Annotated in this window: 51 protein-coding genes (2 of these 51 running past the window's edge); 24 read left to right on the top strand and 27 right to left on the bottom strand. The window is 70.9% G+C overall.

All coding sequences use genetic code 11. The features are described 5' to 3' along the window. The 3 genes from K1J60_RS00815 to K1J60_RS00805 all read right to left on the bottom strand — a co-directional run. A protein-coding gene (locus K1J60_RS00815; protein WP_259407496.1) for an MBL fold metallo-hydrolase crosses the window boundary here: on the bottom strand, positions 1 to 1,400 show its 5' portion. The gene continues 58 nt to the left of window position 1, outside the view; the window shows 1,400 of its 1,458 coding nt (coding positions 1–1,400); the start codon lies at positions 1,398 to 1,400; the stop codon falls past the left edge of the window. Positions 1,401 to 1,540: 140 nt separating this feature from the next. Beyond that, positions 1,541 to 2,803: an NAD(P)/FAD-dependent oxidoreductase gene (locus K1J60_RS00810; RefSeq protein ID WP_220644417.1), complete on the bottom strand. Its 1,263-nt coding sequence runs from the start codon at positions 2,801 to 2,803 to the stop codon at positions 1,541 to 1,543. Between the two features lie 46 nt (positions 2,804 to 2,849). Then, on the bottom strand, positions 2,850 to 3,176 hold the full coding sequence (locus tag K1J60_RS00805; RefSeq protein WP_220644416.1) for a rhodanese-like domain-containing protein: 327 nt from the start codon (positions 3,174 to 3,176) through the stop codon (positions 2,850 to 2,852). Positions 3,177 to 3,550: 374 nt separating this feature from the next. Between K1J60_RS00805 and K1J60_RS00800 the strand changes: the two genes are divergently transcribed. Further along, entirely contained in the window at positions 3,551 to 4,192 is a 642-nt protein-coding gene (locus K1J60_RS00800; RefSeq protein ID WP_220644415.1) for a CBS domain-containing protein, read from the top strand. An 81-nt stretch (positions 4,193 to 4,273) separates the two neighbouring features. Here the strand turns inward: K1J60_RS00800 and K1J60_RS00795 are convergent, their stop codons facing one another. The 4 genes from K1J60_RS00795 to K1J60_RS00780 form a co-directional block, all read right to left on the bottom strand. Then, positions 4,274 to 5,197: a DUF1918 domain-containing protein gene (locus K1J60_RS00795; RefSeq protein ID WP_220644414.1), complete on the bottom strand. Its 924-nt coding sequence runs from the start codon at positions 5,195 to 5,197 to the stop codon at positions 4,274 to 4,276. A 219-nt stretch (positions 5,198 to 5,416) separates the two neighbouring features. Then, a complete protein-coding gene (locus tag K1J60_RS00790) occupies positions 5,417 to 5,704 on the bottom strand; it encodes a DUF1876 domain-containing protein (protein WP_220644413.1) in 288 nt (95 codons plus the stop codon). 11 nt (positions 5,705 to 5,715) lie between these two features. Further along, positions 5,716 to 7,071 carry a nicotinate phosphoribosyltransferase gene (locus tag K1J60_RS00785; RefSeq protein WP_220644412.1) on the bottom strand — a complete coding sequence of 452 codons (1,356 nt, stop codon included), beginning with the start codon at positions 7,069 to 7,071 and terminating at the stop codon, positions 5,716 to 5,718. Positions 7,072 to 7,124: 53 nt separating this feature from the next. After that, complete coding sequence (locus K1J60_RS00780; RefSeq protein ID WP_220644411.1) at positions 7,125 to 7,730, bottom strand: Rv1733c family protein; 606 nt, start codon at positions 7,728 to 7,730, stop codon at positions 7,125 to 7,127. A 311-nt stretch (positions 7,731 to 8,041) separates the two neighbouring features. On the opposite strand from K1J60_RS00780, the gene K1J60_RS00775 reads away from it, so the two are divergent. From K1J60_RS00775 to K1J60_RS00760, 4 genes are all read left to right on the top strand, one after another. Beyond that, a complete protein-coding gene (locus K1J60_RS00775) occupies positions 8,042 to 8,911 on the top strand; it encodes a universal stress protein (protein WP_220644410.1) in 870 nt (289 codons plus the stop codon). Next, a complete protein-coding gene (locus K1J60_RS00770) occupies positions 8,904 to 10,451 on the top strand; it encodes a bifunctional aminoglycoside phosphotransferase/ATP-binding protein (protein WP_259407495.1) in 1,548 nt (515 codons plus the stop codon). The genes K1J60_RS00775 and K1J60_RS00770 overlap by 8 nt, the downstream gene beginning before the upstream one ends. Before the next feature lie 253 nt (positions 10,452 to 10,704). Then, positions 10,705 to 11,676, top strand: coding sequence for a CapA family protein (locus K1J60_RS00765; RefSeq protein WP_220644409.1), 972 nt, complete (start codon positions 10,705 to 10,707; stop codon positions 11,674 to 11,676). A gap of 142 nt (positions 11,677 to 11,818) precedes the next feature. Continuing rightward, positions 11,819 to 12,706, top strand: a complete 888-nt coding sequence (locus K1J60_RS00760) for a universal stress protein (protein WP_220644408.1) — start codon at positions 11,819 to 11,821, stop codon at positions 12,704 to 12,706. A 33-nt stretch (positions 12,707 to 12,739) separates the two neighbouring features. On the opposite strand, the gene K1J60_RS00755 is transcribed toward K1J60_RS00760, so the two are convergent. The 3 genes from K1J60_RS00755 to K1J60_RS00745 all read right to left on the bottom strand — a co-directional run bounded on the left by K1J60_RS00755 (position 12,740) and on the right by K1J60_RS00745 (position 16,336). Further along, positions 12,740 to 13,765 (bottom strand): 6-phosphofructokinase, encoded by a 1,026-nt coding sequence (locus K1J60_RS00755; RefSeq protein WP_220644407.1) that lies wholly within the window; start codon positions 13,763 to 13,765, stop codon positions 12,740 to 12,742. A gap of 471 nt (positions 13,766 to 14,236) precedes the next feature. Then, a complete protein-coding gene (locus K1J60_RS00750) occupies positions 14,237 to 14,587 on the bottom strand; it encodes an ArsR/SmtB family transcription factor (protein ID WP_220651205.1) in 351 nt (116 codons plus the stop codon). A gap of 363 nt (positions 14,588 to 14,950) precedes the next feature. Next, positions 14,951 to 16,336 carry an MFS transporter gene (locus K1J60_RS00745; RefSeq protein ID WP_220644406.1) on the bottom strand — a complete coding sequence of 462 codons (1,386 nt, stop codon included), beginning with the start codon at positions 16,334 to 16,336 and terminating at the stop codon, positions 14,951 to 14,953. Positions 16,337 to 16,803: 467 nt separating this feature from the next. Here K1J60_RS00745 and K1J60_RS00740 point away from each other — a divergent pair, with 467 nt between their 5' ends. Continuing rightward, the gene (locus K1J60_RS00740; RefSeq protein ID WP_259407494.1) at positions 16,804 to 19,020 is read left to right on the top strand and encodes an ATP-binding SpoIIE family protein phosphatase; all 2,217 of its coding nucleotides are present in this window, start codon (positions 16,804 to 16,806) and stop codon (positions 19,018 to 19,020) included. 185 nt (positions 19,021 to 19,205) lie between these two features. On the opposite strand, the gene K1J60_RS00735 is transcribed toward K1J60_RS00740, so the two are convergent. Then, positions 19,206 to 20,327: an alcohol dehydrogenase catalytic domain-containing protein gene (locus K1J60_RS00735; protein ID WP_220644405.1), complete on the bottom strand. Its 1,122-nt coding sequence runs from the start codon at positions 20,325 to 20,327 to the stop codon at positions 19,206 to 19,208. Then, on the bottom strand, positions 20,324 to 21,220 hold the full coding sequence (locus K1J60_RS00730) for a fumarylacetoacetate hydrolase family protein (protein ID WP_220644404.1): 897 nt from the start codon (positions 21,218 to 21,220) through the stop codon (positions 20,324 to 20,326). Before K1J60_RS00730 ends, K1J60_RS00735 begins: the two co-directional genes overlap by 4 nt. A 246-nt stretch (positions 21,221 to 21,466) precedes the next feature. Here K1J60_RS00730 and K1J60_RS00725 point away from each other — a divergent pair, with 246 nt between their 5' ends. The 4 genes from K1J60_RS00725 to K1J60_RS00710 all read left to right on the top strand — a co-directional run bounded on the left by K1J60_RS00725 (position 21,467) and on the right by K1J60_RS00710 (position 24,900). Beyond that, positions 21,467 to 22,384, top strand: coding sequence for a VOC family protein (locus K1J60_RS00725; protein ID WP_220644403.1), 918 nt, complete (start codon positions 21,467 to 21,469; stop codon positions 22,382 to 22,384). Positions 22,385 to 22,462: 78 nt separating this feature from the next. Continuing rightward, the gene (locus K1J60_RS00720; RefSeq protein WP_220644402.1) at positions 22,463 to 23,392 is read left to right on the top strand and encodes an ABC transporter substrate-binding protein; all 930 of its coding nucleotides are present in this window, start codon (positions 22,463 to 22,465) and stop codon (positions 23,390 to 23,392) included. Between the two features lie 169 nt (positions 23,393 to 23,561). Next, positions 23,562 to 24,365: a GntR family transcriptional regulator gene (locus K1J60_RS00715; RefSeq protein ID WP_220644401.1), complete on the top strand. Its 804-nt coding sequence runs from the start codon at positions 23,562 to 23,564 to the stop codon at positions 24,363 to 24,365. 298 nt (positions 24,366 to 24,663) lie between these two features. Then, positions 24,664 to 24,900 (top strand): hypothetical protein, encoded by a 237-nt coding sequence (locus K1J60_RS00710; protein ID WP_259407493.1) that lies wholly within the window; start codon positions 24,664 to 24,666, stop codon positions 24,898 to 24,900. A gap of 56 nt (positions 24,901 to 24,956) precedes the next feature. Here K1J60_RS00710 and K1J60_RS00705 read toward each other — a convergent pair whose 3' ends face one another. From K1J60_RS00705 to K1J60_RS00685, 5 genes are all read right to left on the bottom strand, one after another. Further along, a complete protein-coding gene (locus K1J60_RS00705; protein WP_259407492.1) occupies positions 24,957 to 26,387 on the bottom strand; it encodes a hypothetical protein in 1,431 nt (476 codons plus the stop codon). Positions 26,388 to 26,549: 162 nt separating this feature from the next. After that, positions 26,550 to 27,176 (bottom strand): GTP-binding protein, encoded by a 627-nt coding sequence (locus tag K1J60_RS00700; RefSeq protein ID WP_220644400.1) that lies wholly within the window; start codon positions 27,174 to 27,176, stop codon positions 26,550 to 26,552. After that, a complete protein-coding gene (locus K1J60_RS00695; protein ID WP_220644399.1) occupies positions 27,124 to 27,570 on the bottom strand; it encodes a DUF742 domain-containing protein in 447 nt (148 codons plus the stop codon). Before K1J60_RS00695 ends, K1J60_RS00700 begins: the two co-directional genes overlap by 53 nt. Before the next feature lie 26 nt (positions 27,571 to 27,596). After that, a complete protein-coding gene (locus tag K1J60_RS00690) occupies positions 27,597 to 28,073 on the bottom strand; it encodes a roadblock/LC7 domain-containing protein (RefSeq protein WP_220644398.1) in 477 nt (158 codons plus the stop codon). Further along, entirely contained in the window at positions 28,070 to 30,523 is a 2,454-nt protein-coding gene (locus K1J60_RS00685) for an ATP-binding protein (protein ID WP_220644397.1), read from the bottom strand. Before K1J60_RS00685 ends, K1J60_RS00690 begins: the two co-directional genes overlap by 4 nt. 422 nt (positions 30,524 to 30,945) lie before the next feature. Here K1J60_RS00685 and K1J60_RS00680 point away from each other — a divergent pair, with 422 nt between their 5' ends. The 3 genes from K1J60_RS00680 to pntB all read left to right on the top strand — a co-directional run bounded on the left by K1J60_RS00680 (position 30,946) and on the right by pntB (position 35,369). Beyond that, a complete protein-coding gene (locus K1J60_RS00680) occupies positions 30,946 to 32,088 on the top strand; it encodes a substrate-binding domain-containing protein (RefSeq protein ID WP_220644396.1) in 1,143 nt (380 codons plus the stop codon). Positions 32,089 to 32,372: 284 nt separating this feature from the next. Continuing rightward, a complete protein-coding gene (locus K1J60_RS00675; protein ID WP_220644395.1) occupies positions 32,373 to 33,932 on the top strand; it encodes a Re/Si-specific NAD(P)(+) transhydrogenase subunit alpha in 1,560 nt (519 codons plus the stop codon). 6 nt (positions 33,933 to 33,938) lie between these two features. Continuing rightward, positions 33,939 to 35,369: a Re/Si-specific NAD(P)(+) transhydrogenase subunit beta gene (gene pntB, locus K1J60_RS00670; protein ID WP_220644394.1), complete on the top strand. Its 1,431-nt coding sequence runs from the start codon at positions 33,939 to 33,941 to the stop codon at positions 35,367 to 35,369. Positions 35,370 to 35,437: 68 nt separating this feature from the next. On the opposite strand, the gene K1J60_RS00665 is transcribed toward pntB, so the two are convergent. Next, complete coding sequence (locus tag K1J60_RS00665) at positions 35,438 to 36,310, bottom strand: hypothetical protein (RefSeq protein ID WP_220644393.1); 873 nt, start codon at positions 36,308 to 36,310, stop codon at positions 35,438 to 35,440. A 298-nt stretch (positions 36,311 to 36,608) separates the two neighbouring features. Here K1J60_RS00665 and K1J60_RS00660 point away from each other — a divergent pair, with 298 nt between their 5' ends. Continuing rightward, positions 36,609 to 37,001: a VOC family protein gene (locus K1J60_RS00660; RefSeq protein ID WP_220644392.1), complete on the top strand. Its 393-nt coding sequence runs from the start codon at positions 36,609 to 36,611 to the stop codon at positions 36,999 to 37,001. A 151-nt stretch (positions 37,002 to 37,152) separates the two neighbouring features. Here the strand turns inward: K1J60_RS00660 and katG are convergent, their stop codons facing one another. From katG to K1J60_RS00640, 4 genes are all read right to left on the bottom strand, one after another. Continuing rightward, positions 37,153 to 39,342 (bottom strand): catalase/peroxidase HPI, encoded by a 2,190-nt coding sequence (gene katG / locus K1J60_RS00655; RefSeq protein WP_220644391.1) that lies wholly within the window; start codon positions 39,340 to 39,342, stop codon positions 37,153 to 37,155. A 218-nt stretch (positions 39,343 to 39,560) separates the two neighbouring features. Next, the gene (gene fahA / locus K1J60_RS00650; protein WP_220644390.1) at positions 39,561 to 40,754 is read right to left on the bottom strand and encodes a fumarylacetoacetase; all 1,194 of its coding nucleotides are present in this window, start codon (positions 40,752 to 40,754) and stop codon (positions 39,561 to 39,563) included. After that, positions 40,751 to 41,629 carry a hypothetical protein gene (locus tag K1J60_RS00645; protein WP_220644389.1) on the bottom strand — a complete coding sequence of 293 codons (879 nt, stop codon included), beginning with the start codon at positions 41,627 to 41,629 and terminating at the stop codon, positions 40,751 to 40,753. The genes fahA and K1J60_RS00645 overlap by 4 nt, the downstream gene beginning before the upstream one ends. Beyond that, entirely contained in the window at positions 41,626 to 42,807 is a 1,182-nt protein-coding gene (locus tag K1J60_RS00640; protein ID WP_220644388.1) for a homogentisate 1,2-dioxygenase, read from the bottom strand. Before K1J60_RS00640 ends, K1J60_RS00645 begins: the two co-directional genes overlap by 4 nt. A gap of 226 nt (positions 42,808 to 43,033) precedes the next feature. On the opposite strand from K1J60_RS00640, the gene K1J60_RS00635 reads away from it, so the two are divergent. Continuing rightward, positions 43,034 to 43,705 (top strand): IclR family transcriptional regulator, encoded by a 672-nt coding sequence (locus K1J60_RS00635; RefSeq protein WP_220644387.1) that lies wholly within the window; start codon positions 43,034 to 43,036, stop codon positions 43,703 to 43,705. Positions 43,706 to 43,908: 203 nt separating this feature from the next. Continuing rightward, positions 43,909 to 45,114 carry a 4-hydroxyphenylpyruvate dioxygenase gene (gene hppD, locus K1J60_RS00630; RefSeq protein WP_259407491.1) on the top strand — a complete coding sequence of 402 codons (1,206 nt, stop codon included), beginning with the start codon at positions 43,909 to 43,911 and terminating at the stop codon, positions 45,112 to 45,114. Between the two features lie 136 nt (positions 45,115 to 45,250). Here hppD and K1J60_RS00625 read toward each other — a convergent pair whose 3' ends face one another. After that, positions 45,251 to 45,943 carry a TetR/AcrR family transcriptional regulator gene (locus K1J60_RS00625; RefSeq protein WP_220644386.1) on the bottom strand — a complete coding sequence of 231 codons (693 nt, stop codon included), beginning with the start codon at positions 45,941 to 45,943 and terminating at the stop codon, positions 45,251 to 45,253. Between the two features lie 53 nt (positions 45,944 to 45,996). Here K1J60_RS00625 and K1J60_RS00620 point away from each other — a divergent pair, with 53 nt between their 5' ends. Then, positions 45,997 to 47,121, top strand: a complete 1,125-nt coding sequence (locus K1J60_RS00620) for an FAD-dependent oxidoreductase (protein ID WP_220644385.1) — start codon at positions 45,997 to 45,999, stop codon at positions 47,119 to 47,121. A gap of 53 nt (positions 47,122 to 47,174) precedes the next feature. Here K1J60_RS00620 and K1J60_RS00615 read toward each other — a convergent pair whose 3' ends face one another. After that, on the bottom strand, positions 47,175 to 48,455 hold the full coding sequence (locus K1J60_RS00615; RefSeq protein WP_220644384.1) for a flavin-containing monooxygenase: 1,281 nt from the start codon (positions 48,453 to 48,455) through the stop codon (positions 47,175 to 47,177). Positions 48,456 to 48,642: 187 nt separating this feature from the next. Between K1J60_RS00615 and K1J60_RS00610 the strand changes: the two genes are divergently transcribed. Then, positions 48,643 to 49,593 (top strand): NmrA/HSCARG family protein, encoded by a 951-nt coding sequence (locus K1J60_RS00610; protein WP_220644383.1) that lies wholly within the window; start codon positions 48,643 to 48,645, stop codon positions 49,591 to 49,593. A 157-nt stretch (positions 49,594 to 49,750) separates the two neighbouring features. After that, a complete protein-coding gene (locus tag K1J60_RS00605) occupies positions 49,751 to 50,218 on the top strand; it encodes a MarR family winged helix-turn-helix transcriptional regulator (protein ID WP_220644382.1) in 468 nt (155 codons plus the stop codon). A gap of 132 nt (positions 50,219 to 50,350) precedes the next feature. On the opposite strand, the gene K1J60_RS00600 is transcribed toward K1J60_RS00605, so the two are convergent. Beyond that, positions 50,351 to 50,722: a DoxX family protein gene (locus K1J60_RS00600; RefSeq protein WP_220644381.1), complete on the bottom strand. Its 372-nt coding sequence runs from the start codon at positions 50,720 to 50,722 to the stop codon at positions 50,351 to 50,353. 101 nt (positions 50,723 to 50,823) lie between these two features. Then, the gene (locus K1J60_RS00595) at positions 50,824 to 51,324 is read right to left on the bottom strand and encodes a carboxymuconolactone decarboxylase family protein (protein WP_259407490.1); all 501 of its coding nucleotides are present in this window, start codon (positions 51,322 to 51,324) and stop codon (positions 50,824 to 50,826) included. 113 nt (positions 51,325 to 51,437) lie between these two features. Between K1J60_RS00595 and K1J60_RS00590 the strand changes: the two genes are divergently transcribed. The 4 genes from K1J60_RS00590 to K1J60_RS00575 all read left to right on the top strand — a co-directional run bounded on the left by K1J60_RS00590 (position 51,438) and on the right by K1J60_RS00575 (position 53,886). Next, positions 51,438 to 52,424, top strand: a complete 987-nt coding sequence (locus tag K1J60_RS00590; protein ID WP_220644380.1) for a pirin family protein — start codon at positions 51,438 to 51,440, stop codon at positions 52,422 to 52,424. A 21-nt stretch (positions 52,425 to 52,445) separates the two neighbouring features. Continuing rightward, positions 52,446 to 52,784 carry a GNAT family N-acetyltransferase gene (locus tag K1J60_RS00585; RefSeq protein ID WP_220644379.1) on the top strand — a complete coding sequence of 113 codons (339 nt, stop codon included), beginning with the start codon at positions 52,446 to 52,448 and terminating at the stop codon, positions 52,782 to 52,784. Positions 52,785 to 52,798: 14 nt separating this feature from the next. Further along, a complete protein-coding gene (locus K1J60_RS00580) occupies positions 52,799 to 53,257 on the top strand; it encodes a MarR family winged helix-turn-helix transcriptional regulator (protein WP_259407489.1) in 459 nt (152 codons plus the stop codon). 197 nt (positions 53,258 to 53,454) lie between these two features. Beyond that, positions 53,455 to 53,886, top strand: coding sequence for a tetratricopeptide repeat protein (locus K1J60_RS00575; RefSeq protein ID WP_033527703.1), 432 nt, complete (start codon positions 53,455 to 53,457; stop codon positions 53,884 to 53,886). 686 nt (positions 53,887 to 54,572) lie between these two features. Here the strand turns inward: K1J60_RS00575 and K1J60_RS00570 are convergent. Beyond that, positions 54,573 to 55,274 (bottom strand): DUF4142 domain-containing protein, encoded by a 702-nt coding sequence (locus K1J60_RS00570; protein ID WP_220644378.1) that lies wholly within the window; start codon positions 55,272 to 55,274, stop codon positions 54,573 to 54,575. 332 nt (positions 55,275 to 55,606) lie between these two features. Between K1J60_RS00570 and K1J60_RS00565 the strand changes: the two genes are divergently transcribed. Next, a protein-coding gene (locus tag K1J60_RS00565; protein WP_220644377.1) for a trypsin-like serine peptidase crosses the window boundary here: on the top strand, positions 55,607 to 56,026 show its start. The gene runs 558 nt beyond the window's last position; the window shows 420 of its 978 coding nt (coding positions 1–420); the start codon lies at positions 55,607 to 55,609; its stop codon lies beyond the right edge, outside the window.

Below are 56,026 nucleotides of genomic sequence, written 5' to 3'. Positions count from 1 at the left end.
TCGTCAGCGGGGGAGGGGCCGGGCTCCGGGGAGGACAGGGCGAGCCAGGCGCCGTAGCCCCCGAGCAGGTCGGAGACGTCGGTGCGGCCCCGGTGGCGCAGCAGACTGGCGGCGATGGAGGAGCGGTGGCCGCCCGCGCAGTGGACGACCAGGGGCCGGTCGGCCGGGATCTCGTCGGCACGGTGGGCGAGTTCGGCCAGGGGGATGTGCAACGAGCCCTCGATGAAGCCCTCTTCGCGTTCTGCCGTGTTCCGCACGTCGAGCACCAGCGGCGGCTCCGGGCCGTCCAGCAGTCGGCGCAGCGCGTCGGCGGGCAGGCGGCTCGCCTGCCCCATCTCGTCGGCCAGGGCCGGGAAGGCTCCCTCGGGCTCCCGCAGATATCCGCCGACCCTGTCGAAGCCGATCCGGGCGAGCCGGGTGACGACTTCCTCCTCCCGGTCCTGCGGCGCGACCACCACGACCTCCTGCTCCGGTCCGACGACCATGCCGGCCTGTTCGGCGAAGCGGCCGTCGGCGGGCACGTTGACCGAACCGCGCAGGTGTCCGGGCGCGAAGTCCTGCGGCGAGCGGGCGTCGACCACGAGCGCGCCGGCCGCGCGTCGCCGCATGAACTCCTCGGCCGACAGCGGCCGCGGCACGGCGCTCGCGTCGAACAGGCCGTGTTCCTTGCGGTTGAGGATGGCGTCGTAGACGAAGTAGGCGGGGGCGGCGGGCTGCCCGGCCGTCACCAGCTCCACGAAGCTCTCCTCGCTCATCGGACGGCAGGCGTAGTTGGAGGCGCGCTGCTCGCCGATGGTGGACTGCCGCTGCGTGGAGAGGTTCTTGCCGCAGGCGGAGCCGGCGCCGTGGGCGGGGAAGACCCGGACCGCGTCCGGGAGGGCCATCAGCTTGTGCTGGACGGTGTCGTAGAGCATGCGGCCCAGTTCGTCGGCGGTCACGCCGATCGAGGCCAGCAGATCGGGGCGGCCGACGTCGCCGATGAACAGCGCGTCCCCGGTGAGCACCCCGTACGGCACGGCGTCGCCGGTGTGCTCGTACACCAGGACGCTGATGGATTCCGGGGTGTGGCCCGGGGTTTCGAGGATCCGCAGATGGACGTCGCCGAGGCTGATCCGCTCGCCGTCCGCGAGTTCGCGGATGGGGTACTCGGCCTCGGCGCGCCGTCCGTAGCCGATCCAGGCGCCGGTGCGGTCGGCCAGCTCCAGGTGACCGGCGAGGAAGTCGGCGTGGAAGTGGGTGTTGACGACGCCTTCGATGGTGAAGCCGTGTTTCTCCGCGTCGGCGAGGTACTCGGAGACATCGCGGCGCGGGTCGACGACGACGGCCCTGCCGGTGATCTCGTCGGCGATCATGTACGAGGCCTGGGAGAGGCAGTCGAGGTAGTACTGGGCGAAGAACATGGTGCGGAGACCTCCGTGTTCGGGAGCCGGGGTTGAATACCCCGGGGGGTATTGGGGGAGTAGGGCTCCGCCCCTGTCCGGGGCGGAGCGCGGGCCTGACCGGTACCGGGGCGAACCCGGGCCGGGTCCGGCCGGAGGGGTCAGAGGCGGCCGGTGAGCATGCCGCGCCAGTACGCCGGCGGGAGCACGAACCGTTTGAACAGCCACATGTCGCGGCGTTCCTTGAAGGTGTCGATCAGCGGGAACGTGGGTGTGGGCCGCAGGTCGTAGTCGAACTCGGCCAGCAGCATCCGGTCGTGCGCGGTGAGCAGCGGACAGGACGTGTAGCCGTCGTACCGGCGCGACGGAGGGCGGCCGTTCATGGTGTCGAGCAGGTTGGCGGCCACGACGGGCGCCTGTTTGCGTACGGCGGCACCGGTCTTGGAGGTGGGCAGGTTCGCGACGTCGCCGAGCGTGAAGACGGTGTCGTACGACGGGTGTTGGAGCGTGTGCGGGTCGGCGGCGACGAATCCCTGGGGGCTCTTCGGGTCGGCGAGCGGGCTCGTCCTGATCCAGCCGGGCGCGCTCTGCGGTGGCACGGCGTGCAGGAAGTCGTAGCCGATGCTCTCCTTCGTGCCGTCCGCGAGGCTGGTGACCGTGATCTCGCGGCGGTCGCCGTCGACGGCCGTCAGCTCCGAGCGGAGCCGTACCTCGATCCCGTACCGGGCCGCCACGCCCTCCAGCACCCGAGACCATTCGGGCACCTTGAACAGCGTCGGATCGGGGAGGACGAGGATGATCCGGATCCGGTCCAGGACCTTCCGTCTGCGCCAGTGGTCCGCCGCCAGATAGGCGATCTTCTGCGGCGCGCCACCGCACTTGAGCGGGCCGGACGGGTGGGTGAAGACGGCCGTGCCCGCACGCATGTTCCTGATCAGCTCCCAGGTGCGCGGGGCGTACTCGGGGGCGTAGTTGCTGCTCACCCGGTCCCGGCCGACCGCCTCGGCGAGGCCCGGTACACCGTCCCAGTCCAGTCGCAGCCCGGGCGCCAGGACCAGGTTCTCGTATCCGAGCTCGTCGCCTCCGGACAGGGTCACCGTGCGGGCGTCGGGGTCGACGGCCAGCGCGCGTCGGCGGAGCCAGTGCACGCCGTCGGGTATGACGGTTCCCTCGGGGCGGCGCGACGCGTGCAGCGGTGCCTGACCGCCGCCGACCAGCGTCCACAGTGGCTGGTACCAGTGGGTGTCGGACGGTTCGACCAGGGTGATGCCGGTGACTCCGGCGCGGCGCAGGCGGGCGGCGACGCTGACGCCCGCGCTCCCGCCGCCGATGACGGCGACACGGTGACGGCGAGCGGGCGGTGTGACAGGTGTCCCTCCAGGCGCGAGCGAGGCCGGGCGTTCGGGGGAGGGGTTGGCGGCCAAGGTGGAACTCCCTTCCGGTGGGCCGGTGCGCGGGTGTCGGTGCGGATCAGGCGGCGTCTTCGTGGGCACCGGCCACGACCGGGCGGCCGGCCCGGGCCCAGGCGCCGGTGCCGCCGGCCACGGAGCGGGCGTCGAGGCCGAAGGAGTTCATCCAGTCGGTGGCTGTCCTGCTGCGGTTGCCGCGGGCGCAGATCACGAACACCGCTTGTCCGGCGGGCAGTTCACCGCACCGTGTGGGCACGGAGCGCAACGGCATCAGCAGTGCGCCGGGCACGTGCCCGGCCGCGTACTCGTCCGCCTCCCGTACGTCGACCACGAGCGCGCCGTCGGCCCAGGCCGCCGCGAACGCTTCCTGTGTCACTTCGCGAGCCACTTCGTTGCCTCCTAAATTACCCCCGGGGGTATCTCTCCAGCGAGAGTACGACCGCTCGCGGAGAGGCGTCAAATACCCCCAGGGGTATTTGCCAGGGAGGCAACTCGCGCTGTGGCGTCAGGACGAGCCGAGTGCGCGGCGCGGCGCGGCCACCGTGAGGCTCACCGAGCCCAGCGGCAGCCCGCGCGCTCCGCGCGGGAAATGACCGGACGGCGGCCGGGCCTGGTTGCGAGCACCCAGGGCCCGGTGATGCTGGAGAGGTACGGTCGCATGCCCTCCGAGGCCCCCATGACCGCAAGTGACGGCAAGCTGCTCGCTGCTCCCGAGGACCCGTGGCCGCATGCCCGACGCCCCCCCACATCGTCAGCGATGTGATGACCTTCCCGGCGGTGGCCGTCCGTCGTGACACACCGTTCAAGGAGAACGTGCGGGCCATGACGGCTCGGCAGGTCAGTGCCGTGCCGGTGGTGGAGGGCGACGGCCGGGTCGTCGGTGTGGTGTCCGAGGCCGACCTGCTGCCCAAGGAGGAGTTCCGGGATCGCGACCTCACCCGGGCCGAGCAGCTCCAGCGCGTGTCGGACCTCGCCAAGGCGGCCGCGGTGACCGCGGAGGAGGTCATGAGCACGCCCGCGATCGTGGTGCGCCCGGACGTCACGCTGGGGCAGGCGGCCCGGAGCATGGCAGTGAACCGGTTCGAGCGCCTGCCGGTGATCGACGACGAGGGGCGGCTTCTCGGCGTCGTCAGCCGTGGTGACCTGTTGAAGGTCTTCCTGCGGTCGGACGAGGGCAACGAGGAGGAAGTGCGGCGCACGGTGGTGGCCTGCCTCTTCCCCGCGCTCACCCACACGATCCATGTGTCCGTGCACGACGGGGTCGTCACCCTCCGCGGAAGGGGCCGGGACCCCGCCCTGTGCTGGGTCGCCGAACGCCTGCCCCGCGCCGTGGAGGGCGTGGTGGACGTGCACGCCCGGCTCGGCGACACGGACGCCGGCCCCGGCCCGACGGAGGACGGTTGACCGGTTGAGCGGGGGCCTTTCGGTATCCCTGTCCGCGGTGGACGACGCTTCAGGGCACCGCCCGGCCGGTCCGGTGCCGCGTCACTCGTCCGCCGCCGTGATCCGACGACCGGTCAGGCTCACGGCCCGGATCGACACCCACATGTCCCGTGCGCCGCCGGGCCAGGGCGCCGTGTGCGCCTGCCCGGTGAGGCGGCGCACGGCGTCGGCCTCCGCGACGACGCCGGCGGGGCCGACGGCGAGGACGCTCCAGCCCTGGCTCAGCGGCTCGTCCACGTGGTCGACCTCGAAGGCGACCTCCGTTCCGACGGCCGCCGCCAGCAGCGAGTCGGGGGCGGTCCGGAAGACGATGGCGTCGTCGACGACCTCGTAGTTGACCGGGACGACCGCCGGGTGGCCGTCGGGTGCCGTCACCGCCACGCGTCCCACGCCGTGCGTGGACAGCAACGCGCGGCATTCGTCCGTGCCGAGGTCCCTCAGCCGCGGATGCAACGGTGCCTGCCCCTGGCCCGGCGGCAGGTCGACGCCTCCTCCGCGCAGAGCGGTGGCGGTGGTGCCCAGGGCGTCGGCCAGGCTGATGAGGGCCGCCTTGCTCGGGTCGGCGGGATATTCCTCCAGGTACGCCAGGTAGCCGGGCGACATCCGGGCGCGCCGGGCCGTCTCCTCGCGGCTGAGGCCCTGCCGCTGTCGCTCCGTGATCACGCGTCGGCCGATGTCACCGGGACCGAAGGGGTGCGCCGACGGCGCCTGTTCGGCGGCGGCCGGTCCGTCGCCCGCCGCGCGTGAGGAGGATCCGTGGGCCGTTCCGGGCGGGGTGTGTTCGAGATGGTTGACGTGGGCGTCGGGGCCGGGGAACACGAGCGTCACCTCGTTCGTGTCCGACCAGCGCACGTCGTAGGGCGGTGTTCCGTCCTCGTGGTGGAGTCCGACGATCTCGCCGTCCCGCCGAGTGGCGCCGGACATCGTGCTTTCGATGACGAGTTGGTCGCCGAGATGAGCTTCCATGGTGCCGCCCCTCTCCTCCGGGGTCGTCCTGCGTCCGATGCCGCGAGCCGGGGCCCGTTGCCACCGGGGCCGGGCCGACGGTGCACTGCCGTGGGCCCTCGGGCCCGCACGACCGGGCGCAACCGGTGATCTCGACGCGTCGTGCGTCCACGCCGGGCAGCTCCGGTTCCACCCGGTGGGCGTCCTCGGCGTCTCATGACGGTTTCCCTCCTCGGGGCGTCACAGGGGCCATCCGGTTTCCTGCGGTCTGCTCGGTCGCGCGGCTCCCACGCCTTCGATGTCACGCTCGGCGGCCCTGATCAGCTGCCGGGCGACGTTGTTCATGGCGCGGCCCGCCGCCAGCTCGTCGCCGATCTCCGGCACGTCGCTGTCCGCGGGATGACGGTGCGCCGCGCCGCGCCCGACGATCTTCGTGGCGCCGGTCTCCAGCACCAGATGGGCCTGCGTCGTTCCCTCGTCGTCCTCGAAGAGATGGAGACGAACCTTCCATTCCGACGTGTGCGCCATCGCGTTCCTCCTCATCCGGGCCCGGACCGATGCGCCGCGACCCTGGTCTCGACGCGGTGCCGGACCTGTGTGGTGAGTCCGGTCAGCCGCTCCGAGGACGCGGCACGGGGCGCGACCGGCGCTCTGATCCGCCGGGCCGACGACGGCAGCTCCGCGATGTCGTCGGCGCACCTCGCCCGGCACTCGTCGAGCGTGGCGGGCCTTCCCGTGCGCCGTCCGTTCCGCATCACCGTCTCCAGCAACGTCTCGGCGTCGTCCGGTGGCTCTTCGTCGGCGAGGCCGATCACATCGGCGCGGCCTCGTCGGCGGAACACCTGTTTGGCACCGGGGGCCGTCACCTTGGCGGACGACAGTTTCATCACCGCGCGGCCGTCGTACTCCACCATTTTGTACGCGGAGTCCAGATACGGCGCGTCCGCCGACACCCCGACGCGAGTGCCGACGGCGTAGGTGTCGATCGGTGCCCCGGAGCGCACCAGTTCGTCGACGGCGTACTCGTCGAGCCCGCCACTGACGACGATCCGCACCCCCGAGAGGCCCGCGTCGTCGAGGATCGACCGTGCCCGTACCGCGAGGTCCCCGAGGTCGCCGCTGTCCAGTCGTACGGCGCAGCCGGGTGCCCCTGCCGCGAGGTCCAGGTCGTGCAGGACACGCGCCGCGACCCGGACGCCCTCCTCGGTGTCGTAGGTGTCCACCAGCAGGGTCACCGGCCCGGGGTGGGCGCGGGCGAAGGCGCGGAAGGCGTCCTCCTCGGAGGCGAACGCCTCCACGAAGGAGTGGGCCATCGTCCCGACGGCGGGGATGCCGAGCGCCGTGGCCGCCGCCACGTTGCTGGTCCCGGCGAATCCGGCCAGCGCTCCGAGCCGGGCGGCCTGGAACCCGGCCTGCGGGCCGTGCGTGCGGCGCAGCGAGAAGTCCACGAGCGGCCGGCCGGCCGCCGCGAGCACGCACCGTGCGGCCTTGGAGGCGATGGTCGTCTGATGACTGAGCTGATTCAGCAGGTACGTCTCGACCAGCTGTGCCTCGGGCAGGGAGGCCGTCACCTCCAGCAGGGGTTCACCGGCGAACACGACCCGGCCCTCCGGCACCGCCCGTACCCGGCCGGTGAACTCCAGTCCGAGCAGGGGTTCCAGATCCCGGCGTGGCCGGTGCAACGCGGCGGCGAAGGCGTCGATGTCCTCGGGGCCCACATGGAATCCGGCCAGCTGGTCCAGTGCCGATTCCAGTCCGGCCGTGATCAGGAACCCGCGCTCCGGAGGAAGGTCACGGACGAAGAGGCTGAACGTCGCCGGGGCGGTCATCCCCTCCCGCAGGTAGGACATGGCCATCGTGACTTCGTACAGGTCGGTGGTCGTCGCGTCCGACATCCTCGCTGCCTCCTCCCGACCGCGCCGCGCCGTGCGCGTCCGGTCGCGTGCGTTCACCGACGGAAGCGTGCCGACCACAGCGGCTCCACCCGGTCCCATTCGGCGTCCCACCGCGCGTACCTTCCCCGGTCCAGCAGCAGACGCGTGCCCGACCGGACCGCGTAGCACCCGAAGGCCACGCCGAACGCCGCCATGCCGCCCGCGAGCCAGCCGCTGGCCTTCGCATTGAGCGAGTTCATCGGTGGAGTGGTGAGGTTTCCTGCGCGGTCCAGCCACACGCGCACCGCCGCCCCTTTGTCCGTCCCCGCCTTGACCAGGGCGTTTCCGGTGCGCACATCGCCGCCCTCGTCGGTCCAGCGGACCCGGGCGAGCTGCTTCGTCGCGTCGTTGTCGGGATCCAGGTCCTCTGCCAGCCGGGCGGTGATCTCGTGCCGTTCCGCCGTCTGGACCCGCACGGCCTTCATCGACGACGCGTACACCGTGGTCCCCGCGCCGTACGCGGCCAGCGGCAGCCCGAGGACGAGCACGACCAGCAGAACACGGCGCAGCCACGCCTCGAACCTGTCGGACGGACGGCTCAGGGGGTTCGCGCCCTTGGGCAGGTGCTCGTCGCGCGGGGAGGGCGGCCCCGGCGTGCACGGCGGTCCTTGTGCGGTCATGGATCGGCCTCCAGCGGCAAGCTGGTCGCTCCCCCGGTGTCGATACCAGCGTCGGACGGCGGCGGGTTCGGGCCATAGGGCCGAATGTCCCTGTTCTGAGGTATTCCGGCCGTGAGGGGCGAGCCGTCCGCGGCCTGGACCTTGGTCCACATGCGGGGCCGGGGGGATTGCGGTAGTTGTCGAAGGAGGGAACGCATGGAGCAGGCGGCCAGCCGCTCGGCATGCCGACGAAGTCCGGGCCAGGGGGCCATCGGGTGCGTTCGCCCTCACCCACCGGCGTATCCAGCTTCGTACGAGACGGAGGCCGCGCCATGGAACCTGTCGTCACCGTGGGCCTGGACGGTTCACCCACGAGCCTCGCCGCGGCCCGCTGGGCCGCCGAGGAGGCCGAGAAGCGCAAGCTCACCCTGCGGCTGCTGCACGCGTGGCCGCTGCTGGCACCCGAACCGGTCCGCGCCCCTTCCGAAGTCGACCAGAACTACTGGGCGAAGCGCCTGGTCCACACCGCGCAGGCAGAGCTGAGCACACGCCATCCGGGTCTGACCGTCGTCGGCAGCCTGATCGCGGACGACGCCCAGGAAGCTCTGCTCCGGGCCGCCTCGGAGTCCGAGATGCTGGTGCTCGGTTCGCGGGGGTTGGGCTCGGCCGAGAGCTATTTCATGGGCGACGTCAGCCTGCCGGTCGTCGCACGGGCCGAGCGGCCCGTGGTCCTGGTCCGCACGGGGGAGGACAAGGGCCACCCGGCCCCCACTCGGGCCGGCAGGGTCGTCGTGGCACTGGAGGCGCACGGATCCGGCGAGGAACTGCTCGACTTCGCGTTCCACAGCGCCGCGGCCCGCGACGTCCCCCTCCTCGCCGTCCGCGGCCGCAGCGTGCCGCTGCACGCGCGCCTGCCCTGGGGCGTGGACCACGACGTCACCGAGGAACTGACAAGGGAGGCGCGGGAGGAGCTGGGCAAGGCCCTGAAGCCCTGGCGCGAGAAGTACCCGCAGGTGGAGGTGGACGACAGCATCCGTCTCGAGAGCCCCGCCAAGGCCGTCGTACACGCCGCCGAGGGCGCCGCGTTGCTGGTCGTCGGACGGCGTGTGCACCGGCACGGCACGAACCACCATCTGGATCACGTGGCCCACGCGGCCATCCATCACGCACGCTGCCCCGTCGCCGTCGTCCCCCATGACTGAGCCCGGCGTCCCCGGGGAGCGGTCGCCACGCGCGGAGGTGGCCGAGACCCACACCGCGATCGTCTTCTTTGCGGGTGATCGCGCCTACAAGGTCAAGAAGGCGGTGGATCTGGGCTTTCTCGACTACACGGAACGGGCGGGCCGTCGGGCGGCCTGCGCACGCGAAGTGGCCCTCAACCGCCGCTTCGCACCGGATGTCTACCTGGGCGTCGGCGAAGTCGTCGGCCCCGCGGGCGAGCCGCCCGAACCTCTCGTGGTGATGCGCCGCATGCCGTCGGACCGCCGCCTGTCCGCGCTGGTGCGCGCGGGAGCCGACGTCGACGAGGTCCTGCGTGCCGTGGCCCGGCGCCTCGCCGCCTGGCACGCGGCGGCGCCCCACGGCCGCGACGTGGACGAGCAGGGCACCCGCGACGCGCTGGCGTCACGCTGGGAGGCGAGCTTCGCGCAGGTCCGTGCTTCGGTCGAGAGCGCTGCTTCGGCCGAGGGCGGTGCCGAGCCCGAGGGTGTGGCCGAGGCGGAATGGCTGGTGCGCCGGTATCTCGGCGGACGTGAGGCGTTGTTCGACTCCCGCATCGAACAACGGCGGGTGGTGGACGGCCACGGCGACCTGCTCGCCGAGGACATCTTCTGCCTCGACGACGGTCCCCGCGTCCTGGACTGCCTGGAGTTCGACGACCACCTCCGCTACGTGGACGGGCTCGACGACGCCGCGTTCCTCGCCATGGACCTGGAACAGCTCGGTGATCCGGAAGCGGCGGCCCGCTTCCTCGCCCGTTACGGCGAGTACTCCGCCGACCCCGCGCCGCCGTCCCTGTGGCACCACTACGTCGCCTATCGCGCGTTCGTCAGAGCCAAGGTGTCCCTCATCCAGGCGGACCAGGGAGCGCCGGGGGCCCGGTCGTCGGCGCGGCGGCTGATCTCGACGACCCTGCGCCACCTGCGCACCTCCGCCGTCGGCCTGACACTCGTCGGCGGGCTGCCCGGCAGCGGGAAGTCCACGCTCTCCGGCGCCCTGGCGGACCGACTGGGCGTCACTCTCCTCAGCAGCGACCGCCTCCGCAAGGAACTGGCGGGCATCCCGCCGGACAGGCCCGCGGCGGCCGCGATCGGGGAGGGGCTGTACACCGCGGAGTGGACGGCCCGGACCTACGACGCCCTCCTCGACCGCGCGGCGCTCCTCCTGTCGCGCGGTGAACCCGTGGTCCTGGACGCCACCTGGTCCACCGCGGAACTGCGTGCGGCGGCGCGGCGGGTGGCCGAGCGCACCAGCTCCGATCTCGTGGCCCTGCACTGCCAGGCACCGGACGAGGTCTCCGCGGCTCGCCTGAACACGCGTTCCCCCGGACCGTCCGACGCCGACCTGGGCGTCGCCACGGCCCTCGCGGCCCGGGAACCGCCCTGGCCCGACGCCGTCACGGTCGACACCGGCGGCCCTTTGGAGTCCGCCGTCTCCCGCGCACTGGCCGCCGTACGCCCCTGGGGGACGGACCAGGCCCCGGTCTTCCGCCGTCCCTACGTGGAGCAGCAGGACCAGGACTGACGCGCTGGAGCCGCGCGCCGTGGTCCCCGGAGAGGGGAACCGAGCCCTCCCCACGCGTCCACCGCGTCTGCCGCCCGGTGAACTGCACCGCGGGCGCCCCTTTGCCCCTTTGCCCAGCCAGGTCCTTTCGGCCCTCCCCATGCCCCCGCGCGGACGCGACAATCAGAGGATGGACGTCGGCGCGGGCCGGGTTCGGCTCCCCGGGTTCGGCTCACGGACCACGCCGACGCGCTCCGCGGGAGGCACGAGAGCCATGGCCGTCACCATCGCGCTGGCCGGAGACACCATGCTGGGCCGCGGGGTCGCCGAGGTACTGGCCCACCACAAGCCGCGTCCGCTCTTCACGCCGGCGGTGCACCGGGCGGTGGGCGACGCGGACCTGTTCCTGCTCAACCTCGAATGCTGCGTCTCCGACCGGGGCGCCCCCGTGGACCTGCCGGGCAAGGCGTTCTTCTTCCGCGCTCCACCCCGCGCCGTCGACGTACTGGCCGGTCTCGGCGTGGACGCGGTGTCCCTGGCCAACAACCACGCCCTCGACTACGGCCCCGACGCGCTCCTCGACACCCGTGACCTCCTGGGCCACGCGGGCATCCGCACGGCCGGGGCGGGAGCGACGGCCGGTGAGGCCCGCGCCCCGTTGATCATGGAGGCGGGAGGGCTGCGCCTCGGCCTCCTCGCGCTCACCGACCACCCCGCCGAGTACGCGGCGGCCACCGACCGGCCCGGGGTGGCCCACGCCGACCTGTGGAGCGAGGGGGTGCCGGACTGGCTCGTCGACGCCATCCGTACCCTGCACGGCGAAACCGACCTGGTCCTGGTCAGCGTGCACTGGGGCCCGAACATGACCACCCGCCCGGTTCCCCACGTGCGCCGCGCCGCCACCGCGCTCACCGCCGCCGGTGCCGACCTGGTCTTCGGCCACTCCGCGCACGTCTTCCACGGGTTCACCCGGCAGGTCCTCTTCGACCTGGGTGACTTCATCGACGACTACGCCGTCCATCCGGCCCTCCGCAACGACCTGGGCCTGCTGTGGCTCGTCACCCTCGACACGAGCGGTGTGCGGCGTACTGAGGCCGTTCCGATCGCCCTGGACTGCTGCCACACCCGCCTCGCCGACCAGGCCGAGTGCGTATGGATCACCGACCGCCTCACCGGCGTCTGCGCCGAACTGGGCACACACGTCACCGCGCCGGAGGGCCGTCCCGCAGTCGTCTGGCCTCGGTAGGTCAGGTGCCGCGCCGTCCGTCACCCGACATGGTCCGGTCCGGTCCGGCGGGCCCTGCGGTGGTTGGTCTGGAACAGTGGAAGTCGGTGGAGACGGCGCGGGACGGTCCCGCGCGCGGCCGCGGCGGGCGAAGGAGGACGCGATGAGCCGTCCTGTGCTGGCGGGTGTCGACGGATCCGAGCGCAGCATGGCCGCGGTCGGCTGGGCCGCGCGGGAAGCCGTCCTGCGCGGCGTGCCCCTGCGTCTCGTGCAGGCATCCCCGTCGCTTCCGGACAAGGTCGTCCCGGAACTCGCCGCGGAAATGCTGCACCGCGTGGGTGAGCGGGTGCTTCAGCGGGCGATCGCCGATCTGGGCGCCCGCTGTCCGGACCTGAAGGTGCTGGGGGAGCAGACCGCCGAGGCGCCGGCCGCGGCGCTCCTCGCGGCGGCGCGTGATGCCGCGCTCCTCGTGGTCGGCACGAGGGGCTCGGGCGGTTTCGACGGCCTCGCGGTCGGGTCGGTGGCGCTTCGTACGGCGGCGGCGGCCGTCTGTCCGGTCGTGCTGGTGCCCCCGCGGCCGGCGGGGGGCTTCGAGGCCGGGAAGGGGGCGGCTCGCCCGGCCCAGGTCGTGGTGGGGTTCGACTCCCATCGTCCCGTCGGCGAGGTGGCGGACTTCGCGTTCACGTCCGCCGAGACCCGAAAGGCGCAGCTGCACGCGGTGCAGGCCTGGGCACTGCCGGCCGAGTCCGTCTCCCCGCAGAGGCTGTTCGTGACCGAGGAGGACCGAGCCACCTGGGAGGACCAGGAGGTCCTGCGGGCGGCTGACGGCCTGCGCCCGTGGCGGGACCGGTACCCGGGCGTGACCGTCCGCACCGATGTCGTCCTGCTGCACCCGGCGCAGGCGCTGCTGAACGCCGCCCACGGGACGGATCTGCTGGTCGTGGGCCGCCGTGGTGATCCGCAGGCGGTCGAGGGCCGGCTGGGGCCGGTGACCCACGCCGTACTGCACCACACCCGGTGCCCGGTCGCGGTCGTACCGCACGTGGGATGACGGCGGAGGGGACGTGGTCGACAGGGCAGTGGATCACCCGAAGAACACCTCGAACTCCTCGTACAGCGACGGATCCACCAGCTTCGTCCCCCTCCTGGCCTCGGTGAGGGGAACACGCACGATCTCGGTCCCGCGAAGGGCCGTCATCATGCCGAAGTCGCCGTCCTTGACCGCGTCGACCGCGTGCAGCCCGAAACGAGTGGCGAGCCAGCGGTCGAAGGCGCTCGGAGTGCCTCCCCGCTGGATGTGACCGAGGACGGTGGTACGCGCCTCCGTCGAGGTACGCCCCTCGATCTCCTGGGCCAGCCACTCGCCGATGCCGGACAGCCGTACGTGACCGTACTCGTCCAGCGACCGGTCCTTGAGGACCATCTGCCCTTCCTTGGGCATGGCCCCTTCGGCGGCGACGACGATCGGCGCGTATCTGATCTTGAACCGGCTCTTCACCCACTCACAGACCTCATCGATGTCGAACGGCCGCTCGGGGACGAGGATCGCGTTGGCACCGCCCGCCACACCGGCGTGCAGGGCGATCCAGCCGGAGTGCCTCCCCATCACCTCCACCACCAGGGTGCGCATGTGCGACTCGGCGGTGGTGTGGAGGCGGTCGATGGCCTCCGTGGCGATGCCGACCGCCGTGTCGAAGCCGAAGGTGTAGTCGGTGCCGGCCACGTCGTTGTCGATGGTCTTCGGTACGCCGACGAGGTTGATCCCCTGACGGCTCAGCTCCGTGGCCGCACCGAGTGTGTCCTCGCCGCCGATGACGACGAGCGCGTCCACCTCGTGCGCGGCGAGGGTGTCCTGGATGCGCCGGACCCCGTCCTCGTGCTTCAACGGGTTGGTACGGGACGAGCCCAGGATGGTGCCTCCGCGCGGGAGGATTCCCCGTACGTCGGAGATTTCCAGCGGTACGACGTCGTCCTGGAGCGCGCCGCGCCAGCCGTCCCGGAGGCCGACGAAGTCGAAGGAGTACTCCTGAACGCCCTTGCGCACGACGCTGCGGATCACGGCGTTGAGGCCGGGACAGTCGCCGCCACCGGTCAACACTCCGACCTTCATGGCGTCCTCCCTTCTTTCTCGCACATGCCGCCTCCGCCCGGCTGCCGGCGGAGGCGGTCGGCTCGGGACGGGAGCCGGCTCACCCCAGCGGGTTCCCCGGCTGGTGGCGTGTGGGACGGGTCTGCGACCCACCTCCGCGGACGTGGCCTCCCACGCTTGCGTGACTCTCTTCCAGCATGGGCGACGACCGCCCCGTCGGCGACCCGCCCCGGGGTCCCGTCACGAAGGGCGGTCGGCCTGTGGCCGGAGCCTTTCGGGGCCGCTCACCCCGCGAGTACAGGCACACGGTGTACTCAGCCTGTCAGCAGGGCAGGCCGAGCCGACCGTCCACGACGACCGGCACAGACGCTGGTGTCTCGTCGGTGACCCGGGCGAACTCCAGGGCTGCAAGGGTGGCTCGCCGGTCCCTCCACGACGCGCCGGCGCGCTCGTCGCGGTTCAGCGCGCGGGGCCTCGCGAGTGGGGCGGGTCTCACGACCGTGGCTTCGTCCGGGGCGAGGCGGCTCGCAGGTCGGCGAGCAGTTCGGCCTGTCCGGCCAGCACGCCGGACAGGATGGTGCGGGCGACCCTGAGCAGTTCGGCGATGTGCGGGCTGGTCAGCGAGTAGTACACGGTCGAGCCCTCCTTGCGTGTCACCACCAGGTTCGCCCGACGCAGCACGGCGAGTTGCTGCGAAAGATGCGCCGGCTCGATTCCCACCTCGGGCAGCATCTCCGCCACGGCGTGCTCGCGGACGCTGAGCAGCTCCAGTACCCGGATGCGCGCGGGGTGGCCGAGCGTCTTGAAGAACTCGGCTTTCAGTTGGTACAGCGGGGTCGTCACCGTGCCGTCCCCTCCCCGGTGGCGCGGTACGGCCGTATCGGCCGCTCCGAGACGTGTCGCTTCCACCCACTCCTCACACACATGCGGTCCATCCTCGCTCGCGGCGGCGACAACACCGAATCCGCGCGCGAGAACCGAGCCGCCGACGATCGCACCACCGGCCGCGCGACCGTCACCGCCGTCAACTTCGCTGACCGGCAGGCCTGTTCGATCAGGGAGGGGCGCTCGCGCCGACGGACCGGGCGGTCGCGGCGGGCAGCTGCGACGAGAAGCGCGGCCACCGTGGCTCCGACAACGGGCCGACGCCGACCGGGGCCCTGTTCCGGGCGCCGGTCGGCGTCGAGCCCTGTCTCGCCGTGCGGATCAGGTCGGCTCCGGCAGAGTGCGCACGCTTCCCTCCATGTTCGCCTGTCCCGCCGGGGCCTTCTCGCCGGGCGCCCGGGGAACCAGTCCGATCAGTACGGCACCGATGACGGCGGGTACCGCGAGGGCGTAGAAGTTCCACTGGAACGCCAGCCCCGCCCCGATGATGATCCCGAGCAGCGGCGGGGCGAGCATCGAGCCGAGGCGGCCGAAGCCCAGCGTCCAGCCCAACGCCGTGGCGCCCATCCGTACGGGGTAGTACTTGGAGACGTACGCGAGGACGAACGTCTGCGTGCCCATGGCCCCCACACCCGCGAGCGCGACGGCCGCGTAGAGCACCGTCGTCGGCAGCCGCAGGCTGAGGAGCGTCACGGCGGCGCCTGCCAGCAGGCACGTCGTGACGATGATCGGCTTCGAGCCGAGCCGGTCGGCGGCCAGGGAGATGAGGAGCTGGCCCACGACGGCACCGAGGTTGAACATCAGCAGGAAGCCGAGGGCCGAACCGGAGGAGTAGCCGGCCCTGCGCATGATCTCCGGGAGCCAGGTGTTGTATCCGTAGATCATGAACAGGCACAGGCACGACATGGCCAGGAAGCACAGGGTCGCCACGATGTAGTCGCGTGAGAGCAGGGCCTTCACCGGCGACATGGTGTCCGTCCCGGCTCCGGTCGGCGCCTGCGCCGTTGCCGATGTCTCTTCGCGTGTGTCCCGGACGGGGACGTTCCAGCGCCGGGCCGTCCTCTCCGCCTCGGCGTGCCTGCCCTTCGCCCGGAGGAAGGCGATGGACTCCGGCAGGAACTTCAGCGCCACGGGCACGATCAGGACGAGGGGGAGCAGGCCGAGCAGGAACATCGCCTGCCAGCCGAACCGGGGTATCACGAACATCCCGGTGAAGGCGGCGATGATGCCTCCCACGGGGAAGCCGCTGAAGATGATGGCGAAGACCAGGTTGCGGGCCTTGGGGTGTGAGTATTCGCCGCTGAGGGCGGAGGCGGTCGGCAGTACGCCGCCGAGGCCGAGGCCGGCGAGGAACCGGAAGGCACCGAACATCTCGGGGGAGGTCGCGGTCGCGCACAGACCCGTCATCACGGAGAACCAGGTCAGGCAGCCGATCAGCATCTTGCGGCGGCCCAGGATGTCGGTGAGCGTGCCGACGGTGGTGGCTCCGACGAGCATCCCGATCAGGGCGAAGGAACCGATCAGGCCGGCACCGGCGGGCGTCAGACCCCACCCGTGTTCGTGGAGCAGGGACGGGATGACGGCGCCGTAGATGACCACGTCGTATCCGTCGGCGACGATGGCGAGTCCACAGATCGCGAGGACCAGCAAGGTCACCGGAGGCCAGGTGGCTTTGCCGCCACTTCCTTTGCGGCTCTCTTCCTGCATGGCAGTTCCTCTCACTGGGTTTGGTCGGGGTGGCTCTCCCGCACGGGAAGGCGGTGGGTGCAGGTTCGTCCGGCGGGAACACGCGCCGTGACGCGCGGACGTCCATGAGGCCGATGGCCTGTCTGCGTCGCCTGCGACCCTGCCTTGAACGCTAAGTGTGCACACTATTACGAGGCTGTAAAGAGGGGTGCGGCAAGATGTCGCGAAGATTGATGGAGTATGTCCGACTATGCGTGGCTCAACGCTTACTTGTGTATGCACATTGAGTCTTCGGGGGGCCGGCCCGCCGGGCCGGGAATGCCTCACGCCCTCGGGGTGCTCACGGGCGGCCCATCCGGACGGCGGTGGTAATCTTGCCATTAATCTTCTGATATGCCCGATTATTCGGTGAGGTCGGCCCCCACCGCGGCCCTCGCCGCACCGACTCGGGGGACAGGAGGCACGGTGACGGCTGAGAAGGCCGGCCCGTGAGCCGCACGGAGCAGCCCGAGCCGCCATCCTCCGGCGCCCCGGTGGCCACGGGCGATGACCTCTGGAGGGGTGGAGCGCGTGGCGCGGAGGCGCTTGCGCTCCTGCTCCCCCTGGCGACGACGTGCCTGGCCGGCCTGGGCGCCCTCGTGCACCGGTACGACCCGGCCGCGGGACGGCTGCGCCTGGCCGCGGCCAGTGGACTTGCCCGCGGCGGCGCGGCCGAGTGGGCGGATCTGGCCGACGACCGGGATGCGGCGCCCGCACTGGCCCTTCGGCGGGGTGACTTCGTCTTCGTCGCCGGGGACAGCCTCGGCACCGGGGCGGTCGGCACGGCTGCCGTGCCCCTCACCGGTGCCGAGGGGCCGCTCGGTGTGTTGTCCGTCCTCACGACGGGCCACGGGGAGCCGGACGAGGCACAGCGGTCCCTGCTGAACGCGTTGGCGGGCTGGACCGCCGCGCGCCTCGGCGGTGGGCCGGACACCTGGCCCGGCGCGGAGTCGCATGCCTCGCCCGTCGCGGAGCCGGTCACCGGGCCGGAACGCTCCGTACCCATGGGCGAGCTGACCGCCGCGCTCGCCGAGGCAGTCACCTCCCACGACGTGGTCGAGGCCGTCGCCCAGTTCGTCCTGCCTCCCTTCGGCGCCGACGGGCTCGTCTTCCAGACCCTGGAGGGCGGCCGGCTGCGTGTCGTCGGCTCCGCCGGATACCCGCAGGAGTTCCTCGGCCTGCTCGACGGGATGTCGCTCGCCGACCACGCCCCCATCCGCGACGTACTGGGCGCCCGGACTCCTCGGTTCATGGAATCGAGGGCGGAGGTCGCCCGCCGCTATCCGTCGATGAGGCGGGTGAACGAGGCGTCGCCGAAGCAGGCCGTGGCGTTCCTGCCCATGATCGCCTCCGGTCGTGCCATCGGCCTGTGCGTGGTGTCCTTCAGCGAGCCGAGGTCCTTCAGCGACGAGGAACGCGCCCTGCTGACGGCGTTGAGCGGTCTGGTCGGTCAGTCGCTGGAGCGCGCCCGCCTGTTCGACCTGGAGCACGACCGCGCCCGGGAGTTGCAGCGTGGTCTGCTGCCCAGGACGCTGCCGCGTCTGCCCGCAGCCAGCGCCGCGGCCCGGTACCTGCCCGCCGGCCGCGGCGAGGAGGTGGGCGGCGACTGGTACGACCTGATCCCGTTGTCCGCCGACCGGGTCGCCATGGTGATCGGCGACGTCATGGGGCACGGCATCGCCGAGGCCGCCACGATGGGCCGGCTGCGCACGGCCGTACGGACCCTCGCCGACCTGGAGATGCCGCCCGACGAACTGTTCAGCCGGCTCAACGACCTGGTCTCCGACCTCGGCGAGGACTTCTACGCCACCTGCCTCTACGCCGTCTTCGACCCCGTGGCCCGCACCTGTACGTACTCCCTGGCCGGGCATCCTCCGCCGGTCGTCGTCCACCCCGACGGCACCGTGCACAGTCCGGATGTCGCGCCCGACCCGCCGCTGGGCGCCGCGCAGCCGCCCTTCGAGACGCACCAGCTGCAGCTGCCCGACGAGAGTCTGCTCGTCCTGTGCACCGACGGACTCGTCGAATCCGCCGCCCGGGACACCGACCAGGGACTGGCGCAGCTGCGGCAGATCCTGCCGCGTGCCACGGCCGAGACCGCCTGCTTCGAGGCCACCGACGAGGACGGCGACATCCGATGCCTGGAGGAGTTGTGCGACTCGGTCGTGTCGGCTCTGCTGCCGGACCATGAGCAGACCACCGACGACGCCGGTCTGCTCATCGTGCACGCCCGGTGCACGGCGGCCCACGACGTCGCCTCCCTCGACCTCCCCGACGATCCCCGGGCAGCGGGCGTGGCCCGGCAGTACATCAGGGAACAGCTCGGCGCATGGGGGCTCGGTGACCTCGTGCTCAGCACCGAACTGCTGGTGAGCGAACTGATCGGCAACGTCGTCCGGCACGCCAGAGGCCCGATCCGGCTCCGCCTGCTGCGCAGCCGTTCCCTCACCTGCGAGGTCTACGACGGCAGCCTCACCACTCCCCGCATCCGCCACGCCGGCCACACCGACGAAGGCGGACGCGGTCTGCAGCTCGTCGCCGCGATGTCCCGACGCTGGGGCGCGCGCTACCTCCAGGACGGCAAGTGCATCTGGACGGAGCAGGACCTGCCACCCGCCGCCGATTCCGAGGGGAACACGCCCCGCGGATCGGCGACGAGTCGGTAACTGCGGCGGCCGGCATCGGCAGGTAGAGGGAGCGGCGTTCTGCGACCGATGTGCCCAGGGCGCCTGCCGGACCTGAGTCCGTTCAGGCGCCCTCCGGTGTGCGGCGGCGAGCAGCGACGGGCAGGCCTCCGGGTGTGCGGCTCCTTCCCGTGCTCGGAGTCGCCGGCCCGCGAGGCCCCCGCCCGCTATCCGTCCCAGTCCTCGGCGCGCAGGCTGAGTGCCACGCGCCCGAGGCTGTTGTCCTCCTCCATGTAGCGGTGGGCGTCGGCGGCCCGGGCGATGGGGAACGTGCGGTCCACGACGGCACGGAAGCCGTTCTCCACCTGTGTCCACAGTTCCGCCACCGCGGCCGGGTTGCCGGTGCGGACCCCGATGATGCGGTGGCAGTCGGAGTACACCCGGCGCAGGTCGATCTTGACCCGGCCACCGAGGAACGCGCCGGAGGTCACCACGGCACCGCCGCGGGTCAGCGAGTCGAGGGTGGCGTCCCAGACGGCCGGGTCGCCGAGGTTGTCGACGGCGATGTCGACGCCGCGGCCTCCTGTCGCCTCCCGGACCCGCTCCACCAGGTCCGGGGCGTTGGTGTCGAGCACGAGGTCGGCGCCCGCCGCGGCCATGGCGGCGCGCTTCTCGGGCGAGCGGGAGGTCGAGATGATCTTCGCGCCGAGGTGCTGGGCGTAGGCGGCAGTGGTGGAACCGAGGGCGGACGAGGCGCCCTGGACGAGGACCCAGTGTCCGGGGCGCAGCCCCGCCTGGGTCATCTGGTTGGCGGCGACCGGGCCGAGGAGGGCGAGCGAGGCGGCCATCGCGGCCGGAATGCCGTCCGGGACCTTGTGGACGTTGCGCGCCGGCACGGCACAGTACTGGGCGTAGGCGCCGGGCCGATGGGTGCCGATCACGGTCAGGGAGTCGCAGACCTCCTCGCGGCCTTCCGCGCAGTAGGCACAGGTGCCGCAGGCGACACCGGGCAGGACGGCCACGCGATCGCCGACCCGTACGGAGTCCACGCCCTCGCCCAGGGCGGCGACGGTGCCCGCGTGGTCCGCGCCCAGGATGTGGGGCGGCTCGATCGTGGCGTAGGGATGGTTGCCCGCGCGGGCGGTGAGGTCGAGCAGGCGTCCGATGCCGACCGCGGCGACCTGGACCAGGACCTCTCCGGGGCCCGGGCGGGGGGTGTCCACGACGGCCTGCTCCAGGACGTCGGGCGGTCCGAACCGGCGGAACAGCATGGCCTTCATGGTGGTGGGCACCGGCACCGGCAGCGCCTGCGGCCAGCCCAGCTCGGAAGCCGTCGGGGTGTTGCTCATGACGCCACCACCGTGTTCTCCAGGCGACCGATCCGTTCGATGTCGATGACTATGTCATCCCCGGCGGCCAGGAACTCCCCGCGCGGAACCCCGCAGCCCGCCGGTGTGCCGGTGAGGATGACGTCTCCGGGTTCCAGCCGGGTGATGCGGCTGGCCGCCGCGATCACCTCGGGGATCTTCACCATCATCTGCGCGGTGGAGGAGTCCTGCTTCAGCACGCCGTTGACACTGAGCTGGATCCTCAGGTTCTGGGGGTCGGTGATCTGCCAGGCGGGCACCAGCCCGGGGCCGAGCGGGCAGAAGCCGTCCTGTCCCTTGTGGCTGACCCAGTCGAAGGTGAACGGCTCGGCGACCGGCCTGTCGGACCTGATCCGGTCACGGGCGGAGATGTCGTTGGCCGCCAGGTAGCCGGCCACGTGGTCCATGGCCCGCTCCGACGTGAGGTCGCGACCGCCGCGGCCGATGACGACGGCCAGTTCGGCCTCCCAGTCGACGCGTGCGCCCGGGTAGGCGGGGAGCGGCACCACGTCCCCGGGGCCCGTCACCGTCGTCGTCGGCGGCTTGAGGAAGAAGAACGGATCTCCCAGCTCGTCGGGGCGTTCGCACCCCATCTCGGCGATGTGGTCCCAGTAGTTGGCGCCCGCGCAGAGCACCTTGCCGGGATACGTCAGCGGCGGCGCGAGCCGGGCGCCGACGACGGCATCGGACGCCGTCGGCGTCCAGTCACGCAGGAGCGGCGCGAGCGACTCCCATCGGCCCAGCACCTCCATCAGGGTGAGGCCTTCGGTCCCGGGTGGGCCCGGGACCACGGTTTCGTCGGTGTACGCACCGACGGTGACCTTCTCCGAGTCGGCGACCCGGTACTGCACCAGCGACCATTCAGGCGGTGTCATGTTTCCTCCGGCAAAGCGGCTCTCTGAAGCAGCAGCACCATAGTGCATACACATTGAGAGAGGAAGGGTCTGCTCCCGGGTGTGGTGACAGAGTCCGGAGCTGATCGGATGGCGTGGACATTGCTAGTCGGAACGGTCATTCCGCAGGAAAAGTTCAGTTGAGGTCTGGACGCGGGACCCACTAGGTGTACACACTTAAATCGGTGACCGTGTGGGACGCGGTCACCGGAACCATGAGGAGTGCACATGTTGCGTGTCAAAGGTCTCCTGCACTACGGACTCCAGGTCCCGTCGCTCGACAAGGGCGCGGACTTCTACGGCGCGTTCGGGCTTCGGACGGCGGAGCGCGGCAACGCGGTGGTGATCCGCTGCGACGGCCGGGAGCAGGACCAGACGGTGCTGACGGAGGGGCCGGTCAAGCGGCTGCACCACGTGGCGTTCGCGGCGGACCCGGACTCGCTGCCCGACTGGCAGCGCCATCTGGAGGGCCTGGGGCTGAAGCTGCTGGACGCGCCGAAGGAGGTGCCCGGGGGCCTGTGGTTCCGCGACCACGAGGGAAACCTGGTCAACCTCCGGGACGAGGGGATCGCCCCCTGGCGAGAGTTCGGTACCACGGACGCCCAGGACGCCAACGTCGGCGACCGGGTCCGGCGCATCGACCGCGCCCGCTGGCTGACCGCGACGGAGCAGACCCGCCCCCAGCGTCTCGGCCACATGCTGATCTTCAGCTCCGATGTGAGCGCCTCCGAGGCCTTCTACACCCGCACGCTCGGACTGCGCCTGTCCGACCGCATCGTGGGCGGGCCCGTCTTCATGAACTCCGGGCCGGGTGACCACCATGTCTTCGGCTTCGTCCCGGGGGAGTACCCCGGCCTGCACCACTCCAGCTGGATGGTGTCCGACATCGACCAGATCGCCAGGGGCGCACAGGGCATGGCCTCCGTGGGTTACGCGAAGGGCTGGGGCCTGGGCCGACACACCCTCGGCTCGAACCTCTTCCACTACATCCAGGACCCCTGGGGCAGCTGGATCGAGTACTCCAGCGACATGGACTGCATCACCGAGAACTGGCAGCCGAACGACTGGGAGGACCTCCCGGCCGCCATCTGGAGCCCCGAGGTGCCGGCCGACTTCATCACGAACCAGGAGGAGAAGCCCGCCTGACCGTCGGCGTCGGCCCACGACACGAAGGAACCACCCCATGTACGAAGAAGGGGACCACCCCATGCAGGAAGGCTCGTCATGCCTCCCGCGCTGAGCGCACTCCGTCCGCCCGGCGGGTCCACCCGACACCTGACGGTGGGTGTCTTCCCCGGCGCCGGCACCGTGCACCTCCACCACGCCCTCCACCGCGGACACTTCCGGCAGGCAGGGCTGGAAGTGACCCTGGTGCCGGTCGTCTCCTCCGACCAGCAGCTGGCCGGCTGGAACGACGACGACTTCGACCTCATGCACACCTCTCCCGACCACCTGCTGCGCGGCCTGCTGAAGCGGGATCCGGTGGCCCTCCGGGCCGAGGGCATGGGCGAACTGGCGGTGCACCGGCGTCCCGGAGCACCGCAGCCGACGGACCGCTGGGCGGTCGACAACGCGCACAGCGCCTTCGCGTTCGTGCTGCGCGCCGTGCTCGCCGACGTCGCCGACTCCCCGGTGGCCGATGACCAACTCGTCCCCGTCGGGGGTACGTTGCAGAGGTTCCGGGCCCTGCTGACCGACGCCGTGGACGGGACCACACTGCACCCGCCGTTCGACGTCCTGGCCGCCGAGCAGGGGTTCCCCCGCGTAGGCGGCCACCTCCAGGTCGCACCCGACCTCATCACCAACGTGGTGGTCGCCCCGCGAGAGACCGCCACCGCGTGGTACACCCGGGCCTATGCCGAGGTCTGCCGCAGGAGCACCGAGGAGTTGCTGGCCTCCGGTGAACCGGGCATCGAGGCCGCCCTGCTGCGACAGGGCCTGCCCGAAACCGTCGTGCGGGCCGCGCTCCCCGGCCTCCTGGGGCCCGCCGGCCTGGCGACTCCACCCGAGGTGACCCCGCGCGGCATGGAGGCGGTGGCCGACCTGCGTCGCCGCTTCACCTCCGACTGGCGACCCGCAGGCCCGCTCACGTCCCTGATCGGCCCGCAGGACGCGGACACGAACGCACACCAGCCGACCGTGGGACAGGCCTGACCTCGACAGTCGCCGCGCGCCATGGATCGGGACCCAGGTCGCCGAGACCCCACAGGTGGATACAGTCACACCCCGTCCGATCCTGAACGGAACCACGTGGGCGAGCCACAGTCGCGTAGTTGAGGTGGCCTGCCGCTTCGTCTGCATACACCCTGGGTAGACTGTCGGCGTGAGCAGGAGCAGAAACGAGTCCCCCGAGGACCAGCAGCCGGTCGACGAGGCGAACGACGGACAGGCCCGATCCGTGCCGTCGGGCGGAAGCCCCGCGGCCGCCGCGGGCGGCCGCCGCCTGGCTCTCGATGTGCACGGCCGGCTGCGCGCCATGATCCTCAACGGCGAACTGCCTCCGGGGTCGGTACTGCTCCAGGCCGAGATGGCCCGGAAACTGGGCGTCAGCCGTACGCCCATGCGCGAGGCGTTCCGGCTGCTCCAGGAAGAGGGGCTCATCGACGCCCGGCCCGACCAGCGAGCCCGGGTGCGGGCGGTGGACCCCGAGGACCTGGACGCCGTCTACGGCGCTCGCATCATGCTCGAAACGCTCGCCGTCAGCATGACGGCCAAGTCGTTCACGGCCGTGGACATCGAGCGCATGAGTGACGCCCTGAAGCGGATGCAGGGGGTGACCGTCGACGAAGATCCGGACGAGTGGCACGCGGCGCACCACGAGTTCCACGGCATCGCCACCCAGGCGGTGGGGCCCCACCTGCAGCGCATGCTCGCGTCGCTCGGCGAGCACAGCGAGCGTTACATCCGCCTGGCTCAACTGGGCGCGCCCACTACCTGGGGCAAGGCGTACGCCGAGCACGAAGCGCTCCTGGAGGCACTGCGCCAGAGCGACCCGGCCGAAGCGGCACGCGTGGTCGCCCGTCATCTGGCACGCACCGCGCTGAGCGTCCTGGCGGACATCGCCCCCGAGTACGAACCCGCCGCCACCCGGACGGCCCTGGGCATCGCGGCGAACGGCCAGTCCTGACGGGGCCCGGCCCCGCAGCGCGCGAGTGGGGCACGGGCGCGGGGCGACCGCGGATTCGATCAGCTGGGCGCCACGCTGGTCGGCGCGTGCAACGGCAGTTCCACTGGCCGCCGGCAGCCTGGGCGGTGGCGAGTTCGTCGACGCCGACGAACTCACGCGCCTGTCCGACCGTGGCGAGAGCCTTGCCGCACGCTGTGAGCGCTTCCTGCGTCAGTTCACCCGACTGAACGGCTGGCCCCGGGATGTACGGCTGCCACTCCACGCGGACCGGGAACGCCACCGGGATAAAGTTCGGCATATGAGCATGAACGAGGACATGGGTGCCGACCGTGACAGCACTCCTGCTCGGGACCCGGATGCGGGCGACCCGGCCGACGACGCCGAGCGCCGGGCCGCGGAGAAGTACATCGATGATCTGCTGGCGCGGGGAGAAGCGGTGTACGAGGGCGAGGAGCCGACGCCCGGTACGACGCACGTCGTCAGGCGCGAGGACGACGGACGGCTCACCGTCCGTCGTCTGCGCTTCCGCGGCTGACAGTCTGCCTGCCCCGACCGTCCGCCTGACCGGTCGACTGTCGACCTTGCGACAGATCAGGCGAAGCGGCGCCGGACCAGGGCCAGGCCCTCGGCCGCCTCGCTGCGGGCGATCTCGTGCGTCGTGAACCGGGACGGGTTGTCGTCGACGACCGCCGTGTCGGAGCGGTACTCCTGGGGTACGTCGACCCGGCCGCGGCGCAAGAGGTCCTCGAGGTAGGACGTGGCGACCTGCTCGGGATCGGCGGGTCGCAGCGAGCCGCCGACGGGATCGGAGCCGGCGATGCCGAACCGTCGCACCTCTCCCGGCGCGTTGAGGACGAGCGGCCCCTTGATGCCGTACGCCATCCCCTGGACGGTGACGGTCGTGAGGCCCTGCTCGTCGCTTCCACCGGGCATCGCCTCGGCGAGACCGGCGCCCCGGCGCGCCACCTCGGCGGCGGTGAGGGACGTGGCGGCTTCCAGGGACAGGATCCCGTGCCGGACGAAGGCCGAGCGCAGGGCCTGGCCGTGGGCGCCGCCGAACCGACGCTGGTCGGCGGCGATCATGTGCCCCGCGAGCTGCGCGTAGTAGGCGGACACCACGGGGGCGGCCACGATGGCGTCCACCAGCAGCTGACCGGCGATCTCCCCTGCCCTAGCCAGGGCGGCCTGGTCCTGTGCGGGCTGCTGTCGGAAGATTCCGGCGAGGGCCTTCAGGAACGCGCCGCTGAACACGCGGGAGAACGAGTGCGGCCCACTGGTCAGCGTGTTCGCGGGCCCGTCCGGCGGCAATTGCACCGGGTCGCGGTAGAAGAAGTGGTTGGACATGTTGCGCAGGCAGTCGGGGTCGACCGTGTCCGGTTTGCGCTGGCGGATCGCCCAGCCCAGTTGTTCGGCCATCCTCGACAGCTGTGAGGACAGCTCCAGGTTGCCCTGGGTCTCGGTCAGGACGGTGACCCGCAGTGACTCGAACTGCAGGGCGGTCAGCAGCGCGCTGATGTCGCCGACCGCCTCGTGCGCGCCGTCGGCCTCGTGCATCGCCGCGTTCCACAGCTGGGGGCGCAGGGCGTCGAGCACCGCGTGGCCCAACTCGTGCCGCACGATCTCGGGGCTCTGGGCCGAGAAGACCTCCACGCCCGCCACGGTCCGGTGGAAGAACTCCAGGCCCGTGCGGGTGTAGAAGGCGTTGAGGCCGACACCCACGTCGAGGTGCGCGGTGAGCACGCGTCCGACCGAGGGCACCCACTGCGTTCCCGACGGAACCAGCGCGCCCCACATCCGGCTGCCGCTGCTGAGCGCGTCGGCGGCCACCCAGTAGCGGAACGCGGGAGTGCCCGGCCCGGCGCTGTCCGGCTGCGGGGCGGGCTGGGCGATGGCGGTCGGAAAGGGCTGCGTCTCGAGTTGCGGCACGGGATGGCGTACCGGCGTGACGCCGGGGGGTTCTCCGGGATCGCTGGCGTACACCAGAACGGTCTGGTCGGTCATCTGCTGCGGTTGCACCGTCATCGCGGCTCCAAGAGGGAGGAGAGGGGTGGGCGGGGCGGAGCGCGCCGCAGCGGCGCGCCGCGGCAAGAGCCCCTCACGCCTAGTACGCGATCTATTACTTTCCGTGTCAATTCGAACGCCCCCGTGATGTCGGTGTGCTCCTCGGCCGCAGCCGCGCCGCCGTCATGTCGCCGCGGCCGCTTCGGCGCGGGAGAGGGCGACGTCGAGCACGACGAGGAGGGCGTCTCGGACCGAGCCGGTCCTGCGGGCGTCGAAGACGACCAGAGGTACGTGCTCGGCGACGTCCAGTGCCCACCTCACCTCGTCCAGGTCGTGCTCGATCTCTCCGTCGAAGGCGTTGACGGCGACGGCGAAGGGGATGCGTCTGTGCTCGAAGTAGTCGACGGCGGCGTAGCAGTCGTCGAGGCGGCGGGTGTCGACGATGACCAGCGCCCCCAGGGCGCCGTCGACGATGTCGTCCCACATGAAGCCGAAGCGGTCCTGGCCCGGAGTTCCGAACAGGTACAGCTTCAGAGTCGGGTCGAGGGTGATGCAGCCGAAGTCCATGGCGACGGTGGTGGTGGTCTTGTCGGGTGTGTGGGTGAGGTCGTCGACGCCTGCGGCGACCTCGGTGATGGCGGCTTCCGTGGTGAGGGGCCGTATCTCGGAGATCGCGCCCACGGTGGTGGTCTTGCCGACCCCGAAGCCGCCGGCGATGACCAGCTTGACCGGCAGCGGCGGCTGTTGCCGCGCCTGCTCAGCCGCTGTCGCGGAGTGTGCCCGTGGAGTCGGGGACGGCACGGAGACCATTGATGACCCTTCGCAGTACGGAGATGTCCTGGGCGATCCTGGCGTGCGGCACGTGGACCGCCAGGTGTCCCGCGGCACACAGATCCTCGGCGAGCACCCGGACCACGTTGAGGTGCAGTCGCAGACGGGCGGCCAGTTCGGCGACCGACTGCGGCTGTCGGCACGCGGCGACGATGTCGTGGCGTTCGAAGGTGAGCGCGCCGAGGACGGAGAGTCCGGCGGAGGTCGACACGATCTGGGTCTCGATCGGGAGGGGGGCCGCCGTGTCCGCCCCCGACACCCGGCCCGCGGTCAGCAGGAACGGCCGTACCGCGGGGGCGCGTCCGACCGGGTCCGGCGGGCTGCTCCGAGTGTCTTCCGCTGTCTCATGTGGTTCTCGCCCACCGACGGCCATGGCGACCTCCTGCCTCGTGGGGTGGTTCAGCCGGCTGCCGCGGAGCCGACGTTGTTCTTCAGCTCCATCACCAGTTGGGGAGTGAGCGCGGCTCCGGCGCGGTTGGCGAAGAGCGTCATCTCGTAGGCGATGTTGCCCAGTTTCGCCTCCTTGGAGGCGACGACGCCCAGCACTGCTCCGTTGCCGATGGCGGAGACCAGTACGTGGCCGCCTTCCAGGTCGATGATGACCTTGTTGAGGCCGCCCAGCGCGTAGTTGCCGGAGACCCCGGCGGCGAGGCTGGTGATGCCGGACACGATCGCGGCGAGCCGCTCGGAGTCGGCCCTGTCGCGGAGTTGGGAGACAGCGATCAACAGCCCGTCGGAGGACACGGCTATGGCGTCGACGACGCCGGCGGTCTCCGTGGCGAAGCGGTCGAGCAGCCAGGTGAAGTCGTCCGCTGCGGTGCGCAGGTCGGTGGGCTTCACCTGTTCGGAGGTGCTGTCATCTGTCGACGGGGTCACTGCCGGTCTCCTTCTGGACTTCTGAGGTTTTCCCGTGTCGCGGTGGTGTCGGGCGTCTGCGGGGGCGCGGCGCTGTCCTGTTCGGCTCTGCGTACGGCAGCCTCGAACTCGTCCAGCTCCGCGCGGACGGCGTCGGCGTCGGCGGGTTGCCGGTCCGCCGTGACGCCCCGGTCCGCGGCGAGGGTGGCCACGGAGAGGGTCGCGCCGCGCACACGGCGCCGCAGTGGCCGGGTCGTCGCGGCCGGGGGAGGTCCGTCGGCGGTGTCGAGGGTGTCGGCCCTGGTCGTGCCGCCGTGGGGCGGGATGCGCCGGGGCAGGTCACTTCGCGGGGACCGGACGATCGGCCGCCGCTCGGGGGTGGTGCCGGTGGCCGGCACGGGTACGACGGTCTTCCGCTCCGGCTTCGGTTCGGGCGTCGTCGTGGACCGTGCCGCGGGTGGCGCAAGGTCGGAGGCAGCCGGTGCGGTGTCCAGCGGGCTCATCGTCAGCAGGAGCGTGGACGGGATCCAGACGGTGCTGGTGACGCCGCCGCCCGAGGTACGGCTCAGGGTCACCTGGAGCCCCAGGTTGCGGGCGAGGCTGCCGACCACGAAGAGGCCGAGCACCTTGGTCGGTACCAGGTCGAGGCGTTCCCGGCGGACGAGGCGGGCGTTCTCCTCCGCGAGGCGTTCCGCGCTCATGCCGAGGCCGTGGTCGATGACCTCGATCAGTGCCCCGCCGTCCTTGGTGACGTCGGTGCCGGGCCGGACGACCACCTCGACGGTGGTGTCGGACGGGGAGAAGGAGACCGCGTTCTCCATCAGTTCGGCGAGCAACAGGGTCAGGTCGCCGATGATGTCGGGCCCCACGGTGACATCCGTCTCCGAGCGCAGGGACACCCGCTGGTATCCCTCGATGCGGCCGAGTCCGGAGCGTATGGCGTCGGCCAGGGTGGTCGGCCGTGCCTCGACGTCGGTCTCCCGGATTCCGGCGAGCAGCATCAGGCTGTCGGCGTTGCGCTGGAGCCGTACGGCGATGTGGTCGATGCGGTAGAGCCGGTCGAGGAGGTCGGGGTCGGTCTCCTCGCGTTCGACGGCGTCGATCAGCAGCAGCTGGCGTGTTGTCAGATTGCTGACCCTGCGACCGACGTTGCCGAACATCTCGGCGATGTTGCGGCGGCTGAGCACCTGCCGCTCCAGCAGCGCGGCGGCGGTGACCTGCACGCGGTTGAAGGCCTCGGCCAGCTCGCCGATCTCGTCGCGCACCGGGACCGGAATCGCCCGAGGGCTGAACGGGGCGCTGTCGGCGAGCTCGTCGTCCCCGACCCGGGCGAGCTCCTCGTCGGCGGCCTCGACCACCTGCTGGGCCGATCCCGTCAGGGCCGTGAGGGGACGGATCACCGAGCGTCGCACCAGCACGCAGAACCCCAGCCACGCGGCGAAGCCGAGCAACGCCACACCGAGCAGAATCCATGCCTTGTACAGGGCACTCGCGGACGCGGAGTCGGCTCGTGCGGCAGTCTGCTCGATCAGTGTCCGGGTGATGCCGAGACGGGTCGCGGCCTGCCGCTCGCCGGTGGTGATCTTCTTGCGCAGTTCCCGCGTCGTCTGCGACTGCAGCGCGCCCGGTTCGATCTGGAGTTCCGCGAACTGGGAGGTGATGCCGTTCGTCTCGGCGCTGCGCTCGATGCCGGCCATGCTCAGCACCTGCCCCGGCGTGGCGATCCGGCTGAAGCGGTCCGCCTGGTAGGTGTACAGCTCGTGGGCGCCGGCCGCGCGGGTGTACTCGGTGAGGGCGTTCGCGTCCGGGGTCTGGGCGGAGAACACCGCGCTCTCGAACGCCGCGTGGGCCGCGTCGGCGCGCAGGATCGTGTCCAGCAGGTTGGTGACCGGGGACGTCGAGGTCGTGGAGAAGCGGTCGAGCCCGATGCCGTCGATCAGGTAGCCGACGGCGGCGGCGTAGGCGGGATCGATGTTGGCCGCGGGCACGTAGTCCCGGCCGAGCTTCTCGCGCAGGATGTCCAGACCGGTGATGTATTCGAGAGCCTGCTTCTCCTCGGCCGGCAGGCTCGACCCGAACGCGGAGCGCACGGCGGCGACTTGTGCGTCGGTGGCCCGCTGTGCCTCGCGGTAGGCGCTGGTGGACGGCCGGGCGTCTCCGGGGCGGGTCGCCTCGTACTGCACGGACAGCAGCAGTGCCAGCCGGTGTTCGGCCTGTACGTCGTTGATGAGGGTCGCGACCTGCTCGCTGTCGCGCACGAGTTCCGCGACCCGGTCGGCGCCGCGGGCCTGCTCCATCTGGTCGGTGACGCCGATGGTGAGCAGCGCGCCGACAACGGCGATGGGTGCGATGACGAGGACGTTGAGTTTCCGCCGGAACGGCCACCGGGCGAGAAATGCTCCCGACTTCCTGCGGAACGGAGGAGTCCGGTCCCGGCGTCCGGGCGGCGGCTCCACTGCGTCCGTGGGCACGCTGGCCTCCTTCGATGTTCGGGTGAGTGGCGTCCGCGGTGTCGTTGCCGAAGAACCGTCAACGACCGGGCAAGAGCCCGACGCTCGCACGGTGTCGCCGGGCTGAGCGAGCGGACAGGCAGCTGGACCGACGGGATCACGTCATGTGTCCGGATCTGGTCGGTGGGAGACTACCGCCTGTGTGATCGCTTTGAGTCTGTGTGTAATCAAGAATTGATTACGAATTGTTCGCACGCGCCTACTGAGCGATGCGACCGCCGTGGAGGGCCTGGCCGGGACCCTGCTACATTCCCACCGCGACAACCCGCCGGGCCCCGGTCCGAGGCCGACGTGCAGGCGTCGTCGCGCCTCCGGCCGTCTGCCGGATCGTTCTCCTCCCCCCACACAACCCGTACCCCCTCGTGTCCAGTTGAGGAGACCCCGTGCATCCCACCCGCAGAGCGACCGCGGCAGCCGTCGCGATCCTGGTCGTGGCCTCTGCTGTCGCAGGCTGTGACAGCGACTCGACCACCCAGGTGTCCAGCGCCGGTTCGCGGGAGCCGGGTTGCCCTGCCGTCCTCGCCGAGGCGCGACAGGCCGTCAAAGCGGCCGAGGACATCAACGCCCCCTGGGGCGGCCCCACCAGAGGGCCCGACGCGGTCCCCGGCAAGACCATCGCCTACGTCGCCCAGACCATGACCAACCCCGGTGTCTCCGGTGTCGCCAAGGGCGTCCAGGAAGCGGCCGAGGTCATCGGCTGGGACGTGCACACCTTCGACGGTCAGGGCACGCCCGCCGGGATCCGGAGTGCCTTCGCCGAAGCCCTAGCCTCCAAACCCTCCGGCATCGTCATCGGCGGATTCGACCCCAAGTCCGTGACCGAGCGGGCCGATCAGGCGAACGCCGCCGGCATCCCGCTCATCGGCTGGCACGCCGCGGCCACCCCAGGCCCCAGCACGGATCCGAAGCTCTTCAGCAACGTCACCACCAGGGTCGAGGAGGTCGCGGAGATCAGCGCCGACTGGATCATCGCCCGGTCAGCCGGCCACGCCGGCGTGGTGCTGTTCACCGACGCCTCCATACCGTTCGCCAAGCGGAAGTCCGATCTGATCAGGAAGAGACTCGCCACCTGCTCCGACGTGGAACTGCTCAGCTACGAGGACATCCCCATCCCGGAGGCCAACAGCCGCACCGTCGACAAGGTCGCCTCCCTCCAATCCCGCTTCGGCGACAGATGGACCTACTCCGCCGCCATCAACGACCTGTACTTCGACCACGCGGCACCGGCGCTGCGTGCCGCTGGTCACAAGGGCGGCGGCGCCCCCTTCAACATCGGTGCCGGTGACGGCGATCCGTCGGCCTTCGAGCGGATCAACGGCAAGCAGTTCCAGTCCGCCACCGTTCCCGAGCCGCTGTCCGAACAGGGATGGCAGATCATCGACGAGTTCAACCGCGCCTTCGCGGGCGAGCCGGCCAGCGGTTATGTCGCCCCCGTCCACATCACCACCGCGAACAACAGCGGCGGCGCGCTGTCCTGGGACTCGGAGGGTTACCGTGAGGCCTACCGCAAGATCTGGGACAAGTAAGGCCGACGAAGGCGCGGACGGGCAGGCCCGGCGCCACGCCGAGTCCGTGGTCGACTGACGTACGACCAGCTCCGATCGCAGGACCACATGCCGGTCCCCCGAGTCGTGGCCCCAGCCGCGTCTTGGCTGAGCCGCTGTCCCGTGCCCTGCCTGTCGTCGTCCTCGGCGGCATCAACCTCGGCCGCCGGACGCGCGATTGAGTGCACCGGTCCCGTATCCACCCCGTACTCATGGGGCATGGGTCATCAAGCGGGAACAGGAACCCCAGGGAAGAGAGGCAGAGGATGGTCCAAGTGGAACCCGAACCCCAGAGCATCGGCGTCCCGGCCGAGTCCACCGCGGGCGAGACCAGGGTGGCGGCGACGCCGGTCACCGTGGGCAGACTCGTCGCGCTCGGGTACCACGTGGTCGTCGAACCGGGGGCGGGGGAGTCGTCCCGCTTCTCCGACGCGGCCTACCAGGAGGCCGGCGCCCGGCTCGGCGATCCGTGGGCGGCGGAGATCGTGCTCAAGGTGAACGGCCCCTCCACCGAGGAGATCGGCCGACTGCGCGACGGGGCGACGCTGATCGCGCTGATCAGCCCGGCCCTCAACCCGGAACTGGTCGAGGAACTGGCCCGGCGGCCCGTCACCGTCCTCGCCATGGACGCTGTGCCCCGCATCTCCCGGGCCCAGTCGCTGGACGTCCTCAGCTCGATGGCGAACATCGCCGGATACCGTGCCGTCGTCGAGGCCGCCCACGCCTTCGGACGCTTCTTCACCGGCCAGGTGACCGCCGCCGGCAAGGTGCCGCCCGCCAAAGTGCTGGTGGCCGGCGCCGGGGTCGCCGGACTCGCGGCGATCGGTGCGGCCCGCAGCCTCGGCGCCGTGGTCCGCGCCACCGACCCCCGGCCCGAGGTCGCCGAGCAGGTCCGCTCCCTGGGCGGCGAGTTCCTCACGGTCTCCGCCGCACAGGAAGTCAGCACCGACGGCTATGCCAAGGCCACCTCGGACGACTACAACCGGCTCGCCGAGCGGCTGTACACCGAGCAGGCGGCCGACGTCGACATCATCATCACCACCGCGCTCGTCCCGGGCCGTCCGGCGCCCAGGCTGATCACCGCACAGGACGTCGCGCGCATGCGGCCCGGCAGCGTCATCGTCGACATGGCCGCCGCCCAGGGCGGCAACGTCGAGGGCACGGTCGCGGGCAAGGCCGTCGTCACCGACAACGACGTGACGATCATCGGTTACACCGACCTGCCCGGCCGACTCCCCGCCCAGGCCTCCCAGCTGTACGGCACCAACCTCGTCAATCTGATGAAGCTGCTCACCCCCGGCAAGGACGGCCGCCTCGTCCTCGACTTCGACGATGTCGTGCAGCGCTCGATGACCGTGGTCCGCGACGGAGCGAAGACCTGGCCCCCGCCCCCGGTGCAGGTGTCCGCCGCGCAGACCTCCGACGGAGCCCCCGAACCCCCGGCGTCGTCCTCCTCCGAGGCGTCGTCGAAGCCCGCGCGCCCGGCCTGGTCCGCCTACGCCCTCGTCGGTGCCGGAGCACTCGCCCTGTTCCTGGTGACCGCCTTCTCGCCGAGCGAACTCATCGGCCACTTCACGGTGTTCGTGCTGGCCATCGTCATCGGTTTCTACGTCATCGGGCAGGTGCACCACGCGCTGCACACCCCGCTGATGTCGGTCACCAACGCCATCTCAGGGATCGTCGTGGTCGGCGCGCTGCTGCAGATCGGGCACGGGAACACCGCCGTCACCGTGCTGTCGTTCGCCGCGATCCTGCTGGCGAGCATCAACATCTTCGGCGGATTCGCCGTCACCCGCCGCATGCTCGGCATGTTCTCGAAGGGCTGATCAGGGATGACCACCGTCACGGCCGCAGAAGCCGCCTACGTCGTCGCCGCGTTGCTGTTCATCCTCAGCCTCGCCGGGCTCTCCCGGCACCGGACGTCCCGCTCGGGAGTCGTCTGGGGCATCACGGGCATGGCCATCGCCCTGGCCGCCACCGTCGGGCTCGCCTCCCGGAGCATCACGGCCACCGGCCTCGTCCTGATCGCCGTCGCCACCGCCCTCGGCGCGGGCATCGGACTGTGGCGTGCCCGGGTCGTCGAGATGACCGGCATGCCCGAACTGATCGCCATCATGCACAGCCTCGTCGGCCTCGCCGCCGCGTTCGTCGGCTGGAACGGCTACCTCGACGTCGACCCGGAGCTGACCGGGTCCCTGCTGGGCATCCACCACGCCGAGGTGTTCATCGGCGTGTTCATCGGCGCCGTCACCTTCACCGGCTCCGTCGTCGCGTACCTGAAGCTCTCGGCCCGCATCGACTCCCGGCCCCTCGTGCTGCCCGGCAAGCACGTCCTCAACGTGAGCGCCCTGGTCGCCTTCGTCGTGCTCACCGTCGCCTTCGTGGCCCGCCCCGGCATGGGCCTGCTCATCGCCGTCACCGTGATCGCGCTCGCCCTCGGCGCGCACCTGGTCGCGTCCATCGGCGGCGGTGACATGCCCGTCGTGGTCTCCATGCTCAACAGCTACTCCGGCTGGGCCGCGGCGGCCTCAGGTTTCCTCCTCGCCAACAACCTCCTCATCGTCACCGGCGCGCTCGTCGGCTCCTCCGGTGCCTACCTCTCGTACATCATGTGCAGGGCGATGAACCGCTCCTTCCTCTCGGTGATCGCGGGCGGCTTCGGCACCCCCGCGGCGGCCGACGACGGCGAGCAGGGCGAACACCGGGAGATCAACGCCGAGGAGACGGCGGAGCTGCTGCGCGACGCCTCCTCGGTGATCATCGCGCCCGGCTACGGCATGGCGGTCGCCCAGGCGCAGTACCCGGTGGCCGAACTGGCCCGCAAACTGCGTGAGCGGGGCGTCGAGGTGCGCTTCGGCATCCACCCCGTCGCCGGTCGGCTGCCCGGCCACATGAACGTGCTGCTCGCCGAGGCCAGCGTGCCGTACGACATCGTCCTCGAAATGGACGAGATCAACGACGACTTCCCCGCCACCTCGGTCGTCCTCGTCATCGGCGCCAACGACACCGTCAACCCGGCCGCCATCGACAACCCGGCCAGTCCCATCGCCGGCATGCCCGTGCTGCACGTGTGGGAGGCCGCCCATGTGGTGGTCTTCAAGCGGTCCATGGCCGTCGGCTACGCGGGCGTGCAGAACCCGCTGTTCTTCCGTGAGAACACCCAGATGCTCTTCGGCGACGCCAAGCAGCGGGTGGAGGACATCGTGCGCGGCCTCGACGCCCTCGACGCACCGGTGCCGGAGATGGCCGCCACGTCGCGCTGAACCGAGAGGTGCGACGCGTGTCCCGGACGGTACGTCGTCCGGGACACGCGTCGGCACCACCGCACCGCTCAGTCGTCCCTGCCCGCGGTCCTGCTCGGCAGGCAGATCCGGCGGGCCCAGAGACCGAGGAGAGCCATCCCGCCGACCAGCAGCGGTACCGGGTCGACGGTCAGAGGCGCCAGCGCGTAGCCCAGCGCCGACACCGTGCAGACGGTCAGGGGAATGAACGCCGCGGCACCTTCCATCCCCGATCGCAGCATCGGCCGGCCGGCGCCCAGGACACTGTCCCCGCCGGCCACCCAAGGGCCGACAGCGACGATCAGCAGTCCCGCGGTGGCGCAGACATCGGCCACGGGGGAGGACATCGCCTCCTCGCCCGGCGCACCGACCCGCACCAGGCGCAGGGTGTCGCCGATCAACATGAGGAACACTCCGAGGATCGCTGCCCACAAGGTGGCCTGCTGATCGGCCCGTACGAGACGTCGCAGGGCGAGCAGAAAACCGAGGAACACGACTTCCGAGGCCCACAGGACGCCGAGCATCCCCGTCTCCGGGCGCCAGCCGTCACCGCTCCTGCCCAACAGCACCCACCCCGCCATGAACACGGCCCCGGCCATGACGGTCCCGTCGAGTACGCGTCGCAGCCACGCCTGCCAGCCCGTACCGGCATCGGCCGCCACCACCAGACCGGCCATCCCCAGCCCGACCGTGATCGTCACCCCGGCGACCAGCGCCAGACCCGCCGACCCCGGTGCGTCCGGAGCCGGTGACGGTTGGCCCGTCAGCGCGACGAGGGAGGCCCGATAGACACCCCCGGCGGTCGCGGAACCCGCCACCAGGAGCAGGCGGGTCCGCACCCGCCCGCGCGTGCCCCGGGCCCGGAGCAACAGGGAGAGGGTCAACACCAAGCAGCCGACGGACGGCCCGACGAACATCGTCATCCCCCCTCCCACGGCCGCCGGATCCCGACACAGACCGTACGAAACCCGCAGCGCCACCGAGCGAGGAAGTCGGCTGATTCACTCGTGTTGCGTAAGGACAGGCGGTGACCTTGCGCGATCGGCCGTCGGCGGACCAGGCCGTGGGCCGACCAGAAGGCCGGCCGGTCATCGGCCGTCGCTTCGTGCGGGTGACGGGCGCGCGACCATCCGGACGTCGACCGCGTGGCGTGCCGGAGGCCGTGGTGCGTGTGGTGTGCCCTGACGTTCTCGGGACGCTCACGCGTGAAGGAGACACGGCATGTTCGGAAAGACACAGGCGTTCAGCGGCTTCGCGGTCGACGACCTCGGCGAGGCCCGCCGGTTCTACGGGGAGACTCTCGGGCTGCGGGTGGAGGAGACCGGGCAGGGGGACATGCGCATGCTGACCCTGACACTCGGCAGCGGCGCGCGTGTCTTCGTCTACCCGAAGGAGACGCACACCCCCGCGACGTTCACGCTGCTCAACTTCCCCGTGGACGACATCGAGTCCGCCGTCGACGAACTGGTGCGGCGCGGCGTCGACCTTGAGCGCTATCCCGAATTCGACCACGACGAGAAGGGCATCGTCCGGGTCGGCGACGGCGGACCCGCGGCGATCGCGTGGTTCACCGACCCCGCCGGGAACGTCCTCTCCGTGCTCCAGGAGAACTGACGAAGCTCCAGGAGAACTGACGAACGGGGCCCGTCGAGCTGAGTGACGCTCCGGTGCCGGCGGGCACGTGTGCTCCGGAGGGAGTGCGCGTGCCCGCCGGACGGCGCTGCGGGGTTCCGGGGGCCTCACCGCCCCCGACGGGACCGACGGCTCAGGCCAGGTCGAACCGGTCGAGGTTCATCACCTTGTCCCACGCGGCCACGAAGTCACGCACGAACTTGGGTCCCGCGTCCTGGGCCGCATAGACCTCCGACACCGCTCGGAGCTGGGAGTGTGAACCGAAGACCAGGTCGACCGCGGTGGCGGTCCACTTGAGTTCACCCGTGGCGCGGTCCCGGCCCTCGAACACGTTCTCGTCCGAGGTCGACGCCTTCCACTCCGTGCCCATGTCCAGCAGGTTGACGAAGAAGTCGTTGGTCAATGTCTCCGGCCGGTGGGTGAAGACACCGTGCGGGGATCGCCCGAAGCCCGTGTCCAGGGTCCGCATGCCACCGATCAGCACCGTCATCTCGGGAGCCGTCAGCGTCAACAGGTTGGCGCGGTCCAGCAGCAGTGTCTCCGGAGACAGCTTCTCTCCCGCCTGGAGGTAGTTCCGGAACCCGTCGGCCCTGGGTTCGAGCACGGCGAACGACTCCACGTCGGTCTGTTCCTGCGAGGCGTCCGTGCGCCCCGGTGCGAACGGGACGGTGATGTCGTGCCCGGCGTTCCTCGCGGCCTGCTCGACCGCCGCGCAGCCGCCGAGGACGATCAGGTCGGCGAGCGAGATCCTGGTGCCGCCGGCCTGTGCGCCGGTGAAGTCCTCCCGGATCCGCTCCAGCGTCTCCAACACCTCCGCGACCTCGGCCAGTTGGTTGACCTCCCAGTCCCGCTGCGGCGCGAGCCGGATCCGGGCCCCGTTGGCCCCGCCCCGCTTGTCGGTGCCGCGGAAGCTCGCCGCGGACGCCCAGGCGGTGGTGACCAGCTGGGAGATCGACAGTCCCGAGGCGAGGATCCTGGTCTTCAGCGCGGCGATGTCCGCGTCCCCGACGAGCTCGTGATCGACCTCGGGGACGGGGTCCTGCCACAGCTGCGGCTCGGGCACCCACGGGCCGAGGTAGCGCGTGATGGGCCCCATGTCACGGTGCAACAGCTTGTACCACGCCTTGGCGAAGGCCTCCGCGAGCCTGTCCGGGTTCTCGTGGAAGCTCTTCGAGATCGGGCCGTAGACCGGATCCAGCTTCAGCGCGAGATCGGTCGTCAGCATCATGGGAGCGTGGCTCCTCGACGGATCATGGGCATCGGGCACCGTCCCCCTGGCCGAGGGATCCGTGGGTGTCCACTGCTTGGCACCGGCGGGGCTCGTCGTCAGCTCCCATTCGTACCCGAACAGGTTGTCCAGGTACCCGTTGTCCCACCGGGTCGGCGCGGTGGTCCAGGCACCTTCGAGCCCACTGGTGAGCGCGTCGGGGCCCTTGCCGCTGCCGTACCTGTTCCGCCAGCCGAGACCCTGCTGCTCCACGGGCGCGGCCTCGGGTTCGGGGCCGATGTACTCGGGGTCGACCGCGCCATGGCACTTGCCGAACGTGTGGCCGCCGACGATGAGCGCGACCGTCTCCTCGTCGTTCATCGCCATGCGCCCGAACGTCTCGCGAATGTCCCGCGCGGCGGCCAGCGGATCCGGATTTCCGTTCGGACCCTCCGGGTTGACGTAGATCAGTCCCATCTGCACGGCACCGAAGGGAGCGGCGAGTTCCCGGTCGCCGCTGTAACGCTCGTCCCCGAGCCAGATGTCCTCGGCCCCCCAGAAGATTTCCTCGGGTTCCCAGATGTCCTCTCGCCCGAATCCGAACCCGAACGTCTTGAACCCCATGGATTCCATGGCACAGTTACCGGCGAAAACCAGAAGGTCGGCCCAGGAGATCTTCTGTCCGTACTTCTGCTTCACCGGCCACAACAAACGGCGCGCTTTGTCGAGACTCGCGTTGTCCGGCCAACTGTTGAGGGGCGCGAAGCGCTGAGCGCCGCTGCCGCCACCGCCGCGGCCGTCGGCTGTCCGGTAGGTGCCCGCGGCGTGCCAGCTCATCCGGATGAACAGGGGGCCGTAGTGGCCGTAGTCGGCGGGCCACCAGTCCTGCGACGTCGTCATCACGTCGAAGACGTCCTGCTTCAGCGCGTCGAGGTCGAGTGTCGCGAACTCATCCGCGTAGTCGAAGTCCTGGTCCATGGGATTCGAGCTGGACGAGTGCTGGTGGAGAACTTGAAGGTCCAGCTGATTCGGCCACCAGTCCCGATTCGTCCTGGGGCGAGTCCGCGTGGGAGTGGGGGAGGGGATTGCCGGGTTCTCGCTTTCGCTGCCGGACACGTCGTCCTACTTTCTGTCTCGGTGTTTCCGCGCACCATGCCGAGGAATGTGATGTCGGCGTCCGTATGGTCGCGCACCGCGGACGGCACCGCCACGAAACACGCAGGGCACCCTCGCATGACAAACGGGCGAGGAAATTCCTCCTTTCCACGGGTGGTCGCGGGGCGGTTCCTCCTTGATCCGCTCGGCCGGCTGTGTCCGGGACCAGCTCTTGCTCCTCACGCCTCCTGCTTGCCGCTGATGATCCGGCCGCGGGCCTCGCCGAAGCCGATCCGGGTTCCGTCGGCGCCCGGGGCCGTGGCGGTGAGGACGACCTCGTCCCCGTCCTCCAGGAACGTGCGCGGTCGGCCGTCGACGGTGATGGGCTCCTTGCCGCCCCAGGTCAGTTCGATGAACGCACCGCGCTGCTCCTTCTCCGGGCCGGATACGGTGCCGGAGGCGAACAGGTCACCGGTGCGCGAGGGCGCGCCGTTGACGGTCTGGTGCGCCAGCATCTGGGCGGGGGACCAGTACATCGCCGAGTACGGCGGCCGGGAGACCACCTGGCCGTTCCAGGCGACCGTGAGGTCGACGTCGAGCCCCCACGGCCGTGCCATCCGCAGATACGGCAGCACGGCCGGCTCCTGCGGCGGGACCGGGACCCGGGCGGCGTCCAGGGCGAGCAGCGGTACCACCCACGGCGAGATCGTCGAGGCGAACGACTTGCCCAGGTTGGGGCCGAGCGGTACGTACTCCCAGGCCTGGATGTCGCGTGCGGACCAGTCGTTGAAGAGCACCACCCCGAAGATGTGCCGCTCCGCGTCCTCGGCGCCGATGCGGTCGCCCATGGCGTTGCCGGTCCCGACGACGAAGCCGAGTTCGGCCTCGATGTCGAGGCGGGTCGAGGGGCCGAAGACCGGCGTCGGGTCCTGCGGGCCCTTGCGTTGCCCCGAGGGCCGCGCGATGTCCGTGCCCGAGACGACGACGGAGGCCGCCCGGCCGTGGTAGCCGACCGGAAGGTGCTTCCAGTTCGGCAGCAGCGGGTCCGGGTTGTCGGGCCGGAAGAGCCTGCCCAGGTTCGAGGCGTGGTGTTCGGAGGCGTAGAAGTCGACGTAGTCGGCGACCTCGAACGGCAGGTGCAGGGTGACCGTGCCCAGGTCGTGGACCGCCTCCGTGGGGACGCGGTCCACGAGCCGCTCGGTGATCGCTGCCCGGACCTCGACCCAGCGGGCGTGGCCCTGCGCCATGAAGGCGTTGAGGCTCGGCCGGGCGAAGACGTCGTCGTCCAGCAGCACGGCCAGATCGATGACGTGGTCGCCGTAGCGGGTCGCCACGCGCGGTTCCCGACCGGGCACCGAGTAGACGCCGTAGGGCAGATTGGTCAGGCCGAACAGTGAGTCGGCGGGGACGGTCGGTCGGATGGTGCTGGTCATGCGGACACCTCGGTCAGGTCGGTGATCGTCGTGGCCGGCAGCAGCCCCCACCCGGCCGACTCGATGGCGGGTTCGGCGACGGAGCAGGTGCCGAACGAGCGGAACATGTCACGGACTCGGGGTGACAGGGCGCGCACCCGCTCGGCGATGCGTTCGCCGTCGCGGTCGGCCAGCAGCTCGACCAACGTCGCCTCCTCGGCACCGTGGAGGGCGGCATCGGTGGCCACGAGCAGGTTGAGGAACCCGTGCTGTTCGCACCCGGTCTCCGGATCGGTGTTGCGCAGCGCGTGGTGCAGACCCGCGGTCGCCTTGAACGCCACCCCGGACCGCGTCGCGGCCAGGACGGCCGCGGCGAGTTCACGCTCGTCGGGGTAGAGGTCGGCCCGTACGCCTCCGGTGCGGAACTTGGCCAGGTAGGGGGTCCCGGCGAGTGCGGCCAGCAGCGGCTCGCGCCGGGCGTCGCGCGGCACCTCGACGTAGACCGTGGCGTCGGTGGCGTCGTCGACCGCCTCGGCCAGGGCGGGAACGACCGCGTCGGCGGTGACCGTGTCCGGGACGGAGACCTCCAGCCCGACCAGCCGCACGGCCGGGATCCGGTGTGCGGCGGCGACAGCGTCGGAGACATCCGGCAGCGGCACGGTCACCGAGAGGTCGAAGGACCCTTCGGCGAGGTCTTCGGTCAGTTCGCCCAGCCGCTCGACGTCCTTGGCGGCGAGGACGAACGCGCCGACCAGCCCGGCATGGGCGCCACGGGTGTGCGCCACGTGGGCCGGGACGGCCTCGTCGAGGGGCAGACTGCCGGGCGGGAAGACCGCCGCGTCGTCGAACAGACCGGCGAGTACCGGGGGGATCTCCGGTGGGCGTGGGGCGCTCATCGGTTCTGCTCCCACGAGTGGACGTACGTGCCGTCGTCCGTCGCGCGGGCGGCCTCACCGAGCTGGAGAGGGCGGAAGGTGTCGACCATGACCGCGAGTTCGTCGAAGAACTCCGCCCCGATCGACCGTTCCATGGCGCCCGGCTGGGGACCGTGGGGGTGGCCGCCGGGGTGCAGGGAGATCGACCCCTGTCCGATTCCGGAGCCCTTGCGGGCCTCGTAGTCCCCGCCGCAGTAGAACATCACCTCGTCGGAGTCGACGTTGGAGTGGTAGTACGGCACCGGGACGGACAGCGGGTGGTAATCCACCTTGCGCGGCACGAAGTTGCAGATCACGAAGTTGTGGCCCTCGAAGACCTGGTGGACCGGCGGCGGTTGGTGGACCCGGCCGGTGAGGGGCTCGAAGTCGCGGATGTTGAACACGTACGGGTAGAGACAGCCGTCCCAGCCGACGACGTCGAAGGGGTGGTTGGGCAGCGTGTGGACGGTCCCCACGACGCCGCCCGCTCCCCGGTGCTTGATGTACACCTCGACGTCCTCGCTCTCGACGGGCCTCGGCCCGACAGGGAGGCGGAAGTCGCGCTCGCAGTACGGCGCGTGCTCCAGCAGTTGGCCGTGCCTGGACAGATAGCGCCGCGCGGGCCCCATGTGCGAGTTGGCCTCGATCGCGTAGATGCGTACGGCCCCGTCCGGGACGATCCGGTACGTGGTCGCCCGCGGGACGATCACATAGTCCCCGTCGCCGACCTCCAGCTCGCCGAAGACCGTCTCCACGCGTGCCCGGCCGTCCTCGACGTAGAGGCACTCGTCGCCGATCGCGTTGCGGTAGTAGGGACTGACCGTGTCGGCCACGACATAGGCCAGCCGTACGTCCTCGTTGCCCAGCAGCAGCCTGCGGCCGGTCACCGCGTCGATGCCGGACCCGCCGTCCGCGAACAGCTTGTGCGTGGAGAGGTGGCGGGGCACCAGCGGGTGGTTGGGGACCAGGGACTGGTCGCCGAGGTCCCACACCCGGAACCCCCGCACCGCCGACGGGATGTGCCGGTGGTAGAGCAGCGAGGAGTCCGAGGAGAACCCCTCCTCGCCCATCAGCTCCTCGTAGTAGAGGTTCCCGTCCGGGTCCCGGTGCTGGGTGTGCCGTTTCGGCGGAACCTCGCCCGCCCGGTGGTAGTACGGCAAGTCTCTCTCCTCGTGACTCGGAGTCGTGGTGCCCGCGCGAGACGTTTGTGCGCTCAGCGCACATTTTTGTGCGATGGTAGCGACAAGGCGAAGTTAGGTCCCGGTGACATCCCAGTCAAGGTCGGTCGGCGTCACTCGCAGGTGTGACGTGCCCTAACGTGGCGCCCGAGGAAGATCTGTCGGTTTCCGCGAGTGCCGTGCGCGGCCGCGGGATCAGGAGGTGTCGATGGCCACCCTGCAAGGCCTGGATCGTGGGCTTCGGGCTCTGGACCTGATCTCGCTGACGGCCGATGGCCTGACGGTGGCGGACCTGGCGGCGCAGCTGGAGATCGACCGGGCCATCGCGTACCGGATCGTGCGGACACTGGAGGAGCACGCGCTGGTCTCCCGGCAGGGCAAGCGGGTGCGGCTCGGCGCCGGGGCCGCGACGCTGGCGGGGCGGTTCCAGCACCAGCTGGTCCTGGCCGCTCAGCCGGTCCTGCAGGAACTCGCCGACGGCACCAGCGCCTCCGCCTTTCTGACGGTGGCGCACGGCGCGCGGGAGTGCGTCCCCGTGGCGGGTGCCCAGCCGACCGTCCAGCACGGCCCTGTCCAGGTGGGCTACCGCATCGGCGTCCGGCATCCGCTGGAGCGCGGGGCGAACGGCATCGCCATCCTCGCGTTGCAGCCGCCCTGGCCGGACGAGCCCGAGGAGATCGCGCGCGCCAGGGAGTCGGGCTACAGCATCACCTCGGGGCAACTGCAGCAGGGCGCCACCGGGATCGCGGTGGGCTTCGAAGTGCCCGGCGCGGTGGGTGCCTCGGTCGGTGTCGTGGCCATGTACGACTTCGACATCGAGTCGGTCGCCGCCCGGGTGAAGGAGGCGGCCGCGCGGCTGGCGTTCCTCGGCAGGGCCTGACGGAGCCGGGCGTCACCGTACGCCTCCGGCGCGGACGCCGCCGCGTTCCACGGCGACTGGTCAGATTGTATATAAGAAGCCGGGAAGAGCAGGGCAAACTGAGCAGCTTGAACAGCCCTGAAGGCGACTCTTGTGCAGGTGAGGGGGGTCGGTGTCTCCTGACCGCCACACGTTGCAGACAGGCACGCCGAAAGGGACGACGCATGAGTGTGGAAGAGACCCTCACGAGCCAGGAACGTCTGGCGGAGCTCGACCTGCAGCAGCTCAAGCAGCTGGTCGGGCTCGTGGAGTACGACGCACAGGGCGACCCCTTCCCGGTGACCGGATGGGACGCGGTGGTCTGGTCGGTGGGCAACGCGACCCAGGCGTCGTCGTTCTTCCAGGTGGTCTTCGGGATGGAACTGGTTGCCTACTCCGGACCGGAGACCGGCAACCGCGACCACCACGCGTTCGTGCTCCGCTCCGGAGCGATCCGGTTCGTGCTCAAGGGCGGCGTCGACCCGGACAGTCCCCTGCTGGACCACCACCGCCGCCACGGTGACGGCGTGATCGACATCGCCCTGGAGGTGCCCGACGTCGACAAGTGCGTCGAGCACGCCCGCGCGCAGGGCGCGACCGTGCTGGAGGAACCGCACGACATCGCCGACGAGCACGGCACCGTCCGTACGGCGGCCATCGCTACGTACGGCGAGACCCGCCACACCCTGGTGGACCGCTCCCGCTACACCGGCCCCTACCTGCCCGGATACGTGGCCCGGACCTCGGGCTACGTGAAGCCCGAGAACGAGCCCAAGCGCATCTTCCAGGCACTCGACCACGTCGTGGGCAACGTCGAACTCGGGCACATGGACGAGTGGGTCGACTTCTACAACCGTGTCATGGGCTTCACCAACATGGCCGAGTTCATCGGCGACGACATCGCCACCGAGTACTCGGCGCTGATGAGCAAGGTCGTCGCCAGCGGGAACCACCGGGTGAAGTTCCCGCTCAACGAGCCGGCGATCGCGAAGAAGCGTTCGCAGATCGACGAGTACCTCGACTTCTACCGCGGTCCCGGCGCCCAGCACCTCGCCCTCGCCACCAACGACATCATCAGGACCGTCGACGTGCTGCGGGCCAAGGGTGTCGAGTTCCTCGCCACGCCCGAGAGCTACTACACCGACCCGGAACTGCGCGCCCGCATCGGTCACGTCCGCGTACCCATCGAGGAACTGGCCTCGCGCGGCATCCTCGTCGACCGCGACGAGGACGGTTACCTGCTGCAGATCTTCACCAAGCCGATCGGCGACCGGCCCACCGTGTTCTTCGAGTTCATCGAACGCCACGGCTCCCTCGGCTTCGGCAAGGGCAACTTCCAGGCCCTCTTCGAGGCGATCGAGCGCGAGCAGGAGAAGCGCGGCAACTTCTAGCGGCGGAGGCGTCTTTCGACGCGACGCGGACCACCGCCGGGCCCGGCGGTGGTCCGCGTCGCGTCGTCGCCGGTGTCAACGGCCGCTCCACCGTGGCCACTTCGGTGGTCGGGGCAGCGTGCCGGAGCGCCGGGCGTCACGCCTGCGGTCGGGTGAGCTTGGCGGCCACGGCGTCGAGGACCCAGTCCAGGCCGGTCGTGAAGGAAGCCTCGGCGTCCACGTCCGTGCCGTCGTGCACGGCCTCGGCCAGCGCCGGGAAGCGGCCCGTGGCCAGCATCTTCGTCACGTGCGGGCCCAAGGCGCGCTGCCAGTCCAGCTTGGACAGGCCCGTGGCGCGCTCGGCCCGCAGATTCGCGATCTCGCGCCTGATGGCGCCGGTGAAGTAAGCGCTGACCGTCTCCACGGCGCGCATGACGGTGTCGATGTCGGCGCGGCCGACGAGGGGGGCCAGCGTGGCCTCGGTGACGGCGAGGGCGTTCGGCCCCAGGGCCGGGCGGCCGCCGAGCAGGTCGGCCAGCCACTCGTGCCGGAGAGCGGTCCGCCTGGTGCGGTGGGCGAGGACGCTCAGCGCCTCCCGCCAGTCACCGGGCTGCTCCTCGGGGAGGATCTCGGCGTGGACCTCGTCCACCATGAGGTCGAAGAGCTCCTCCTTGGTGGAGATGTATCCGTACAGCCGCATGGGACCGGCGTCCAACCGGGCGGCGACCTTGCGCAACGACACCGCCTCCAGTCCGCCCTCGTCGGCCAGCGCGACGGCGGCGGCCACGATCCGCTCCCGGTCGAGCGGCACGGGGCGGGTCGGCGGCTCCGGTCGGTCCCACACAGTCATGGCCACATCGTACTGTTGCGATGCGTTGTATCGGTTCAATACAGTGTATCGTCATGACACATCGCATCGCCGTGGTCGGAAGCGGTCCTGCCGGCCTGACCTTCGCCCGCGTCCTGCACCGCCATGATCACCCCGTCGCTCTCCTCGAACGCGATCCCGCACCCGACGCCCGCCCGCCGGGCGGCACGCTGGACCTGCACGAAGGGCTGGGCCAACTCGCTCTGGACAAGGCCGGGTTGCTGGCCGAATTTCAGACGTTGTCTCGTCCCGAGGGGCAGGCCATGCGGATCCTGGACACGGCCGGGACCGTCCTGCGTGACTGGCGGCCCCGCCCGGACGACCGCGCCCATCCCGAGATCGACCGCGGGCAACTCCGTGACCTGCTGCTCGGTCCGCTCGACATCAGCTGGGGGCGGGGGGTGACACAGGTGGTGCCGGGCACCGGGGACGGCGCGGTGGTCCACTTCGAGGACGGGCGCCGGGAGACGTTCGACCTCGTGGTCGGAGCGGACGGCGCCTGGTCCCGGGTCCGCCCGGCAGTCTCGTCGGTGACGCCGCACTACACCGGCGTCACCTCGGTCGAGACCTCCCTGGACGACATCGACACCCGCCACCCCGACCTCGCCCGGTTGGTCGGCGACGGTTCCGTGGGCGTGTACGGCGCGAACCGGGCTCTCGTCGCCCAGCGCAACAGCGGCGGTCACGTCAGGGTGTACGCCCAGTTCCGCGCGCCGCTGGATCGGCACTCGGGCTCGGGTCCGGCCGACGTCGAGGCCGTCCGATCGGGTCTGCTGGCTCTCTTCGACGGATGGGCCGCTCCCGTCCTCGGCCTCCTCCGCCACGGCACCGCTTTCGTCCACCGCCCCCTGTACGCCCTGCCCGTCTCCCACACATGGAACCACGTCCCCGGGGTGACGCTCCTCGGCGACGCCGCCCATCTGATGCCCCCACTGGGTGCGGGAGCGAACCTCGCGATGCTGGACGGCGCCGAACTCGCCGAGGCCGTCGCCGCTGCTTCCGGCCCCGGAGACCTGGACGAGGCCGTCCGCGCCTTCGAGGAACGGATGTGGGAACGGGCCGAAAGATGGGCGAAGATCACGACTGCAGGGCTGGAGCGTCTCGTCAGCCCGGACCCGGCCCAGGCCCTGGCCCTTTTCGAGGAAGTCCAGTCGTCCTGACCACCGGGCGCGAGAGCGCCGCCACCTCACGGGAGATGCGCCGAACGCACCCCTCAGTCCGCCACCGCCACGAGTCGGCCCGATCCTCCTCGCGGGCCCTCCCACTGCCGGAGCAGGCTGTTGACAGCCTGACGCCCCGCGCGGTTGGAGCCCACCGTGGACTGGGACGGGCCGAAGCCGACCAGATGCACGCGTGGTTCGCCGGCCACCTGGGTGCCCCGCATGGTGATCCCGCCGAGCTCGTTGCGCAGCCGCAGTGGGTCCAGGTGCGACAGCGCGGCCTTGAAGCCCGTGGCCCACAGGATCGCGTCGACGGTCGTGAAGGAACCGTCCGCCTCGCGCACACCGCTGGGTTCCAGCGCGGTGAACATGGGGCGACGTACGAGGGCCCCGCGCTCCTTCGCCGCCACGGCGTACGGGGTCCAGCCCAGGCCGGTGTACGAGACGACGCTTCCGGTGGGCCTGCCCGCCGCCACGTCGTCCGCGACCCGGGCGATGATTCGGCGGCCTTCGACCTCGGGGTCGAACCCGCCCTCCAGGAAGACGGGTTCGCGCCGCGTGTACCAGTACGTGGTGGCCACGCGGGAGATCTCCTCCAACTGTTGGAGCGCCGAGATGCCACCACCGACGACGGCGACCCTGAGGCCCGCGAACCGGTCGGCCGAGACGTAGTCGTGGGTGTGCGACTGGAACCCGGTGAAGCTCTCCTGCCCCGGGTAGCGGGGACGGACGGGGTTGGTCCAGGTACCGGTGGCGTTGATGACCGCCCGCGTGATCCAGGTCCCCGCGCTCGATTCCACGGCCAGGTCACCGTCGGGGCGGCCGTCCAGCGGTCGTACGGCGCCGACGGTCACCGGTCGCAGGATCGGCAGGTCGGTCGCCTGCTCGAACGAGGCGAAGTAGCGCGGCACGGCCGTACGGCTGGGCTCGTCGGGGTCCACCGGCGGCTGCGGGAAGTCGGGCAGGTCGAAGATGCCGTTCACGGTGTTCATCCGCAGCGACTCCCAGCGGTGCCGCCACGCCCCGCCGGCCGCCGGTTCGGCGTCGAGCACCACGAAGGTCCGAGCGCCGTCCGGGTCTGTCGGAGCGCTGGTGAAGCCGCGCCGCTTGAGGTGGTAGCCGGCCGAGAGACCGGACTGCCCACCGCCTATGACCACGACGGTCGCGCGCCCGCCGTCAGTGTCCGTCGGTCCGCTCACGACCCGCCCGCCGTCAGTGTCCGTCGCGCGCCGGGCGACCTTGATGATGTTGCCGGTCCGCTCGGCCTCGCTCTGGGTCTGACCGGTGAGCGGGTCGGGAGAGATGTCGCCAACGCTGAAAACGCCGAACTGCATCGTGAACTCCTCGTCGGGGCTACGGGACCGCACGTAAGGGTGAACAGGATGATACGTCATCTATTCCTTGCCGCCCGGACCTTCGAGGCGTGCGGGTCGCCGGGGATGGGCTCTGGTTGACGTGTCAACGCATCCCTGCTTTAGTTGATGCATCAACACAATTCTCTCCTGGACAGGGGTAGCTGGCATGAGTGACAAGAAGGTCATCGCGGTCGCCGGAGCCACGGGCGCACAGGGTGGCGGTGTCGCGCGGGCGATCCTGGCCGACGCGGACTCGGGCTTCACCGTGCGCGCGCTGACCCGGAACCCGGACGCGCCCGCCGCCAAGGAACTGGCCGAGCTCGGCGCGGAGGTCGTACGGGCGGACTTCTACGACGAGCCGTCGGTGCACAAGGCGTTCGAGGGGGCGTACGGAGCCTTCCTGGTCACCAACTTCTGGGCGCACGGCTCGGCTGCCAAGGAGACCGAGGAGGTCGAGGTCCTGGTCCGGGCGGCCGCGGCCGCGGGCCTGCGCCACGTGGTGTGGTCGACGCTGGAGGACACCCGCGAGCTGCTGCCGCTGGAGGACGAGCGGATGCCCGTTCTCCAGGAGAAGTACAACGTGCCGCACTTCGACGCCAAGGGTGAGGCCAACGAGCTGTTCCGCCGGGCCGGGGTGCCGACCACCTTCCTGAACACCACCTTCTTCTTCCAGGGCTTCCAGTCGATGCTGGGCCCCAAGCGGGGCGAGGACGGCGTGCTGACGCTGACCCTGCCCCTCGAGGACGGCAAGCTGCTGGCCGGCGTCGATGTGAACGACATCGGCCACACCACACTCGCCATCCTCAAGGGCGGTGAGCGCTTCATCGGGCGCACCGTCGGACTGGCGGGCGACCACCTGACCGGCGCGCAGTACGCGGAGAAGATCGGGGCCGCCATCGGCGAGCCGGTGCGCTTCCAGGCCGTGCCCTACGACGTCTTCCGCTCCCTCGGCGTCCCGGCGGGCGACGAGATCGGCAACATGTTCCAGTACTACGGCGACTTCGACCAGGAGTTCACCGGCGCCCGTGACCTGGACGGAATCCGGAAGATCCACCCCGCGCTCAAGAGCTTCGACGACTGGCTGGCCGAGAACGCCGCCGGCATCCAGGTGGGCTGACCTGGCGCCCCTCCCGCCTGCTCGCTCCACCCGCTTCACCCGTCATCCCGGTAGGCCCGCCCGGCCTGCCGGGGTGACGGCGTTTCGTTCCGCGGCACGGGGCTCGCACCGGAGTCCAGGCATTCGGTGAACTGTCAACTACGTTTACACTTTCTTCATGGGAGAGACAGTGCGATGGCTGACGCCTGAGGAGCAGCGCGCATGGCGCGGCTTCGTGCGGTTGCATGAGCGGCTCGGCGGCCGTCTGGGGCGCATGCTGCAGTCGGAGTCGAACGTGTCGCCCGCGGACTTCGCGGTGCTGGTCCATTTGACGGACTCGCCGGACGGACGGCAGCGGTACCAGGACCTGGCGCGTGCGCTGGAGTGGGAGAAGAGCCGGATGTCCCACCACATCGCCAGGATGGCCGGGCGGGGCATGGTGGTGCGGGAGGAGTGCGCCGAGGACGGGCGCGGGGCCTACGTGGTGATCACGGACGTCGGTCGGGCGGCCATCGAAGCAGCCGCCCCGCGTCATGTCGAGGCGGTGCGTGAGCTGTTCATGGACCATGTCACGCCGGCCGAACTGCGGGTCCTGGCCGAGATCTCCGAACGTGTCATCGGCAAGCTGGACGAAGACCAGGTCTGAACAGTGAACAGGCCGGGCCCGGCCTGGATGAGGGAATCTCCCTGACCGGAGGCGACCCCCTGACTGGAGGGTCCGCCGGCCTGGCGGGGGAGCGGGGACACCGGTTCGGAGGACCGCCCGCCCGCGCCGCACTCACATGGCCAGTCCGAGCGTCACCGCGGTGGCCGCGGCGAGGAGCAGGAAGGCGAGGGGGCTCAGGGCGTTGTTGCGGGTGGTCGGGTCGGCGTAGTCGCCGGCCTTGGCGTGGAAGCCCACCGCTCCGATCATCGTGACGACCAGGCCCAGGGCCGCCGCGATGCCCAAAGGCTGCCAGAAGAGCCCGATGACCAAGCCGACGGCCGCGGCCACCTCGGCCACGCCGATGAAGCGGACGAGGCCCGCGCTCAGCCCCATGTGGGACCGGAGCGCCGCGGGTACGTCGCCCTTCAGCAGGGCCTTGGGCGCACCCGCGGCGAGCGAACCGAGGGCGAGAAGCACACTGAGAACGGCGGCGGCGATGTACATGGGGCGATTCCCTTCGAGGGGGCCGCGCCGGAGCGGTAGGCCACGAGTGATGGTTGATGCATCAACGGCCCAGCATAGGGAGCGGGTGGATGACTCGTCAATCAAAACTCCGCAGGGCCTGAACGGGGTGCCTCTACGGGGTACCCGCTCATGACGGAGACGCGATTGAACGCGCCGATGGTGATCGCCACCCAGATCACCGCCGAGATCTGGTCCTCGGTGAGGACCCGGCGGGCGGCTTCGTACGCGGCCTCCTGGGCGGCGGAGCCGGTCGGATCGGTCGTCGCCTCCGCCAGCGCCAGCGCCGCGCGCTCCCCGGGGGTGAACAGGCCGGTGTCCCGCCAGGCCGTCAGGACCCCCAGTCTCCGTGCCGACTCGCCCGCGCGCAGCGCCCTTCGTGTGTGCAGGTCGAGGCAGTAGGCGCAGCCGTTCAGTTGTGACACGCGGAGGTTGATCAGCTCCACGGTCGTGCGGTCGAGCCCTGCCTCCGCGGCCGTCGCGCTCACCGCCTCCGAGGCCTTCACCATGGCCTGGAAGGCCTGGGGGCTCTGCTTGTCGACGAAGATCCTCCGCGGTGCGGGTCCATCGATGTGCTCGCTCACTTCACGTCTCCCGGGTGGGCCGGCGTCGCACGCCCTCTGCGTGCTGTAGCCGCCGGTCCGCTCTCGTGGCATCATAGTTGATGTGACAACTAGAACGTTGGAGGGGATCCCCGGTGAGCGACGTGGAAGTGGAACCCGCGGCACTGGCGTGCGGTTCGTCCGTGGACGGCGACCCCTCGGCCCGTGGGCCCCGGGTCGAGGTGCTGTCGGCGCGTGACGTGCCCCTGGGCGGGCCCCGCGCCCTGCGTGTACGCCGGACGCTGCCACAGCGCGCCCGCACACTGATCGGGGCCTGGTGCTTCGCCGACCACTACGGCCCTGCCGACGCCGGTGCGGCGGGCATGGACGTACCCCCGCATCCGCACACCGGTCTGCAGACGGTGAGCTGGCTGTTCAGTGGCGAGATCGAACACCGCGACACCCTCGGTACGCACGCCCTCGTCCGGCCCGGCGAGCTGAACCTCATGACCGGCGGACACGGCATCGCCCACTCGGAGGTCTCCACCCCGGACGCCTCCGTCATCCACGGCGTCCAGCTGTGGGTGGCGTTGCCCGAGGAGCACCGGAACGCCGCTCGCGACTTCCAGCACCACGTGCCCGCCCTTGAGCGGGTCGACGGGGCCGAGCTCAAGGTCTTCCTCGGCTCGCTCGCCGGCAGCACGTCGCCGGTGCGGACCTTCACGCCGCTGCTCGGCGCCGAGATCGTCCTCGAACCGCACGCGTCCGTCACTCTCGCGGTGGACCCCGCCTTCGAGCACGGGCTCCTCGTGGACAGCGGGGACGTCCGCCTGATCGACACAGTGCTGCGGCCCGCGGAACTCGGGTACGTCCCCTGTGGCGCGGACACCCTGACCGTGGTGAACGAGTCGGACGCCCCCGCGCGCACGATCCTGCTCGGCGGCCCTCCTTTCGGGGAGGAGATCGTCATGTGGTGGAACTTCATCGGCCGCAGCCACGAGGACATCGTCCGGGCCCGGGAGGAGTGGCAGGCGGGTTCCGACCGTTTCGGCGAGGTCGAGGGCCATCCCGGACACCGTCTTCCGGCCCCCGCCCTGCCGAACGCCGTCATCGCGCCGCGCGCCAACCCCCCGCGCCGCTGACCTTCGTACGAAAGGCATCCCATGAGTGAGCCCTCGGTCGACCGGATCGTCCGGCGGGCGGACGCCGAACGGCTGTACGAGATACGTCTCGACGGCCGACGCGTCGGGCTGACGGCCTACCGGGACCGCGGCACGCAACGCGTCTTCTTCCACACCGAGGTCGACGAGGCGTTCACCGGCCAGGGCCTTGGCGCCGAGCTGGTCCGGTGGGCGCTCCTCGACGTGCGCGAGTCCGGGCAACGGATCGTGGCGGTCTGCCCGTACGTGGCCGCGTACCTCAAGCGGCACGACGAGTTCGCCGACATCGCCGACCCGGTGACGCCCGACGTCCTGCACTGGCTGGAGGGGGAACCGCGCTGACGAGGGAGTCACGAGTGACCGATACGCCACCCTGGCGCGGCCCGGCGGAGCAGAACGCCTGGTGTCGCTTCGTCCGGATGCAGGAGAAGCTCGGCGGACGGCTCTCCCGCGCCCTGCAGGCGGAGTTCCGCTTGTCCGCCGCCGACTACCGGGTGCTCGTCCATCTCGTGGACGCGCCCGGCGGCCGTCTGCGCCCCCCGGACCTGGCGAGGAGCGTGGAGTGGGAACGGAGCCGGTTGTCGCACCAGGTCGCCCGCATGGTGAAGCGTGGTCTGGTCGGCCGGGAGGGGTGCCTCAAGGGCGGCCGCGGCGCGTCCGTGGTCATCACCCCCGAGGGGCGCACGGCGATCGCGGAGGCGGCGCCCCGCCATGTGGAGACGGTCTGTTGGCTCTTCATCGACCTCCTCACCCCGGACGAGCTCCGGACGCTCGCCCGCGTGTGCCACCGCGTGATCGAGCAACTGGAGAAGTGATCTCGCGGTCGGCGGGCCGGCGGGCGAGCAGATGGGCGAGCGACCTGAGCGGGCGGAATAACCAGACGCGGGAACGTGCTGCACAAGGGCTCCCGGCACTTGGCCGGTGTGCACGTGGCGTCCGTCGTGCCGTTCGACAGCGGTACGCCGCACTCCGGACCGTGTGAAGACGCGTCCGGGAAAGGGAGGAAGGGACCATGACCGACGACTTCCAGACGTACCCGGCCACCGGCGGGGTGGCGCCCGACCGGTGGGCCAGCGCGCTGCACCTGTTCGACAACGGCGTCGGAGTGCCGCACGAGGAGACCACCGCCGAGCGTTGGGAACGCGCCCAACTGCTGTTCGGCGCGCGGGACTACATCGGTGCCGCGAAGCTGCTCGTCGACGTGGTCGAGGAGGTCCCGGAGCAGACCGGCCCCCGGCTGCTGCTGGCCCGTGCCTACTACCATTCCGCGCAACTGCGGCGCGCAGAGGACCAGTTGCGGGTGATCGTCGAACGCGACCCGGTGGAGCACTACGCCCATCTGATGCTCGGACGCACTCTGCAGCGCCAGGGACGCCAAGGCGAGGCGGAGCCCTGGCTGCGGATGGCCGGTGCGTTCGCGGGCGAGTTCCCCGACAACGAGTGAACCGGTACCCACCCCTCACACCCGCAGATCAGGTCGCGAGCCGTGTACCGAGCCGGCCGCAGCCGCGCGCGGTCGGCAGACGGCGGTCCGCGTGTACGTCTGTGAGCTGCTGTACCTCACCCTGAGGTGGGCCCGACCGACATCGTGAAGCACACACTGCGGGTCCCACACCCCGGCGGCTGCGATCTTGGCCATCGAGATGCTGCACATATCAGCTGTATCAGCTGTCGGTTCTCGCGGGAGGCCCCAGAGGCCCCAGAGGCCCCAGGGGCCCCAGTCGTCACGGCAGCGGGCGAACGCGGGCCCGCTGCCGTGACGGGTGGAGGGATCGGGCCGGCCTGCATGACCGTCCGCGAGGTCGTCGGGGAGGGCTCTGCCGACGGTCGGCGTGCTGCCGCCGCGTAACCGTGCCGGTGTCACTCCTGGGCGCCAGGTAGCGGCCGACCGTCGGCTCAGCTCCCCCAGCTCAATCATTGCATAGTGCAAAGATGCTCGCCAGGGGTCCAGCCCGTTCGCACAGCCTTTTCCGGTGCCCCTCTTCGGGGCGGGGGTGCGAGGAGACTGTGGGGTGAGCCGCGGTGAGCCGAGGTGGGTCGGCTCAGGCGCAGGGGTGAGCGGTCGACCCACGCTCATCAGCCGGTGAACGGCTGCTTCTCCGACGCCGGCACGGTCGGCCGCCGTGTCCCCTATTTGGGGGCCACGTCCTCCTCGACCTCCTGGAAGGTGGAGGCGTCGACGAGCCCTGTGTCCTCCAGGACCTCCATGTGGTCCAGGACGGTCTGGTTGGCCTGACGGGCGTGGCGGCGGATGAGGTCGTTCTGGGTCGCTGCCCGGACCTCACCGATCGTGGCGAAGATCTTGCCGTGCGAGGCGCGAAGGACATTGGCGAAGAGTTTGTCGAACTCCTCGCCCTGCGCGTTCTCCAGATTCCGGACCCACTGCTGCTGTTCCTCGGTGGCCTCGTCGGGGATCTCCACACCGAGGATCTCGGCGTCCTCGCGCACGAGCTGGTCGAGTTTGCTGTGCCCGTCGATCAGATGGTCACCGGCCCGCTTGACTGCCTCGCTGGACGCGTGGGTCTGGGCGAGCCGGCCGGCGGGGATCTCCCAAAGGCCGGCCTGACGTACCTTCGCGAGGAACTCGCGGTCCACGTCGGTCACGGTCAGATCGGCGCCGTTCTGGCCCGTCGCCGTCTGTCCGGCGCCGCCACTGGCGACATGGCCGCCGGCGTGCTGGGCCTGGCTCGCGACGGTCGGGTTGGCTGAGGCTTCCTCACTGCCCGCCCTGATCGCGATGACGGCCGCGGCTATCACGGCGCACACGGCCGCGATGATCGTGACGGTCCGCCTCGACGTCCGCGTGGGTACCGCGTGTCGGTTCGCATGCATGTGTTCTCCCGGTCGGGTAGAGAGTGGTTCCTCCAGGTAGGTAGGAGCGGACACCTGTTGCGGCTGGCACGGCACGCAGCGAGAGATACGCACGAGGACGCGGAGATGTTCAAGGGGCGGTCGACCGGCGGCCCGTGAGGGTTGGACTTCGCAGTCACCCCGCGAACCGCGCAACTCACCGGACCCCTTGAAGAACCGCACATATGCGTGCCCGAATCGGTCCAGGGGTTGATTTCGCGCCCATTGTGACGTGCACCTGTCCAAGTCGCGGGTGGGGTGGCACTCTGCGTTGCGCGAGTTCGTCCTCGTCCCCCACCGCACAAGGAGTACGTGTGAGAGACATACGCCGCTCGTCCCGCTCCCCGCGCAGGTCCCGCCCCGTTTTCGCCGCCCTGCTCGGCGCCGCCGCGTTGCTCGCCACCGGCGTGTTCGCCTCACCCGCCGGCGCGGCCACGGCCACCGCCGACCCCGCCTCGTTCTGGACCGCTGAACGGATGCGCCAGGCCACCCCGCTGGACCTGCCGACCGTGGACCGAACCCAGGTGAAGTCCCCCTCCCTCGCCAAGGGCAAGGAGAGGACCGTCGCCCCGACCCTCCCGGGCGCCCTGAACGAGGCCGGAGTGCTGGCCTTCCCCCACAGCGGTGGGCCCTGGACCGGTGGCGGAGCCGTGGTGTCCACGGCCGGACGGGTGTTCTTCACCTACCAGGGTCGTACGGCCTCGTGTTCCGGCAACGCCGTCACCAGCTCCAAC

The sequence above is a fragment of the Streptomyces akebiae genome, from assembly GCF_019599145.1.
Classification (GTDB): Bacteria; Actinomycetota; Actinomycetes; order Streptomycetales; family Streptomycetaceae; genus Streptomyces; species Streptomyces akebiae.
The sequence above is the reverse complement of the archived record's forward strand: the minus strand, read 5'-3'. Positions and strand labels throughout refer to the sequence as shown.

Bases quoted from the DNA above. Each gene is read 5' to 3' on its own strand.
- K1J60_RS00800 (WP_220644415.1), top strand. From the start codon at position 3,551: ATGACCTTCCCGGCGGTGGCCGTCCGTCGTGACACACCGTTCAAGGAG.
- K1J60_RS00795 (WP_220644414.1), bottom strand. From the start codon at position 5,197: ATGGAAGCTCATCTCGGCGACCAACTCGTCATCGAAAGCACGATGTCC.
- K1J60_RS00790 (WP_220644413.1), bottom strand. From the start codon at position 5,704: ATGGCGCACACGTCGGAATGGAAGGTTCGTCTCCATCTCTTCGAGGAC.
- K1J60_RS00785 (WP_220644412.1), bottom strand. From the start codon at position 7,071: ATGTCGGACGCGACGACCACCGACCTGTACGAAGTCACGATGGCCATG.
- K1J60_RS00780 (WP_220644411.1), bottom strand. From the start codon at position 7,730: ATGACCGCACAAGGACCGCCGTGCACGCCGGGGCCGCCCTCCCCGCGC.
- K1J60_RS00775 (WP_220644410.1), top strand. From the start codon at position 8,042: ATGGAACCTGTCGTCACCGTGGGCCTGGACGGTTCACCCACGAGCCTC.
- K1J60_RS00770 (WP_259407495.1), top strand. From the start codon at position 8,904: ATGACTGAGCCCGGCGTCCCCGGGGAGCGGTCGCCACGCGCGGAGGTG.
- K1J60_RS00765 (WP_220644409.1), top strand. From the start codon at position 10,705: ATGGCCGTCACCATCGCGCTGGCCGGAGACACCATGCTGGGCCGCGGG.
- K1J60_RS00760 (WP_220644408.1), top strand. From the start codon at position 11,819: ATGAGCCGTCCTGTGCTGGCGGGTGTCGACGGATCCGAGCGCAGCATG.
- K1J60_RS00755 (WP_220644407.1), bottom strand. From the start codon at position 13,765: ATGAAGGTCGGAGTGTTGACCGGTGGCGGCGACTGTCCCGGCCTCAAC.
- K1J60_RS00745 (WP_220644406.1), bottom strand. From the start codon at position 16,336: ATGCAGGAAGAGAGCCGCAAAGGAAGTGGCGGCAAAGCCACCTGGCCT.
- K1J60_RS00735 (WP_220644405.1), bottom strand. From the start codon at position 20,327: ATGAGCAACACCCCGACGGCTTCCGAGCTGGGCTGGCCGCAGGCGCTG.
- K1J60_RS00730 (WP_220644404.1), bottom strand. From the start codon at position 21,220: ATGACACCGCCTGAATGGTCGCTGGTGCAGTACCGGGTCGCCGACTCG.
- K1J60_RS00725 (WP_220644403.1), top strand. From the start codon at position 21,467: ATGTTGCGTGTCAAAGGTCTCCTGCACTACGGACTCCAGGTCCCGTCG.
- K1J60_RS00720 (WP_220644402.1), top strand. From the start codon at position 22,463: ATGCCTCCCGCGCTGAGCGCACTCCGTCCGCCCGGCGGGTCCACCCGA.
- K1J60_RS00710 (WP_259407493.1), top strand. From the start codon at position 24,664: ATGAGCATGAACGAGGACATGGGTGCCGACCGTGACAGCACTCCTGCT.
- K1J60_RS00705 (WP_259407492.1), bottom strand. From the start codon at position 26,387: ATGACGGTGCAACCGCAGCAGATGACCGACCAGACCGTTCTGGTGTAC.
- K1J60_RS00700 (WP_220644400.1), bottom strand. From the start codon at position 27,176: ATGGTCTCCGTGCCGTCCCCGACTCCACGGGCACACTCCGCGACAGCG.
- K1J60_RS00695 (WP_220644399.1), bottom strand. From the start codon at position 27,570: ATGGCCGTCGGTGGGCGAGAACCACATGAGACAGCGGAAGACACTCGG.
- K1J60_RS00675 (WP_220644395.1), top strand. From the start codon at position 32,373: ATGGTCCAAGTGGAACCCGAACCCCAGAGCATCGGCGTCCCGGCCGAG.
- pntB (WP_220644394.1), top strand. From the start codon at position 33,939: ATGACCACCGTCACGGCCGCAGAAGCCGCCTACGTCGTCGCCGCGTTG.
- K1J60_RS00665 (WP_220644393.1), bottom strand. From the start codon at position 36,310: ATGACGATGTTCGTCGGGCCGTCCGTCGGCTGCTTGGTGTTGACCCTC.
- K1J60_RS00660 (WP_220644392.1), top strand. From the start codon at position 36,609: ATGTTCGGAAAGACACAGGCGTTCAGCGGCTTCGCGGTCGACGACCTC.
- fahA (WP_220644390.1), bottom strand. From the start codon at position 40,754: ATGACCAGCACCATCCGACCGACCGTCCCCGCCGACTCACTGTTCGGC.
- K1J60_RS00645 (WP_220644389.1), bottom strand. From the start codon at position 41,629: ATGAGCGCCCCACGCCCACCGGAGATCCCCCCGGTACTCGCCGGTCTG.
- K1J60_RS00635 (WP_220644387.1), top strand. From the start codon at position 43,034: ATGGCCACCCTGCAAGGCCTGGATCGTGGGCTTCGGGCTCTGGACCTG.
- hppD (WP_259407491.1), top strand. From the start codon at position 43,909: ATGAGTGTGGAAGAGACCCTCACGAGCCAGGAACGTCTGGCGGAGCTC.
- K1J60_RS00625 (WP_220644386.1), bottom strand. From the start codon at position 45,943: ATGACTGTGTGGGACCGACCGGAGCCGCCGACCCGCCCCGTGCCGCTC.
- K1J60_RS00620 (WP_220644385.1), top strand. From the start codon at position 45,997: ATGACACATCGCATCGCCGTGGTCGGAAGCGGTCCTGCCGGCCTGACC.
- K1J60_RS00615 (WP_220644384.1), bottom strand. From the start codon at position 48,455: ATGCAGTTCGGCGTTTTCAGCGTTGGCGACATCTCTCCCGACCCGCTC.
- K1J60_RS00610 (WP_220644383.1), top strand. From the start codon at position 48,643: ATGAGTGACAAGAAGGTCATCGCGGTCGCCGGAGCCACGGGCGCACAG.
- K1J60_RS00605 (WP_220644382.1), top strand. From the start codon at position 49,751: ATGGGAGAGACAGTGCGATGGCTGACGCCTGAGGAGCAGCGCGCATGG.
- K1J60_RS00600 (WP_220644381.1), bottom strand. From the start codon at position 50,722: ATGTACATCGCCGCCGCCGTTCTCAGTGTGCTTCTCGCCCTCGGTTCG.
- K1J60_RS00585 (WP_220644379.1), top strand. From the start codon at position 52,446: ATGAGTGAGCCCTCGGTCGACCGGATCGTCCGGCGGGCGGACGCCGAA.
- K1J60_RS00575 (WP_033527703.1), top strand. From the start codon at position 53,455: ATGACCGACGACTTCCAGACGTACCCGGCCACCGGCGGGGTGGCGCCC.
- K1J60_RS00570 (WP_220644378.1), bottom strand. From the start codon at position 55,274: ATGCATGCGAACCGACACGCGGTACCCACGCGGACGTCGAGGCGGACC.